This window comes from Christensenella hongkongensis (assembly GCF_000981035.1).
GTDB lineage: Bacteria > Bacillota > Clostridia > Christensenellales > Christensenellaceae > Christensenella > Christensenella hongkongensis.
This window is the reverse complement of the sequence record NZ_LAYJ01000039.1, coordinates 1-45,537: the sequence shown is the minus strand read 5'-3', so window position 1 is coordinate 45,537 and position 45,537 is coordinate 1. Positions and strand designations below refer to the sequence as shown.

Below are 45,537 nucleotides of genomic sequence, written 5' to 3'. Positions count from 1 at the left end.
ATATTGTACCGGCATGTATTTATTCGAGCCCGGAGATTGCGAGCGTAGGACTGACGGAGGCGCAGGCAAAGGCGCAGGGGCTGCCGGTGAAGACAGGAAACTTTGCGACGGCGGGAAATGGCCGCAGCATGATCATGAACTGTACAGACGGCTTTGTAAAGCTGGTGACGCACAGCGAGACGGGAGAAATCCTTGGGGCGTGCATGGTGGCGCCGCGTGCGACGGATATGATCGGCGAGATTGCGGTTGCGATGAAAGCCGAGGCAACGGTGGAAGAGATTGCAGATACGATCCACGCGCATCCGACGGTGAGCGAGATGATCATGGAAGCCGCACACGATGTGGAAGGCCTTTGCTGCCATAAGTTAAGGTAAGGCTGCATTCATATAAGGAGAAACCATATGAAAGTGGAACTGGGATTTGCCAAGGGAACGCAAACGGCAAAGGTGCCTGAGGAATGTATCATCAGTATCTTAAAACCAAATGAGGTAACGCATGAGCTGACCGGCGAGGCGGAGGTGCGGCGCTCGGTGGAACATCCGATCGCAAGCAAACGGCTGCGGGAGATCGCAAAGCCGGGCGAAAAGATCGCGATTATCACAAGCGATGTAACGCGCCCGATGCCTTCGAAAATCGTATTGCCGGTGGTGTTGGATGAACTGAAGGCGGCGGGCGTCAGTATGGACGATGTAACGGTTGTATTTGCGCTCGGTTCCCACCGCAAGCAAACTGAGGAGGAAATGCGCTATCTGGCAGGCGACGCGGTTTACGACGAAGTAAAGTGTATCGACTCCGATCCAAAGGATTTTGTGCATATGGGCGATACGTCGCGCGGGACTCCCGTCGATATTTTTACGCCGGTGGCACAGGCGGACAGAAGAATCTGCCTTGGAAATATTGAGTTCCATTATTTTGCGGGTTATTCCGGCGGCACGAAGGCGATCATGCCGGGCGTATCCACACGGGCGGCAATCCAGTCCAACCATTCGCGGATGGTGGAGGAAAGCTCCCATGCGGGCAAGCTTGCGGGAAATCCTGTAAGGGAAGACATCGATGAGGTGCAGGAGTTTGTACCGATCGATTTCATTGTAAATGTTGTTTTAGATGAGAAAAAACAGATTATCAAATGCGTGTCCGGACATTGGAAGGACGCGCACAAGGCAGGCTGCGATTTTCTTGACACGCTGTACAAGGTCGTCATTCCGGAGCGTGCGGACATCGTCATTGTTTCGCCGGGCGGGTACCCTAAGGATATCAACCTGTATCAGGCGCAAAAAGCGCTTGACAATGCAAAGCATGCGGTAAAGGATGGCGGTATCATTATTCTGGTGGCATCCTGCAAGGAAGGCCTTGGCGAGGGCGTATTTGAACGCTGGATGACGACAGCGGAAAGTCCGGATTTTATGGTGGAGGAAATTGAACGGAATTTTGAGCTTGGCGGACACAAGGCCGCCGCGATTGGCATGGTAATGCAAAAAAGCGACGTGTACCTCGTTTCAGACCTGCCGGACGATTTCGTCAAAGGAATTTTCTTTAAACCATATCAGGAACTGCAGAGTGCTGTGAATCATGCTTTTTCCCATAAGGGGCTGGATGCCAAGGTGATCATTATGCCTTACGGAGGTTCCACGCTGCCTTTCGCGGAGTAAGCGGAAAGGTAACTGACATATGAATATTTGGCATGATATTGCGGAGGAGCGGATCACAAAGGATGATTTTATCTGTGTGATCGAGATACAGAAGGGCAGTAAAATGAAGTACGAGCTCGATAAGGAAACCGGACTTCTGAAGCTGGACCGCGTACTGTATACCTCAACGGTCTATCCGGCAAATTATGGTTTTATCCCGCGTACCTACGCTGAGGATAACGATCCGCTCGACGTACTTGTGCTGTGCTCGGAGGCAATCGCGCCTTTGACGCTTGTGCGGTGTTATCCGATCGGCGTGATCAAAATGGTGGACGACGAGCAGCAGGATGAAAAGATTATTGCAATTCCGTTTGGAGATCCGATGTATAACGGATATCGGGATGTGTCGGCGCTTCCGGCGCATATTTCAGACGAAATGACGCATTTCTTTGAGGTCTATAAGACGCTCGAGCACAAAAAGACGACCGTCAGGCAAGTGGACGGGCGTGACGACGCAACGATGATCATCCAAAACTGCCTGAAGGAATACAAGGCGCAGTTTGAGCCGGAAGAAGCATAGCGCGTCAATCAAATAGTTTATAAAGCTTATTTCATACATTGTAGAAACCCTCAAAGCCTAACGCAAAAGCGGTGTCGTTGTAAATGATGCCGTTTTTGTGTTGGGTTTGTTTTTTCAAATATGCAGTTTTTTTACAGAATCACGCACGATGAGGTTGTTAGAGGAAACCTGCACGCTTTGCGCGGGCCGGTTTTCAATCAGTGCAATCAGCAGATCGATTGCGGCTGTCGCCATATGCTCCTTATCAAGCGATACGGTAGTAAGCGCGGGATCGGTATATTCCGCCATAATGATGTCGTCCACAGAGACGACTGATACATCCTCAGGAACCTGTATGTTGTTACTTTTCAGATGCTTCATCAATTCGATGGCAAGGATATCCTCCATACAAAAGAACGCCGTAGGAAGGTCGGCACATACGCAGCGGTCAATCTGGCCTGAGAGGGAGCGGCGGTCTGTTATGCCGTCGAAAAACCAACGGAGCTCAGTGTTCAGACCGTGCCCGCGGAGCGCCTTTTGATAGCCTGACAATATTTGCGTATAAAAGGCGGGCAGGCATGTGTTGCCGATAAATCCAATTTTCCTGTGTCCCTGCGCGAGGAGATATTCCACAGCGGTATAAGCTGCCAGCTCGTAATCTGCCCTGACGGAATAGATATCGCCTGATGAAGAATGGTCATCCACTACCACAAACGGTATTCCAAGCGAGCCAAGCATGCCTGTAAGGCTTTGCGGAATATCCTTCAGAAAAATAAGGCCGTCGACGTCCCTGCTTAAGATTTGCTCCGGCAGGCGCAGCTCTTCACCGTCAAAGCTGAATTCAGAATAGATGAGCGAGTAACCGTAGTGCATACAACGCTTCAGCAAGGTTTTCATGATGCTGAAATAAAACATATTATCAAATACGGAGGAGGAGTCCTCGAATACCACGGCTACCGTATAGCTCCGGTTATAAAATAAACGCCTGGAATTGAGGGATGGCCTGAAGCCGTTTTCCTCAATGATGCGCAGCACCCTTTCCTTTGTTTTTTCACTGACGCCGCTTTTTCCGTTCAGTATAAAGGATACGGTCGTTTTGGAAACACCGGCAAGTTTTGCGATATCAGAGATCGTAAGTTGCTTTGTATTTTTCATCGGTCGTCCTTTGCGGATTTATAAAACCGGTTTTATAAATCTGAATAAAGTAATTTTAAAACATCTACGAAAAAGGTAACATAATTACTGATACATGTCAAATATTGCCTGTATAATTACAATTTTGGATTGAAATAAAACCGTTGACAAAAGTTTCAATCCATGTTAATTTGTATTTAAACCGGTTTAGTAAATTTCGAAAATAAAAAAGGAGGGGACAAAATGCCAGTATATGAATCAATCAAAAATGCGGATAACAGGATCAAAATATCGGAGCAAAACAAGGACAGCGTGGTATTTGGCTGGAACGAGGGGATCAGGATGCTTGCACGGCAATGCAGCGGAGGGGCAAAAAACATTGCGCTCGACGGATGGTATGGAGTGGATTTTGAAAAAATAGCCTACGCACTGGAAACGGAACTGAAGGCAATGGGACTCGAGGTGCGGCTGCTGGATGCGCTGGAGCTTTACAAAACAAGGGAGGAAATTGCCGCCTATAACGCGCAGTACGTGACGGAGGATCCGGGCTTTGGCATTGTGAATGCGAAAGGGGTTATCGAGGATATTCTGGAACCGGAGAGCGTAGCGGCCATGCAGGGTAAGCTCGCACATAAAAGCGGGCAGGTAACCGTTATTTACGGCACAGGCGCGTGCATCAGGGAGCTTGCGCCGCTCATCGATGTAAAATGCTATGTGGACAACACGCACCAGAAGGTGCAATGGGATATGTGGACCGGAAAGCTGAAATCCTTTGGAAGTGCGCAGGCGACAACAGACTATGACTGGAAGGAATACAACTATTCCGACTATTATATGCTAAAGCGCCAAAAAGATTTTATGTACGGAGCCATGGATTTCTATATCGAGAATTATTTTGAGGACGACCTTGTAGTGATCCCGCGTGCGGCATATGATGAGATGATGTCCACACTGGTAAAATACCCGATTCACGAGGTCAAAATATTTTCACCCGGACCGTGGGGCGCGTATCGTTTCCTCGATATGGATTATGGCGTGGAGAACCTTGCGAACAATGCGTGGAACAAAATTGGCGGCCCGGAGCTTCGCATCCTGATCGACTTTGGCGGGGAACGGAGCATATCCATGCCCATGCTTAACGCCATGCAATATGGCAAAGAGCTGGTGGGAGAACTCATCGATAAAGAGTATCCGGGATTGTTCCCGCTCGATATCTGGCTGGACGACGGTTACCATAAAACGCCGCAGAGCGCGGAGCGCATCAGTATGCCCATGCACATCCACCCCAGCAGCCGTTATGTGGAAGAGCATTTTAACGAGCCGCTCGGGCGTTACGAAACGTATTATATTGCAGAGGCCTACGAAGGCGCGAATACGTGGATGGGTTTCAAGGACGACGCGGATATCGAGGAATGGGAACGCAAATGCGAGGAATCCCAAAACATTAAGCCTATCGGGGACTGGAAGGATTTCATCGAAAACTGGGAAAGCAGGGAAGGGGACCTTTACCTGATCCCGCCGGGAACGATGCACGGTCACGGTGGTAACCAGATGGTGCTTGAAATGGACACGAATCCAAGTATCAACGGTACGGAATACTCCTTCTTCGAATATGATTTTGCACGTCCGTCCTGGGACGACGAGGCGCAGAGCATGACTGGAAAGCCTCTTAAAATGCACCTGGAGCACGGCTTCGATATGGAAAAATGCCGGCGCGCCTCATGGGTGGATGAACACCTGAGGGCCACGCCGTCCGTTGTAAAATGGACGAAGGATTATTTCATCGACCGTTACAAGAGCCTGCCGGAAATGCCTTACCATGTGGAACGTATCCATTTTGAAAAACGGGCGGAATATTCCACGGAGGGTAAATTTATGCACATGCTTACGCTTACCGTCGGTTCCAGAATCAGCGTGCGTTCCCTCGGTAATCCGGAATATGGCGCGGACTGCGACAAGTTCCAGACGCTTGTCATCCCGGCCGCATTCGGGGATTATGAAATCATAAACGAAGACGGGGGCCGCGCGACCGTTGTCATCCAACGCTGGAAAAAGGGATAAAGAGATACAAAAAAGAGTGGAAAGCGTCCACTCTTTTTTGTTGCCTTATGTATGCCAAACGCCTTTGCGTGAGGGCGTTTTACTCTTCATCCTGCAAGGCTTCATAACCTTCCTCGCCCGTGCGGACCTTGATGACGTTCTCTACGTCGTATACAAAAATCTTACCGTCGCCGATATGTCCGGTGTAAAGGGCTTCCTTGATCGCCGCGATTACCGTGTCTACAGGAATCCTGCATACAACCACCTCGACCTTTACTTTGGGCAGCAGGTTGATATCCACTTCAACCCCGCGGTAATACTCGGAGTGTCCCTTCTGCATTCCCGCACCCATTACCTGTGAAACGGTAATGCCTGTAATTCCGATGCTTTCAAGCGAGGATTTCAGCGCCTCAAATTTACTCTGGTTCGCAATCACGACGAGTTTTGTCATCTTCACATCCGAAGCGGCCCCTGCGCTTGCTTCCCTTGGCATCCGTTCCACTGGAACCGCCTTTTCAAAAGAAGCGGAAGATGCGCTTTCCAGCTCCAGCTTTGCGTTTCCATTTTCGTCAATACCGCCTGTTGCAATAAAGTCTGTGCCGCACACGGGCATAAAATCCGCGTAGCCGCTGGCAAGGCCGTGCTCCTCGATGTCGAGTCCTGCGAGCTCCTCCGCTTTTGATACGCGCAGGCCTTTTGTATGCTTCAAAATCTGGAACACGACCGTCATCGTTACGGCAACCCATGCCGCAACGCATACTACGCCAAGCGCCTGTACGCCGAGAAAGGAAGCGTCTCCAGTGTAAATAAGCCCGCCATCCAGTGCGAAGATTCCCACGAGGATCGTGCCGGCAGCGCCGCAAAAGCCATGGACCGCGATTGCGCCAACAGGATCGTCGATCCTGAGCTTTTTATCCACAAATTCAACGCCGAACACCACGACAAAGGATGCGATAAGGCCAATGACTGCCGCTGCCCATGGCTCGACCGCGTCACAGCCTGCCGTGATTGCCACGAGGCCTGCGAGCGCGCCGTTGAGCGTCATGGAAACGTCGGGCTTCTTATAACGTATCCAGGTGATCAGCATAGCCCCCGTAGAAGCTGCCGCGGCTGCGATGCTCGTTGTGGTAAAGATTTTGCCCATTGCGGGAGTCGCCTCGCCGGAAGCGGAGAGGGTGGAGCAGCCGTTAAAGCCAAACCACGCAAACCAGAGGATGAATACGCCGAGCGCTGCCAGCGTGATGCTGTGACCAAGAATGGCCTTTGGCTTCCCGTTTTTATCGTATTTTCCAATACGGGCTCCCAGGATTTTAGCGCCCACGAGCGCTGCTACGCCGCCTACCATGTGAACCGCCGTAGAGCCCGCGAAATCGTGGAAGCCAAGGCCGGCGAGCCAGCCGCCTCCCCAGATCCAGTGGCCGGAAATCGGATAAATGACGGCGCTGATAATGATGCTGTAAATGCAGTAGGACGAAAATTTCGTCCGTTCCGCCATAGCGCCTGATACGATCGTTGCCGCTGTCGCGCAGAACATTGTCTGGAAGATAAAGAAGGCGTAAGAGGGAATTTCACCCGTGGCGTAGTCGCCCTGTACGAAGAAGTCGGGCGTTCCGATAAAACCGGATGCGGAAACGCCGAACATCAGGCCAAAGCCGATCACCCAGAAAACAATAGAGCCAAGCGAAAAATCCATCAGATTTTTCATGACGATGTTACCGGCGTTCTTTGCGCGGGTAAGGCCTGTCTCGACCATCGCAAAGCCGGCCTGCATAAAGAATACAAGCGCTGCGCCCAGTAACACCCATACTGTGTCAACCGCAGAATACATAATAATGATACCTCCTGAAAAATAATAAAGGCGCGTACCCCGGGGAAGGGCTGCTGCCCCGGGATACACGCCTTTGTGTCAAATATATGTGATAAGATCATGCCTGCATCAGGAATTGCCTTTTACATGCCCTCGTCAGGCAATATCTGGCACAGTCGTCTGCTGTATTTATTTCCTTTGCCTGCTTACACGCTGAACAGCAGGTCACCGTATGTAGGCCACGGCCAGCATTTCTTGCTGACAAAAGTCTCCATCGTGTCGGAAATGCCCCGTAACTCCTGCATTGCCGCAAATACGTGCTCGCGGTAATACCTGGCGCATTCGGCGACGTCCTCATATTGCTTCACCTCGATAAGTGCGGAATCCAGCGTATCGACTGCCTGCAGGAAGCAGGTAAGCTGTGCCGACAGGTCTTTCACAAGCTGTTCTTCCACACTGGTGTCCGCGCCGAGCTGCTTTTTGGCAAGCGCACTTTCCGCAAGTTCCCCTGTATACGCGCTGACTGCCGGAATGATGCTTTTCTTCGACATTTGCAGCATGGTAAGGGCTTCTATGTTAAGCGTTTTGCAATATCCCTCCAATGTAATTTCATATCTGGAAAATATCTCTGTTTTCGTGAAGATATGATGCCTGGTAAAGAGGTCTATATTCTTCTCGCTGATGAAATACGGCAAACAGTCTGCGGTTGATTTCAAATTCAGCAATCCGCGTTTTTGCGCCTCGGCCTCCCATTCGGCGGAATAATTGTTGCCGTTGAATATGATGCGCTTATGCTGCTGCACGGTATCCTTTACAAGCGTCAAAACATCCTGTTTAAAGCAATCGCCTTTTTCGAGGCGGTTTGCGAATTGCCCGAGCGCTTCGGCGACAATCGTATTGAGGATGATGTTCGGCCCGGCGATCGATTGACTGGAGCCAAGCATACGAAACTCGAATTTATTGCCGGTAAACGCGAACGGGGAAGTGCGGTTCCTGTCCGTAGTATCCTTTTGGAAGTTTGGCAGGACATGTACGCCCATTTCCATATCGCATTTTTTCTTGTCGGTGTAGTCGCTGTCCGTTTCGATCGATTCCAATACCTCTGTAAGCTCATCGCCCAGGAACATGGAAATAATCGCGGGCGGAGCCTCGTTCGCGCCAAGCCTGTGATCATTGCCTGCGCTGGCGACAGATACCCGCAACAAATCCTGGTATTCGTCCACAGCCTTGACGACTGCGCACAGGAAGAGAAGGAATTGCAGGTTGCCATGCGGCTCATCCGTCGGATTTAACAGGTTTTCGCCCGTATCGGTAGTGATTGACCAGTTGTTGTGTTTGCCGCTGCCGTTTACGCCTGCAAAAGGTTTTTCATGCAGCAGGCACGCGAGGCCGTGCTTGTAGGCAATCCGCTTCATCACTTCCATTGTAAGCTGGTTGTGATCGGTCGCGATATTGGTCGTGGTAAACACAGGCGCAAGCTCGTGCTGTGCCGGGGCGACCTCGTTATGCTTTGTCTTGGCGAGCACGCCGAGCTTCCACAGTTCCTCGTCAAGCTCCTTCATAAAAGCGGATACGCGTGGACGGATCGATCCAAAGTAATGATCGTCAAGCTCCTGGCCTTTAGGCGGCTTTGCGCCAAAAAGGGTACGGTTGCAATATTTCAGGTCTCTTCTTTTTTCATACATTTCGCGGTCAATAAGAAAGTATTCCTGCTCCGGACCGACCGTGGATAGAACCCTTTTGGCTTTTGTATTGCCAAATAGCCGAAGGATGCGAAGCGCTTGCTCGCTTAGAGTCTCCATAGAGCGCAACAGGGGAGTCTTTTTGTCCAGCGCCTCGCCGCCATAGGAACAGAAGGCGGTTGGGATACATAGAATACCGTCTTTGATGAACGCGTACGACGTTGGATCCCATGCGGTGTAACCCCTTGCCTCAAAGGTTGCCCTCAGGCCGCCTGAAGGAAAACTGGAGGCATCCGGCTCGCCCTTTATGAGCTCCTTTCCAGAGAATTCCATGATTACCTTTCCACCGGGGGCGGGGGAGATAAAGCTGTCGTGCTTTTCCGCGGTTGTTCCAGTCATCGGCTGGAACCAATGCGTGAAGTGGGTTACGCCATGCCCCATTGCCCATTCCTTCATTGCATGGGCGACAGCGTTTGCAATACCAAGGTCGAGGTCTTTGCCGTCTTCCACGGTTTTGCGCAGAGCCCTGTACGTTTCTTTGGGCAGGCGCTCGCGCATCGCCGCGTCGTTGAACACCATACTGCCAAACAGTTCCGGTACGTTTGTCATTGTTATCGATCCTTTCTGTCTTTTTATATTCTATAAAATTTGAAAGGCGCTGCGGGAAAAGTTTTTTATATTTCCGCAGCGCCTTTGCTGTCCACAATTTGGATTATAAAACTGCGCCTGTCAAAAGTCAAGAGGTTTTTAAGAAAAAATGAAATATTATAAAAATAAATTGCAATAAAATGGAAAAATACGCTTGATAAAATAATAATAACGCAAAAATATGCAAGAATAATTTAAAATATTTCATTTTGCTATTGACATCGCAAAAAAGGCGGCGTATCATAACGAATGTAAAAAACAGATACGTAAAGGCGGGAAAAACCATGCAAAGAGAAGGCCAGGTAAGGATACCATCGGGCTGCGCGATTTCAGGAATGTTCGCAAGGGACGGCAGCCGTCTCTGTGGAGAAAACATTATAAAATCCATTGCGACCATGCACGACCGTTCCAATGGACTTGGCGGCGGGTTTGCGGGCTATGGCATCTATCCGGAATATAAGGATTATTACGCATTCCATATCTTTTATGATAACAAAGCGGCAAAGCTTGCCTGCGAGGAATTTTTGGAAGAGCATTTCGATATTATCAATTTGTCAAAAATTCCAACGCGCAAGCATCCGCGCATTACCGACGAACCATATATATGGAGATATTTTGTAACGCCGCTGCATACGAGGCTTACGGACAGCCAGCTTGATGAGAAGGAATACACGGTCCGCTGCGTGATCAGGATCAATACGCGTATTAAGGGAGCTTACGTCTTTTCAAGCGGAAAAAACATGGGTGTTTTTAAAGCGGTCGGCTTTCCGGAGGACGTGGGCGAGTTTTACCGTCTGGAAGAATACAGCGGTTATTGCTGGACGGCGCACGGACGTTATCCGACCAATACCCCGGGCTGGTGGGGCGGCGCCCACCCGTTTGCGATGCTCGACTATTCCATTGTACACAACGGAGAAATTTCCTCCTACGACGCGAACCGCCGTTATATTGAAATGTTTGGATATCAATGTACGCTGCTCACGGATACGGAAGTCATTACTTATATGATAGATTATCTCGGACGCGGGCAGGGGCTTACCTTTGAAGAGATTGCAAACGTAATCGCAGCGCCGTTCTGGAGCACGATTGACCGGATGACCGCAGAGAAAAAAGCAAAATTCACTTACCTGCGCAACGCATTCGCGAGTATGCTTATCACCGGGCCGTTTTCGATTCTGCTTGGCTTTGAGGGGGGAATGATGGCGCTCAACGACAGGCTGAAGCTTCGCTCGATGGTCGCTGCCACAAAAGGAGATATGGTGTATGTGGCAAGCGAGGAATGTGCGATACGCCGGATCGAGCCGGAGCCAGACACAATCTGGGCTCCAAAAGGCGGAGAACCGGTCATTGTAACGCTCAGAAAAAGCGAAGGAAAACAGGAGCCGGAAAAGCAGGCGATATAAGCCTGCCTGCCAGTGTAACGAATCACAGGGACGAAGGAGCGAATAAAGATGCCTATTAATTATTTATATCCGGATTACGAGATAGCGCGTAATGCACAGCGGTGCATTGCCTGCCGCGTTTGCGAACGGCAATGCGCGAACGAAGCGCATCGCTACGATCCGGAGCTGAACCTGATGACAGGCGACGATACAAGATGTGTCAACTGCCATCGGTGTGTTTCACTGTGTCCGACACATGCGCTTAAAATCATAAAAACGGACCATACCTTTAAGGAAAATGCAAACTGGACGGGAGAAACAATCAAGGAGCTGTACCGGCAGGCGGGTACGGGCGGCGTGCTGCTTTCCTCCATGGGCAATCCAAAGCCATATCCGGTCTACTGGGATAAGCTGCTGATCAACGCGTCGCAGGTAACCAATCCGTCCATCGATCCGCTGCGCGAACCAATGGAGATCAAAACCTACCTTGGAAAAAAGCCGGAGCGTATAGAACGGGACCAGGACGGCGAAATTACCTGCAATCTTTCACCACAGCTGGAGCTCGATATCCCGGTGATGTTTTCTGCAATGTCCTACGGCTCTATCAGTTATAACGCACATGAAAGCCTTGCGCGGGCAGCGCGGGGGCTGAATACCTTCTATAACACAGGCGAAGGCGGCCTGCACCAGGATTTTTACGAATACAGTGCAAATACGATTGTGCAGGTTGCGTCCGGACGCTTTGGAGTCCATAAGGACTACCTCAATGCGGGAGCGGCAATCGAAATCAAAATGGGACAGGGCGCAAAACCCGGGATTGGAGGGCACCTGCCGGGTAGGAAGATTGTGGACGACGTATCGCGCACGAGAATGATCCCTGAGGGAAGCGACGCGATTTCACCTGCCCCGCACCATGACATTTATTCCATCGAGGATTTACGCCAGCTTGTTTATTCGCTTAAGGAAGCGACGGATTACAAAAAGCCTGTTATTGTCAAGATTGCGGCTGTGCACAATGTAGCTGCGATTGCAAGCGGTGTCGCGCGCAGTGGTGCGGATATCATTGCGATAGACGGTTTTCGCGGGGGGACGGGCGCTGCGCCCACACGCATACGCGATCATGTCGGTATTCCGATTGAGCTTGCACTTGCCAGCGTGGACGAACGCCTGAGGCAGGAAGGGATCCGGAACAACGTATCTGTTGTAGTGGGAGGAAGTATTCGGAACAGCGCGGACGTTGTGAAAGCGATCGCCCTTGGCGCGGATGCGGTATACATTGCAACGGGAGCGTTGCTCGCGCTTGGATGCCACTTGTGCCGAAGCTGCCAGACCGGAAAGTGTAACTGGGGAATCGCCACGCAGGAACCGGAGCTTGTGAAACGCCTGAACCCGGATATGGGCAGCGAACGCCTGATGAATCTGGTACGCTCGTGGGGCCACGAAATCAAGGAAATGATGGGCGGCATGGGCATCAATTCCATTGAGGCGCTGCGTGGAAACAGGCTGATGCTGCGCGGAATCGGACTCAATGAAAAAGAGCTCGGGATATTGGGCGTGAGATATGCGGGGGAATGAGGACTATGAAGCGAATTTATGTCAATGAAAAGTGGTGTCTGGGATGCCATCTTTGTGAATACAACTGTGCGTTTTCAAATTCTGCGGAGACGGATATGGTGAAAGCCCTTAAGGATGTAAAAATCAATCCGCGCATCAAAATCGAGGAAAACGGGAACGTATGCTTTGCGGTTTCCTGCAGGCATTGCGACGAGCCGTTATGTGTACAGGGATGTATTATGGGCGCGCTCTCCATAGAAAACGGCGTAATCCTGATCGATCAGGACAAATGCGTTGGCTGTTGCACATGTATCCTGATGTGCCCGTACGGTGCGATCATGCCTTCGGATACCGGCGTGATGCAAAAATGCGAGCTGTGCGTAAAAAACTCAGACGGGGTACCGGCATGTGTAAACGGCTGCCCGAACCAGGCGATCGTATTTGAGGAGAGATGATAGAAATGAAGTATGTAATCGTTGGAAATTCCGCTGCCGCGGTGGGGTGTGTCGAGGGAATCAGGCAGCAGGACGCTGAAAACCGGATTGTTGTAATTTCAGATGAACCATATCATACCTATTCACGCCCTGCAATCTCTTACCTGCTGTATGGAAAGACGACGGAAGAGAGGATGAAATACCGCCCTGACGGCTTTTATGAAGATATGAACTGCAAAACGCTGTTTGGAAGGAAGGTAACCAAAATTGACGCGGTCGATAAATGGCTGCTCCTGGACGACGGGCAGATGGTGGAATACGAAAAATTGCTGATTGCAACAGGATCGAGACCGTTTTTACCGAATATCGAAGGGCTTGCCGGTGTGAAGGAAAAACATACGTTTATGTCGCTTGACGATGCTAAAAAGCTGGACGGCGCACTTCGCGCGGACAGCAAAGTGCTTGTGATGGGCGCGGGGCTTATCGGACTGAAGTGTGCGGAGGGGATCGCGCACAAGGCAGGCAGCATAGACGTGGTAGACCTTGCAGACAGGATACTGCCAAGTATTCTCGACGCTGATGCGGCAAAGCGCGTGCAAAGGCATATAGAAAAAAACGGAGTCCGGTTCCATCTGTCTGACGGGATACAGAAATTTGCCGGAAATAAGGCTGTGCTGTCGAGTGGAAAGGAAATTCCGTTTGATGTGCTCGTGGTTGCGGTCGGCGTTCGTCCCAATACGGAAACAGCAAAAGAGGCGGGAATCAGGGTGAACAAAGGAATTGTGACGGATATGCTGTGCCGTACGTCCGTAAAGGATATCTTTGCAGCGGGCGATTGCGCCGAGAGCTACGACATTACATCGGGGACAGAGAGGCCCCTTGCGCTTCTGCCAAACGCATATATGCAGGGCGAATGCGCGGGGATCAATATGGCGGGCGGCATCAAATGCTATGAAAAAGCGATTCCGATGAATGCGATTGGTTTTTTTGGACTGCATATCATCACAGCGGGGAACTATGACGGCGAGACTTATGTGGAGCAAACGGAAGAAGCTTATAAAAAGCTGGTCTCAAAAGATGGGCTGCTGAAAGGGTTTATCCTCGTGGGGAATGTAGCCCGTGCAGGGATATATACATCCCTGATTCGCGAGAGCGTTCCGCTAAGCAGTATCGACTACGACCTGATCAGGCAAAAGCCGCAGCTTATGGCGTTTTCAAGAAGCGAGAGAAGCATCAAATTGGGAGGTGCACAGATATGAATATCAATGCGTGCAATATGCACTTTATGGACTTAAACCGTGAAATTAAGGCGGCCCCAAACGAAGTGGTGATCGACAACTGCATGGGGCAGCGTTACATTGGCAGCGGACTTTCCAATAAAAGCATTGTGATCAATGGAACGCCGGGGAACGCCCTGGGGGCGTATCTTGACGGATGTGTGATCACAGTCCATGGAAACGCCCAGGATGCGACGGGAGATACGATGAATGATGGAACGATTTATATTTCCGGCTCCTCGGGAGACGCAACCGGTTACGCGATGCGCGGCGGCAGGATTTTTGTAAATGGAGACGTAGGATATCGCGCGGGCATCCATATGAAAGAATATAAAGAAAAAAGCCCTGTGCTTGTGGTGGGCGGCAGTGCGGGGAGCTTCCTTGGGGAATACCAGGCAGGAGGGACGATCCTTGTGCTGGGGATTGAACGCCGCAAACCGGTTGGTAATTTCTGCGGAGTGGGAATGCACGGAGGACAAATCTTTTTACGGTGTGATGCCCCGCCCGCCGATTTGCCCGGGCAGGTGACTGCCTCCAAAGCAAGCGAAGAGGATATGCAGACCATTGAAGCGTATATCGACGAATTTTGCCGGGCGTTTGGCAGGAAAAAGGTTCAGATTATGAACAAGGATTTTTACACGTTGCGTCCGGACAGCAAAAATCCGTATACCCAGCTTTATACTCAGAATTAGAGGGGGGCGATCGTATGTGCCGGATACTGCTCGCATCCGGATCACTCAAAGGAAGGGATTTTTTTGCGAACCTGGTGAAGGAATACGGGGATCATGAGGTCGTGACCGCACCGGAAGGAAAGGAAGCGCGAACTATCCTTGGCAGGCAGGATATTGGTTTGCTCATCATCAATGCGCCGCTCAAGGATGAGTTCGGGGAAGCACTCGCGGCATATGCGGCAAGGAATTCCGCGTGCGGGATTATCATGGTGGCGAAAAACGAAACGGATGAACGGATTATCCTGCAGGCTGAATCAGCGGGGGCAATGGTTGTAAAAACGCCGCTCAGCAAGGCGCTGTTTAAACAGGCATTCCGCCTTGCGTACGCATCCAAAAACCGTATGGCGGGACTGTTGCAGGAAAACAGAAAGCTATGCAGGAAGATTGAGGACATGGGCATCGTGGACCGTGCAAAATGCGTACTCATACAGGTGCTTAAGATGACCGAACCACAGGCGCACCGGTATATAGAAAAACAGGCGATGAATATGCGGGTAACGCGGCGGCAGGTGGCGGAGGAGCTGCTCAAAACTTACGAATAGCAAAGGGGAAGTTATGGCAAAGTTTATATTTGTGACAGGCGGTGTGGTTTCCGGACTTGGAAAGGGAATTACGGCGGCGTCCCTGGGGCGGCTGCTGAAAGCGCGGGGGCTAAAAATTGCGGCGCAAAAGCTGGATCCTTATATTAATGTCGATCCGGGAACGATGAGCCCCTTCCAGCATGGAGAGGTATTTGTTACAGAGGATGGGGCGGAGACAGACCTCGACCTTGGACATTACGAACGGTTTATCGACGAAGACCTGAACCAGTATTCCAACCTAACCACGGGCAAAGTATACTGGAACGTTCTCACCAAGGAGCGCCAGGGCGAATATCTTGGGGAGACCGTACAGGTCATACCCCATGTAACAAATGAGATCAAAGGCTTTATTTATTCGGTTGGCAAAAAAACGGACGCGGACGTTGTCATTACGGAGATCGGCGGGACCACGGGCGATATCGAGAGCCAGCCGTTTTTGGAGGCGATCCGCCAGGTATCGCATGAAGCGGGGCGTGAAAACTGCCTGTTCCTTCATGTTACGCTCGTTCCTTACATCAAAAGCTCTGGCGAGCATAAGTCTAAGCCAACGCAGCACTCGGTTAAGGAGCTGCAATCGTTCGGCATTATGCCGGACATTATCGTGATGCGCAGCGACGAATCGGTTGGAGAGACGATTAAGCAAAAAATTGCACTTTTTTGCAATGTGAAGCCGGATTGCGTGATTGAAAACATTACGCTGCCTGTACTGTATGAAGCGCCAATGATGCTCGAGCAAAATGGTCTCGCGGATATTGTATGCAGGGAATTGCACATGGAATGCCCGGAGCCTGACCTTACCGGATGGGAGCAAATGATCGAGCGGATTCACCATGCGTCGGAGCCTGTAGAAATTGCATTGGTAGGTAAATACGTGCAGCTGCACGACGCATATCTTTCGGTGGCGGAAGCCCTTGCACACGCCGGATATGAAAACGGCGCGGACGTCGGCATCAGGTGGGTGGATTCGGAGGAAATCGGTAAAGGCAACATCGCAGAAGCGCTTTGCGGCTGCAATGGAATCCTGATTCCGGGCGGATTTGGAAACCGCGGGATCGAAGGGAAAATTGAAGCGGTGCGGTATGCCCGGGAAAACAATATTCCCTTCCTGGGAATCTGTCTTGGTATGCAGGCTGCGGTGATCGAGTATGCGCGCAATGTCCTGCGGCTTGCCCGCGCAAATTCGCGCGAATTTGACGAGATATGTGATTACCCGGTGATCGACCTGATGCCGGATCAGGTCGATATCGACAAAAAAGGCGGAACAATGCGGCTGGGAGCATATCCCTGCCGGATCGCCGAGGGGTCGATTATGCAGCGCGCATATGGGCAAAAGGAAATTGCGGAGCGCCACAGGCATCGCTACGAATTTAACAATATTTTCCGTGAGCAGATGAATGAGGCGGGGTTGAGGTTTACGGGGGTATCGCCGGACGGTAGTCTTGTAGAGGCCGTGGAGATACCGGATAACGACTTTTTTGTTGGGGTGCAATTCCATCCGGAGTTTAAGAGCCGTCCCAATAAGGCGCACCCGCTGTTTCGCGAGTTTGTCGCAGCGGCAATGAAATAGAAACCATGCGATATCGTGCATACAAATCCATACGTTATTGCATTATTTCACGTCACGTCAGGTCAGATCATTATCTTCACCGGGCAGGCGCAGGACAGCTTGCGACTCAGGGACGTGCGTACATTGTAACTATGGAAATAAAAACGCACTCTGCGTCCGCCTTTCCGAATATATGAAAAATCCGGTCAAAGTGCCACGGCTCCCGAAGCCCTTCGCTGCAAACTGTCCTGTGCCTGCCGGAAGCAGAGGAGTATGTCTGGGTAACGTACCACCGCAACGCAAGGCGTATAAGCGCCAGTGTCTGTTTCAGGACATTGCCAGCTTGCCGGCGAACACATAAGATGCCGCACTGAGGAGCTTGAGAAGCCGTGACCACGTTGTATTGTCTATGCTTCAACAGGCGGATGCAGAGCGCCGTATTCAGTTTGATTTTTGAACTGTACGGCGCGTCTCCGAAGGGCGGCGTTTTATGCGCTCGCCTTCGGATACATCACACGACATCATATACAAAAAAAGACGCCTACAGGCGCCGTTTTGTATTAGTCGAGCTGGTTGCTGTCCGCACTGCCAGAATAGCGCTTCATCAGAAGCTTTGCAATAGGTTTTGGCCAGTAGCGGCAAAACATTTCAAAGTCCTCAGCAAAGCGTTTGCCGTCCGAAAGCTGTTTGGTGGTTTCCGATTCCTCATGGATGCGATGCAGCATCAAAGGCTGCGGAATATAGACGAACGAGCCTTTTTGCCGGGCGAGCCTGCTCCACGCATCCCAGTCAAGGTCGCACGTCATTGTTTCGCTGAATCGAAAATCAGGAAAACGCTCTCTGTTGATACATACAGAAGGGCAGCAGATCGCACAGCCAATGGATAGGGTGCGGTTACGCATAAATTTGCTGTGCCAAAATGCTTTTGGTTTCAATAGGGCATTTATTTTCCGTTTTACGTTCAGCAGATTGCTGTCATAAACCTTTTGATCTGCGCGCAGCTCGCCGTAATCAGTAAAAAAGATAATTGGCTCTTTGGCTGCTTTGGAATATTCAATAATGGATTTTGCGTAGTCTGGCTCATACAGGTCATCCTGGTGGGCAATGGTCACAAGGTCGCTCGATGCACATGAAAGCGCAAAATTCCAGTCGCGCCCGATACCGCTTTCGCGCTTGCTGGCATAAACGGGAACGTCAAATTCTTTCGCTAAGCCCTCGATGTATTCGTTGGGCGTGGAGGTCGCGATAAAGAAAGGAGATTTCGCCGTCTGGTTTTTGAGCGATTCAAGACATGCGCGCAGATGTGGACTTTCCTTGTATGCGCACACCGCAAAGCTATGGGATAGATCAGTCATCCTGTTTCTCCTGTTTTTCAAATTCATCGAAAGCAATTTGCTGCGCAAGCGTTTTGTTTTTTTCTGTCAGCTCGGAAATTTTGATGGTCATCAAAAACTGTTTTAAGAGAATGATGGCAATAAAGAACAGCAGGATAAAATTAAGCGGCGTTTCGATCCCCAAAATATTCGAGAAAAAATTAGCAATTTGCGGAAAAACGCTGAGCAGAAGCAGTAGCACGGCAAAAACAATCCAAAAAATGGAATCCGATACATTCAGCTTGGATTTGCGGATTTTGTTCAGGATATAAAACAGTACAAGGACGGAGATTATAATTAAAACAATACGAAGCTCAAGCGCCATTTTTTTTGCCCCTTCCGCGGAATAAATTGATAAAGATGATTGAAACAAACATCCGAAACATATAAAATATGGATTTTGCAAAGGTAAAATAGCTCTTTCCAGTTTCCCGCTCGTTCATATCGACCTGCACCTCTGCAAGCTTTGCACCGCGCCGGACAAAATAAGCCCAGGTGTCCGGCTCCGGGCCGCAGTTTGGATCATAAGCGATCTGCTTCATGAGTTTGCGGCTGATCAGGCGCATCCCAGACGTTGGATCGGTAAATTTTACGCCCGTCGTCAGCCGAAAGGCACCGCTTAACAGGCGTGAGCCGAGCATACGCAACGTCATTGGCTTTTTGCGGCTTGCATAGCGCGAACCGATTACAACGTCGTAAGAGCCTTCCTGCATTTTGTCGATCAGAAGCTGCACACATTTTGCATTATGCTGTCCGTCGCCGTCAAAGGGCATGGCGTAGTCATAGCCATGCAGGAGGGCATATTTATTCCCTGTCTGGAATACGCCGTCAAGCCCCAGGTTTACAGGCAGGGAAATACACGGAATATTGTTTTCAGCGCATATTTGCGCCGTTTGGTCGGTAGAACCGTCGTTGATCACAACAAAATCAATCTGCGGACAATGCGTCCGCAAATCTTGCGCAACTTTTAAAATACTGTCCTGCTCGTTGTAGGCAGGCACAAAGATCAGCAAATTCATTCGATGATTCCTAACGTTACACAATGATATAATAAAATGGATTTATCCTTCATTATTGTAGCATAGATATGCTTTTTTGGCTATTTGGTTTTTATGCGGCACAAAGGCCGTTTCATATTGAAGAAGAAAGCGTTTTCTGATAAAATGATGGAGGTATACATTGGCAATTATAAAAACGGGCGATGGGCGCGGTTGGGAGAAATATATGGGGCGTATTGTAAAAAAATCGATTGCAGCAGTTGTTGTTGCTTTTTTATTGGCCTTGGTTATGGAATGGGCAGTAGGGGTTGCGAATCCGCCTCTGTACTATTACGAGTTCAATGGCGAAACGCAGAGTGAATTTACAGCTGCAGATATAACGGCGGCCGGATATGATCAGGAGGGCGGGTTATTTGTGCCGAACGATATCGATCCGCAGCTGTTTGTCAGCCTTCCGCAGGGACAGCAGACCGCCTCGGTCAGGATCGCGTTTGAGGCGCCGCTTGAAGGCCTCACGGACGTCCAGTTGTTTTATCCGGATGAATACGGCGGCTTCAGCGAGTTGAATTCAGCGCTCAGGATTAATTTAAAGGGAACGGACGAAGTCGTCCTCAATTTTCCAGCCGGAGAGTATCCGGAGCTGCGAATCGATATTGACGGAAGTTTTGCACTGAAAAGCATCGAGACTTCCGCATCGCCTGCGCAAAAAATAGTGACCCCCGAACCATGGAACCTGCCGAGGATGATGGGAATGTTCGCCGTCCTCGCCATTGTTATTTTCCTTTTACTGTACTTTAACGTGTTTGGTAAAATAAAGGGCGCAATCTTAAAAGCAGCCCGGGTAATCCGCGAAAATCCAAAAAGAACGCTTAAGGTGGTTCTGATCACAGCTGTAATAATGATTGGATTTTGCCTGCTGGCCTTTGGAGCGTGTAAGGCTCTGCACAAAACGCCGGTGCCCGTCTATTTTGCATTTGCCGCTTCCTTTGGATTCGTTTTATCCATGTTTATCCTGTTTTTTAAATATACAGGGAAAAAGCCGGAATACTTTTTCCTTGCAATTTTCTTATCGGCGGCTTTGCTTTTGGCATGCTTTACGCCGACTACGCTGGCGCTTTCATCATGGGATGACGAAACGCATTATGCAAAGATGCAGGGGCTTTCTTACTTTGGAGAGGATGCGAGGGTTACGACTGCCGACGCGGCGTTTATCGGAAGGGCGTATCCCCAAACTTTTTCCATAGAAGAGCAAAATGCGATCTACGAAAGGCTTGACGAGCAATACACGGAAGGCGCGCCTTCTGTAAATAGCGATAATCAGATGAGCTATGAAAAGCTCGGCTATGTGCCCAGTGCGGTATCTATGTTTCTTGCAAGGATGTTCCAGATGTCCTTCCACGATACGCTGGTATTGGGACGGATCGCAATACTAGTTGTTTTTGCGCTGCTGTGTTTCCTCGCGATCAGGAAGCTGAAATCAGGAAAAATGATCCTCATTTTACTGGCGCTGTTGCCTACGAACGTATTTCTGGCATCCCATTTCAGCTATGATCCATGGGTGACCGGATTTACGATTTTAGGATTTGCATGGTTTTTTGGGGAATTGCAGGAGCTGGATAAACCGCTTACAGTCGGCAACTGGATTATTATGCTCGCTGCGCTTGCGGTGGGCATGGGGCCAAAGGCGATTTATTTTCCGATGATTGCGTTATTATTCTTTATGCCTAAAACCAAGTTCAGTTCTCAAAAGACGTGCCTTATTTACCGCCTTTCAGTTTTGCTGACGATGTTTGTGGTTTTGCTGACATTTTTGCTTCCGGTACTTACAAGCGGGATGGGTGCGGGAGACGCGCGCGGTGGCAGCGGGGTGAATTCGGCCGAGCAGCTTGCGTATATCCTGAATAATCCGTTCAGCTTTATCAAAATGATGGCAGTTTACCTGCCGCAGTATCTGTCTATAGGGAACGCGCAGATGTATATGACCTCGTTTGCGTATCTTGGCGATGGCGCTTTTTACGGAATATTACTGGTGCTCCTTGCGGTGGTTGTGTTTACGGACAGAAATGAATATGACCGTTTTACGACGACTGTGCCCCATAAGCTGAGAACGCTTTTTGCCGCACTGGTTACAGTTGTATGCGTTGCAACCGTACTTTATATTTCGTTTACGCCGGTTGGTTTTGATACGGTGAACGGGTGCCAGGCAAGGTATTTGATGCCGGTTATTTTCCCTGTGCTTTATGTGATCGGGACGAACAAGATTTCAAATCGTATGAACAGGAACACTTACAATACGATTGTGTTTTCAATCAGCGGGCTTGTCCTGTTCTTCAATATTGGTTATATGTTGCTTGGACGGTATTTCCTGGCTAATTAGCGGGAGACCATTTTAAAAAGCCTTTTGATCGAAAGATCAGAAGGCTTTTTGTGATAAGTGCGTTTATTACCGTTCATTTTGGCCGTTTCCATTGGGAGGCTGTTGTTGCCGGCCATATTGCTGTTGTGGTTGCTGTGGCTGTTGATAGGGCTGCTGTGGTGTTTGCTGGTAAGGCTGCTGTGGCGGCTGTCCGTAGGGAGGCTGCGGTTGCCCGTTCCCACCATAAGGAGGCTGCCTGTAAAGCAGTGGATTATCACCCTGGCGGATCGCAAAGACAGTAAAGGGAACGATGACACTGAAAAAAATAGAGAGCACAAGCAGCACCGAGGAGCTTGATGTATGCCAGTTGTAAATGCGGTAAAGTGCGATCAGGTAAAAGACGGCGGTTGTAATCGCAATGGCAATCGTGACAGTCATCAGGATGACATATACCGGCCAAAACAGATAGGCTGCCCCTGCGGTAAATGGAAATACGACCATCATAATAAGATAGAGTATGAACACTCCCACATAAAGGGAAAGAAGCAGTACCGCATAATTTGTCTTTTTCCCTAAAAATTTTTCCGCATAAGTATCTGCCAGTTTTCCCATGGTGTAAAACATAACAATCGGAATCCATGCAAGCCATGGGTATTCAATCTGCCTGCGTTTTGCCATTGTATAAAGACCGAATGCAAAGAAGAAATAGAAAACCGCGCATATAATAATAATCACTGTAAGCACTGTACCGGCGACCATAAACGCAGGCCAAAAGGAATGATAAGAAGCTGCCATCAGAAATCCTCCATTTTTAAAATTAATTATTTTAACTATAACAGACTTTATGAAGCGATGCAATCAGATGGCAGAGGGAGGGTTTCCGGGAACAAAAAAAGACCGGCTGGACAGCCGGTCAATCAGGGTTCACTACTTAATCGTCTTCAAAATACCGATTGCATCCTTGATGGTTTTTTCCTTTGCCTCATTTCCGTACTGGTCCACAAGACGTTTTTCTTTGGGGCCGTGTGTGAGGCAGGCAGCCCCCCCGATGCAGCCGTCCTGACAAGCCATGCCTTCTATGAAGTTGTTTTGCAGCACGCCCTTGGAAGCTTTCATGAGGGCGACCTTGCACTCCTCGATGCCGCTGCAGGGCAGGGGATTACATTCGAAATCGTCATAGCCATGCTCGTCGAGCGCCTGCTGAACAGCTGCGGACACGCCGCCGCTGCGCGCAAAGATGCGGCCAAAATAGGAAGCGTTGTCAAGAGGCGCGTGCTCCATCTGCGAAAGGTCTATCCCGCGGCTGTCAAGAAGCGCCAAAAGCTCTTCGAACGTAATCACGCAATCCACGATTCCATCCACTGTGGGCAGCTGGCGTTCTTTTTTCTTTGCAATACAAGGCCCGATAAAGACGATCTTTGCAGTGGGATCCATTTTTTTAAGAAAAACTGAAATTTCTGCCATGGGCGATAAATTATGTGAGATATGCACCGCAAGGTCCGGGTAGGCATTTTTGATATACTGCACAAATGCAGGGCAGCAGGAGCTGGTAAGAAATTTTTTTTCATACAGCTCGTCCGCTTCCTTATATGCCGTCATATCTGCGCCGAGCGCAGCCTCAACGACATTAAAAAAACCGAGTTTTTTGATTCCCGCGACTGTCTGTTCGACATGGATACCGCCAAACTGGCTGGAAATGGAAGGCGCAACCACGGCATATACCTTATATTTGGAGTTGTTTTCCGAGCCGCGCAAAAGGTTTATTGCTTCCAGCATATAGGACTTATCAGAAATCGCGCCGAACGGGCATTGATAGACGCAGGCGCCGCACGAAATACATTTGCTGTTATCAATTTCAGCCTTTTTGTCTTCGCTCATAGAGATAGCGTCCACCTTGCAGGCGTTTTCACATGGACGGACCATTTTTACAATGGCGTTGTACGGACAAGCGGAAACGCACTTACCGCATTCAATGCACTTATCCGGATTGATTTGCGCCTTCAGCCCAATGATCTCGATCGCGTCCTTAGGGCACACGTTTTTACAGCGGTGCGCGATGCAGCCACGGCAGGCCTGTGATACGCGGATGCCGTCGACAGGGCATTCGTCGCATGCGATGTTGAGAACCTCAACGACATTTTCATTGTCCGGATTGCCGCCCAGGGCAAGCTTGACGCGTTCATTGACAATGGCGCGCTCTTTGTAAATGCAGCAGCGCATGGTGGGCTTGGGGCCGGGCATGATTTTTTCAGCCACATGCAAAAGTCCGCTGTCCAGCTTATCGTCAAAGGCAAGCGCGGCGACCTCCCTGAGTACCTTATATTTGATTTCCTGAACGCTTGTGTCGAATACTCTGTAATCCATCTAAAAATAATATCTCCCTTTGTTTTTTCTATTATTAACTATACTGTTTCAGGGACGTGCTGTCAATAAATCCGGGACAACTTAATCAAGAATTTGTGAAAAAATACGCAAGAAAACCGCTCCCAAAAATTCTTTTGGAAAGCGGCTTTCAAAGCGTTCTATAAATATTAGTACAGTGAGGATTGCGGGTATTGCGCACGGCGCAAAGAAAGCAGCCCTTCAAGGTCCTCCTGAAAAGAGGAAAGCGTCTGTGCATCCTTTTTTTCGATTTCGTCGAGCACCTCAAAGGTAAAGGCCTGTGCGCCATAGCGTTTCCACTCCTCCTGGAGTTTTGGATAGCTGCACAGATTTGTTTTGATACAAAAATCAAACTTATTTTTACTGCCTTCGAGGTTGGTTTCAGCGGCAAGCAGGCGCATACCGGTTTTGGTATTTGTGATCATATAGACTCCGCCGCTTATCTTGCGTTCCTTATACCCGGCAATCAATTCTTTTTTCTTTTGGGAGTCCATACGTCAGTACCCCATTTCCCGCAATGTACGGGCAAGGGTGCAGAGCCGTTCGCCCAAAAGCTCGCCATCCTCAGAAAGCGCCTGCTGAAACAGCTTAATATCTTCGTCGATCTTCTCGTTTTCCGTACAAACGGCCATGGTCATTGCGTCGCCTTGGAGCCCTACGCGTTCAAACTCCGGATGTTCCGGATCGTAAAACTTCGGATAACGGTATGCCTCGCGAAAGTACTTCATTGTATTACATACAAAAATGGCGAGGTCCAGCACACGGTGCAGGGGAAGCTCTTCGGACTGACGGGACCATTTTTGTCCGGTATATCTCCATATTTTTGCGGAGATGTCTACTTTGCCGCGGTCATTCCACTGGGCAAGCCCCGCAGACATTCCCTGAACATCCGTCTCGTATGCGTATTTTCCGTCTACTTTTGCATAGTCCTCGGCGACGATGACAGGTTTGTGTTTTAAATTTGTTGGTATCTTCATGATACATCTCCTTGCATATATTTAGTAAATTAGTAAATTACTAAATTCAAGTATGATGGGAAGGTTTGGATTTGTCAAGCATATTGATTTGCGTCGGCAGGAATCGGGCGGGAAGTTTATGTTGTAAAATGCAGCGGTATGTCGTGCGGTTAAATTGTATATCATTTATGATACGCGAAAAATAGCGGCAAAAAATTTTAAAAATAAAGACAGATATAACTTGTATGATCAAAGGTTTCCGGTGAGGTTTGTTTACCAAATGCCTTTGATTTCATTAAAAAAGTTGATATTATTTTGCGAATCGGGTTTAATAATAATAAAAGGCTAAATTTGATTGGAAGGGAAGGCCAATGATCGCAGAGGTATTTAATTTATACGCAACACGTTGGGACTTTTTCGGGGAATTGATTTTACAGCATCTGCAGTTATCTTTTATTGCGATAGGGCTTTCCGCTCTGATCGGCATTTTTTTTGGCATTGTAATTTCTGAGCATGCCAGGCTTTCGTTCCCTATTCTTGGAATAACAAATTTTATTTATACGATTCCGTCGATTGCCATGCTTGGGTTTTTGGTGCCGGCGACGGGCATCGGGGATATGACGGCGGTGATTGCGCTTACGGTTTACGGGCTGCTGCCCATGGTACGGAATACGCATACAGGAATTAAAAACATCTCTCCGGTGATTATAGAGGCGGGCAAGGGAATGGGCTCCACCAAAAGCCAGCTTTTATACAGGATCAAGATCCCGCTTGCAATGCCGGTTATCATAGCGGGCGCGCGGAATATGATCGTTATGACGATAGCACTGTGTGGTATCGCTTCTTTTGTTGGGGCGGGCGGTCTTGGCGTGGCAATTTATCGTGGAATTACAACGAACAATATGGCAATGACAGTGGCAGGCAGCCTCCTTATTGCGGCGCTTGCCCTTATTGCCGACTTTATAGCCGGAATTTTTGAAAAACGGATCTACAGGAAAATCAACGGGAAAGGCGAAACAAGANGAAAAAATGGAAATGGACGGCGCTGTTTCTGGCAGTGGNAATGTGCGGAGCGGTACTTTTAAGCGGATGCTCCACCAAAAAAAGCGATACGATCAGGATCGCGACCAAGCCCATGACCGAGCAGTTTATATTAAGTGAAATGCTCGCCGCGCTGATTGAAAAGGATACCGATCTCAAGGTAGAGATCACGAAAGGTATCGCGGGCGGCACGGGAAATATCCACCCGGCAATGGTGAAGGGAGACTTTGACCTTTACCCGGAATATACCGGGACTGCGTGGACGGATGTGCTTAAAAATACCACGGTGGAATCGCCGGACGATATGTATCAAAAATTGCAGGAGCAGTATAAGGAACAGTTCGATATGGACTGGGTTGGGCTTTATGGCTTTAACAATACCTATACGCTTGCAGTAAGCAAGGATTTTGCCGGGAAAAACAGCCTGGAAAGCTTTTCAGACCTTGCGGCCCTGTCGCCTGACCTGAAATTTGGTGCGGAATATGATTTTTATGAACGCGAGGACGGTTACGATCCGCTGTGTGCGGCATACGGATTTAATTTTGCCTCCACAAAAGACCTTGACATCGGCATGAAATACAAGGCGATCGGCGAAGAACAGGTGGATGTAATCAACGCCTTTACGACGGACGGCCTCTTGGAGGTTTACGACCTGAAGACGCTCAAGGACGACAAAAATTTCTTCCAGTCGTATTATTGCGGCACAGTTGTGAGGCAGGAGGTGCTCGACGAGCATCCTGAGCTCAGGGACGTGCTGATGAAGATGGAAGGGATCCTCACGGATGAGGAAATGGCAAAGCTCAACTCCAGGGTGGATAACGACAAGGAAAACGAAAAAGACGTTGCAGTTGAATTCCTGCAGCAAAAAGGATTGTTATGAGTGAACAGATCATTGTATTTGAGCACGTAAAAAAACAATATGAGGAAAAATACGCATTAAGCGATTTTTCCTATGAAATCAAAAAAGGCGAATTTGTAGCGGTCGTCGGCGGCTCGGGCGGCGGAAAGACAACAATGCTTAAAATGATCAACGGCCTTTTGATGCCGGATGGCGGTAATGTGCACGTAAAAGGGCAGGATACCAAAGAAACAGACCTGATCGAGCTGCGGCGCGGGATTGGCTATGTCATCCAGGGCGGAGCGCTTTTTCCGCACCTCGATGTGCGCGAGAATATCGAATATGTGCCGCGCCTGCGCAAAAACAGCCTCTCGGAGGAACGGGTAGAGCAACTGCTGCAAATGGTGGCGCTGCCCAAAGACCTGATGCACCGTAACGTAAATGAGCTTTCCGGCGGCCAGCAGCAGCGTGTGGGGATTGCCCGCGCACTTGCGGCACAGCCGGATATCATCCTGATGGACGAGCCGTTTGGCGCGGTGGACGGTATTACGCGCAAGCAGTTACAGGACGAGATTTTGCATATCCACGAGCGGACGGGCGTGACGATCGTTTTTGTGACGCACGACCTGCGCGAGGCGGTACGGCTGGGGACAAGGCTGCTGATCCTGAACGAAGGAAAAATCGTCCAGCAGGGGACTCCGCAGCAGATCATAGACTATCCGGACGGGGAGTATGTGAAAAGGCTTTTGGAGCAGCTTGAATGTATTTGATTTTTTGCTTGCATGACCATAAAAAAAGTAATATTGTATAGTAAGGATCTGATAAAAGAAAAGGGGGATTTTTACTATGGCAAAAATGCAGGGGCTTGCCCATGTGGGCGTATTTATTACGGAGATTGGCAAATCCAGAAAATTCTATGAGGATGTGCTCGACTTTGAGACGATCTTTGAGGGCGGTATTACGGAAGCGGATGGTTCCTATACCAAAATTGCGTTTATCAAAAACGGTAATCTGGTTATAGAACTCGTGGAAACTGCAAATCCGCAAAAGCGTCAGGATGGCTGGGTAGACCATATCGCGATTGCGGTGGAGGATATTGAATCGGTGAAGAAGATGCTTGAAGATCGCGGTGTGGAGTTTGAAACAAAGGAAGTACTGTTTGGTGAATCGGTATTCCCAAACGGGACAAAATGGCTTACCTTCCGCGGGCCGGACGGAGAGCATTTGGAGATTAATGAAATCATGCCTTTTTAGGAAGGCGGCAAAGGACTGGCAGTGTTCCGTTTTTGCGATAAGAAAGGTATTTTCGAGACTTTCTTGTTAATGAAATATTTACAATTTTCTTCATGAAATGTGATTAGCTTATGCCCAAACAGATTATCAATATAACGGGTGGTATGCACAAAAGAAGAAAGGAAGGAACACTATGCGTATCATTGTAGATAATCTGGCGGTAGATATTGATAATCGGACGGTCGAGCGTGGCGATGAAAAGATCAAATTAACCGCGAAGGAGTATGAGGTTTTGAAATACCTTGCACTTCACAAAGATAAAATTGTTTCGCGCTCCGAGCTTTTGGAGCACGTTTGGGATTGCGATTACGATTGTTTCTCCAACGTAGTAGATGTATATATCAGATTTTTGAGGGCAAAAATCGATGACGGACATAATAAAAAACTGATCAAGACATTTCGGAAACAAGGATATTCTTTGACAGCTTAAACGCAATATAAAAAGAGGTATGCAGCGCATACCTCTTTTTTTGCCTTATGGCCGGTTATTTCTTATCGCCGTTGTTATCCGTTTTGGGCTCCTCGGGCCCTGGCACGGGAGCCTGCTGTTGCGGCGGTATTGGCGCTTGCTGCGGCGGCGCCATGGGGCGCATCGGCTGCTGCATATAAGGCTGCTGCTGGTAAACCGGCGGCCTGACGGGCTTTGGATGCTTCGCACGGTATTTTTTCATCAGGAAGCGTACAAGCTTTATGATCAGGAAAATAATCACAGCGAAAATCGCGATTACAATCAGCACCGGCGCTGCCGCCGCCCAGAAGATCGCGAAGTTTTCCATGAATTCGCCAACGCCGGACATTGACATTGCAAAGGCGTCGGAGGCGCGGTCGCCAAGCGGCTGTCCGTCGCTGCCGATGGTTTCCGGAGTGATCAGCTCCGTCAGGGATACGCTTACCGTTGCGTAATCCACGACATTATCCATATGGCGTTTGCTGCCCTGCAACTGCTCCAGCTCATAGATCGTATCCGCAAGCTGGTTTTCAATGGCAATCACGTCCTCTGTTTCGGTTGCGTTTTGCAAATGCGTCATCAGACGGTTTTTCCGTTCTTCCAACACGGCGATACGCGAATCGGTATCCGTATATTGGTCCGTAATGTCCGTTGCCGACTGTTGCTTGTTGGTCACCTCGCCAATTTCGGACAGGCGCTCCAGGAAACCGTCAAGCTGATCAACCGGCACGCGTAGTGTGAAGTAAGAGCTGCGTCCATAAATCCGGCTGCCATCGGACGGGATAGCGGTACTGTCCTCGTTTTCGATATAACCACCCACTGCCGTAAGCTCTGCTTTGATCTGGTCATAATCCGAATCGTATGCCTTTGTGTTGATGCTGAACGATGCGGAATAGGTCATCTTACGATTGGCATTTACGGGTGTATCCGCAAAGGCGTCCGTACTGCCTTCCCCTGTTTCCGCCTTTTCTGCGGAAGCCTCGGGAGCGCTCATAGCCTGCTCGGAATATCCTCCCGCGTCCATTGCGCTCGAGGAGACGTTTTCCGATGCCGGCGATTGTGCGGCGCACGCAGTCAAAAGCAGCGTTACACAAACGAGCAAAACAATCAGTTTTTTCATGTAATTCCCTCCAGTCTGTCAGTTAATTTTCATGATTATGGTAAGTAGAGTTAAAGAAATGTACCATTTATGAAGTTAACTTCATTATACAGGAATGACGCTTTTTGGCAAGCGCAGGGTATGAAGTTCATAATATGTTAAGAAATTCATTTGTTGTATCTTAAGATTTATTCGTTATAGTAAAGACAGTAAAAAACGAGAAGGCCGTATCTGTGGTATAATGAGATATCACGATACGGAGGTTTATGCAATGAAGATTCTGGTATGCGACGACGATAAAGAAATCGTGGATGCGATAGAGATTTATCTGGTCAATGAAGGATATGAGGTATTGAAGGCTTATGATGGCGCACAGGCTGTGAAATATGCGGAGGATGAAGAGATTCACCTCATCATTATGGATATCATGATGCCGGGAATGGATGGTATCCGGGCAACGATGAAGCTTCGCGAATATGCAAATATACCGGTGATCATGCTGAGCGCGAAGTCTGAAGACAACGATAAGATATTGGGGTTGAATTCCGGCGCGGACGACTACCTGACAAAGCCGTTTAATCCGCTCGAGCTTATGGCAAGAGTCAAATCGCAGCTGCGCAGGTATACGTCTCTTGGAAGCATGGCAACCGAAAAGGGCGTCATCCAGACCGGTGGGCTTGTGCTGGACGACATGAAAAAAACGGTGACGGTTGACGGGGAAATCGTAAAGCTGACACCCATGGAATATAAAATATTGCGGTATCTGATGCAGAATATGGAACGGGTTCTTTCCACAACGCAAATCTATGAGAGCGTATGGGACGAAAAGGCCGTAGGCGCTGAAAATACAATAGCGGTGCATATTCGAAGGATTCGGGAAAAGATAGAAATCAATCCGAAGGAACCGAAATATTTGAAGGTGGTATGGGGCATTGGATACAAAATCGATAAAATCAAAGTATGATATCAGGTTTAAGATCATAGCATGGGTACTTTGCCTCTTCTCGATGTGTTTCATTGCTTTTTCAGGCGTGAGGCTTGCCAAATATGATTCTTCAAACACGATTACCAGTGATAAATATGTTGAGAGTATGGAATATCTCACCACAATGACAGATTATGTGGAATCTGTAAACAAAGCATATTTCGGTTATGGCGAGGACGCCATGGCAACCGAGTTAAATAGTTATATTTCAACGCTCAGGAGCTCTTATGAATCAGAGCTCGGAAACATTCTTGGAAGTTCGGAATTGGAAGGTGAATATTATGAAGAGTATATGGCAAAGTTTAAGGAAGAGTTTGCAGCGCAGATTGACGGCAGCGAAGAAAGTGCGGCAGCTACATCAAAAGAGACGGTGGCGGGCGCGGATCAAAGCAAGTCTGATAGTCTGAGCGTTACCGCAGGAGAAAGCGGGGTGGCGTTTGCTGAAAGCGGAGCATCAGCGGATGGATTGCCTGCGCTGGACGAATATACGCAGCGTCAGGTGAACTCGGTCAACCAGAAGTATGCAAAGCTGCTTTCGGATGCGCCTGATTATATTAAAAACGAATATAAGGAAAAGCAGCAGCAGGCGCAGGACAACCTGACAGAAAATAAAAATTACTATTTTGCAGTGGTGGAAAACGGCAAAGTTACGCATACGAATGTTGAAAAAAATGATGCGGTTGCATGGATTGGAGACCTCGATTCCAACAAACAATTTTCTTGGAACGGCGTCCAGCCGGGGCTTTTTCAGGATTTGCCGCAGGATGACGGCTACCAGCGGACAACTACAGGTTCGGAAGCATATTTGTTGTCGGGCGGCGCAACGCCTATCTATGTGGGGATGTCCAACGATTTTTTCAAGCAAAGCATGGCTGACTATGCACAGACCTATCGGGCTTATCTCATTACGGTCATCTTTATGGTCGTATGTATCGTGATTTTTGCAGGAGCGTTTATCTGGCTTTTATATACAGCGGGCAGGTCTCCGCGCAACGACGATGTAAAAGTTGGGTTTATGGATTCCATATACCTTGACATTGGCGGGATAGGGCTACTGCTGATTGAATTTTTACTGGCAGCGCTCTTTACATCGGAGCGCGTATGGACGCCGGGCACGTGGAGCGCCGTCCAGGCGGTGCGGATTGCCATATATATCTCGATTGGGACGGCACTGCTCATTTTATGGAGCATGTCGGTTTCGCGCAGAGTAAAAAGGAAAGAAAATTATACTTTGGTAGGAAGAATTTTTACAGGCTTCAGGGATGCTTATGATAGAAGCGACGTAAAGTCAAAGGGAGTCGGATTTACAGTCTGGTATCTCGTTGGCGGGCTTGGCGTTGTGGGCCTCACCGTTTTATTTGGATTGCTGATGGGTGGAACCGGTATTTTTATCGGTCTGGTATTCCTTGCAATCTATCTTGCGGCGGCTTTGAAATATATCCTGCAAAAGGCGGCGGCCATCCGGGAGATTGCAAAAGGGATTTCCTGCATCAAGGAGGGTACGCTCAGCTATACGATTCCCAAAGGCGGAGGAAAGGAACTTGACGAGATAGCCTCCGGCATCGAGCACATTGCCGAGGGCTTTGAAGCGGCTGTGACGCATGAGGTGAAGTCTGAAAAGATGAAGACAGAGCTTATTACAAATGTATCGCACGACATCAAAACGCCGCTTACGTCTATTCTGACTTATGTGGACTTGCTTAAAAAAGAGGGCCTTACGAGCGAAAATGCTCCCAGATACCTTGAGGTTTTGGATATGAAATCAAAGCGTCTCAAATTCCTGACGGACGATTTGTTTGAAGCGGCGAAGGCGAGCAGCGGGGATATGACGGTCGATATGGCGCGCATGGAACTTGTACAGTTTATGGAGCAGGCGCTTGGCGAAATGTCTGACAAAATTGAAGGCTCAGGTCTTGAATTCGTTGTAGAGGCGCCGCAAAAGGAAATGTTTGTGGAGGCCGACGGAAAGCTTTTGTGGCGCGTGATCGGAAACGTGCTTGACAACGCGATTAAATATGCGGCGGCAGGAACGCGCGTATATATCGATTTTGTGCAGACGGACGAAACAAACTGTGTTGTGGTGAAGAACGTGTCGCGCGATCCGCTCAATATGACGGAGGACGAACTGATGGAACGCTTTAAGCGCGGCGATGAATCAAGACACACGGAGGGTTCCGGACTTGGGCTGTCGATTGCAAAAAACTTTATGCAGATGATGAATGGCGAATTCCGGATCGAAATCGACGGAGACCTGTTCAAGGTGCGGATTTGTTTTCCCAAAGAGCAAATGCCGGAAATGCCGGGTGAAACAGGATAATAATATCGCAAATAAAAAAGAGCGGATTGCAGTCCGCTCTTTTTTGTATCTGTGGTGATAAGTTTTTTTTATTTTCCGATAAACTTCCGCAGTTTTTTGAATTTATCGGGCGTTCCCGGCAAATAGCGGATCGGAATGTCGATTTTATTGGATTTGTGCAAAATACTTTTGTAATGGCTAAAAGTGCGAAAGCTGTCTTTCCCGTGATATTCGCCCATACCGGAGGAACCCACGCCGCCAAATGGCATTTGCGAGGTTGCAACCTGAACGACGACGTCGTTGATGCAGCCGCCTCCATAGGCAACGTCTCTTAAAACACGCTTGACCGTTCCATGATCTTGCGAGAACAGGTAAAGCGCAAGCGGCTTCGGATGCTTTTGGATTTCTACGACCACGTCGTCAAGATTACGGAATTCCAGAACAGGAAGTAACGGACCGAAAATTTCTTCCTGCATGATCGGATGGTTATATTCTGCGTGGTCGATCACGGTGGGTTCGATTGTAAGGGAAGAATCGTCGCTTTTTCCGCCGATAAGGATTTCCTCACCCTCCATAAGCCCGCGAAGCCTGTCATAATGCTTCTGGTTTATGATTCTTGGCAAATAAGCGCAGGACAGCGGATCGTCAGTATAAAATTCAGTGATAGCCGCCTGGAATTCCTGTAGGAATTCCGTCCTTACATCCGTATGCAGAAACAGATGGTCGGGAGCGACGCAGGTTTGGCCCGCGTTTAAAAATTTCCCCCACGCAATCCGTTTGGCTGCACGTTTTATGTCCGCAGTCTGATCCACGATACAGGGGCTCTTTCCACCGAGCTCGAGCGTGACGGGCGTGACGAATTTGGATGCTGATTCCATTACGAGCTTTCCAACCGTAACCCCGCCTGTGAAAAAAATGTAGTCAAAGTGCTGCTGGAGCAAATCCTGATTAGACTGCCTGCCACCCAAAACGACCTCGACATACTCCACCGGATAGATGGAATGAATGATATTTGCAATCACCTGCGAGGTATTGTGCGAATAATCGGATGGTTTGAGGATCGCTGTATTGCCGGCGGCAATGGCGCCCACAAGGGGCTCCAGCGTGAGCTGGAAGGGATAATTCCAGGGAGACATAATGAGACAAACCCCGTAAGGCTCCGGCAGAATAAAGCTTCTGGAGGGAAACTGGTCGATAGGCGTATGCGCTTTTTGGGGCTTCATCCATTTTTTCAGGTGCTTCAGTGCATAAGAAATCTCGTCTAAAACAATGCCTACTTCTGTTTCATAGGCTTCAAAAGCACTTTTGTTCAGGTCGGCTTTCAAAGCGTCGAAAATTGCGGCCTCGTTTTTGACGACAGCCTGTTTCAGTTTTATAAGCGCATCCCTGCGAAATTCATAGTCCTTTGTTTGCCCCGTATAGAAATAGTTGTTTTGCATCGATACGATTGTTGCGGCGTGGCTCATTTTTTCTCGCCTCGTTTCTTTTTCTGATAGTTATTGATAACACGATTTTGCGGTTGGCAATCGTGTATTGGGAATTTGATAAAAAACAGGTAGAAAAAAGATTAAAATTTTTGTTTAAATACTTCCGAGACCGTGTATATTAAAATCGATGAGCTTTTTGCTCAATCGTATATTGGGAGGTATAAAGAAATGGTAAAGTATGTATGTCAGGTTTGCGGTTACACCGCGGAAGGCGAAAGGCCCGCTAAATGCCCACAGTGTGGTGCGGACGGTTCCAAATTCGATGAATTTGCAGGTGAACGCGTTTGGGCGGACGAGCACAAAATCGGTGTTGCGCAGGGACTTGACGAAGAAGTAGTTCAGGGGCTCAGAGAAAACTTCATGGGAGAATGCACTGAAGTTGGAATGTATCTTGCAATGGCAAGGCAGGCCGATAGAGAAGGCTATCCTGAGGTTGCGGAGACCTATAAAAGAGCGGCTTATGAAGAAGCGGATCACGCTTCCAGGTTTGCAGAATTGCTCGGCGAAGTTGTTTATGCCGATACGAAGAAAAACCTGCAGCTTCGCGCAGACGCTGAGTGCGGCGCAACAGCTGGCAAGCTCGCGCTTGCAAAACGCGCCAAAGAGCTTGGATACGATGCGATCCATGACACGGTTCATGAGATGGCTAAGGACGAAGCAAGACATGGTTGCGCATTCCAGGGACTGCTTGACAGAGTCGTAAAATAAGAATAATGTGGATCAATACGGGCGGCTGCGGCTGCCCGTATTTTTTATGCCTTTTTATGCCGGTACAGGATGTGTTATAATGAAAAAAACAAATGGAATGGCAGGGCATGGTATGATCAGTCAGGAGCTAATTGAGGAACAGAAAAAAGAATTCAGGGAGCTTTTGCTCGAAACGGGGCGCGAGAATATGGATTCCTTACTGGCGTGGCTTGAGGAGGAGACCGATTTTTATTCGGCTCCGGCGAGCACAAACAATCACGGTGCCTTTGACGGGGGATTGCTCATTCACAGCCTGAACGTATATAAAATCCTGAAAAATTTCAATAAAATGATCAAATGCGAGCGTGAAGATTCCATCGTGATCGCAGGGCTATTGCACGACGTATGCAAAACCAACTTTTATACCAGGGAAATCCGCAATGTAAAAACGCCGGGGAAAAGGGAATGGAATGAAAAAGAGGTCTATGCCATAAACGACGAACTTCCGTTCGGGCATGGTGAAAAATCCGTTTTTCTTTTGATGCGCCATATCCGCCTCACGGAAGAGGAAGCGATTGCGATCCGCTGGCATATGGGCGGATATGACGATGCGGCGCGAAGCTATATCGGCGGAAGGACGCAATCAAACGCCTTTCAAACTTATCGGCTCGCCCCGGCGCTTGCAATCGCGGATATGTACGCGACGTATTTTGCGGATTGAATCGGGCAACAATTAAATATTTTTGGAAATAAAAGGGCTGTCCTGTAATAATAAACGAAGGCAGCCCTTTGTTATACAGTTGATTCTGGCCAAATCAAACACGGTACAGCCGCTCTTCGCCGGCATTTTTATCCTGGTAGCCATATGCACTCAGTGCAAGCAACACAAGCGCAGGTAAATAGAATACCCATACAAAATAAGAGGTAATTTCGTTTAAAACGCTTCCGGGCGCGCCAAGATACATCAGGGCATTGTTTGCGTCGTTCAATATAAAAAATGTCATGCCGACCTTAACCAGTGTTTTATTTGGCGTTGGAAGAGCGGAGCGGAAGCCGGAATGCGCGTCCATAAACAACAGAGCTGCATAAACGACAGACAGAATGTAGATATAGGGAAGTTGAAGGCCTATCAGCATTCCAATGGCATAAAAGGCCGATACAGCCAGCAGCAGGATCGGCCAAAGGGGAGAAGGTTTCTTTTGATAGCGGCGCATGAAGACAAGATGAGCAAAACCAAAGCATATAATGCCTAAATCCAGCTGTCTTGCAAACAGGAACAGGGCGTCTGCGCCAAGCACAAAAAAGAAGCCCGTAAGCAGAAGCGTGATATCCGCCTTACTGTAAGCGTGGCGCCAGCTTGCCAAAACGATCAGCAGGCAAAAAATATCGCCAAGATATTTAAAAGTAAGCGCAGCGGGTTCGCGCTCAGATACGCTGTCTGTAACAAGCATACCGGTATAAACGGCGATCAGGCAGAAGAGCAGCGCTACTATTTTTTTGTTTTTATACAGACGTGACATCGTAAGCATATTCCCCATAAACTGTTATATCGATACGATACACACAGGATATACGCCGTAAACGGTTTCTATTAATAGAAGATAAAAAGTATAAAAAAACGCCCGCAATGCAGGCGTTGAAAATGAGCAGGCTCAGTTTGAAAGGTTGCGTCCCACCATATTGACGCTATAGCTGAATTGTCGTGAGTCCACGATCGTAATGGCGTATTCCACGGGAACGCTTTCCTTAAAAGAGGTACGGACGTTGATCAGCAAAGCCGCGCCCTCCTCGAGCTTCAGCTTTTCAGCCAGTTCCTTTGTGGCGTTGATTGCGGAAATCGTATCGGTAGCGGTATCGATCGTATAATTGAATTTGTATTCCAAAAAGGAATAAAGAGACACAAAATGCCCCACGTCGTGCTCGAGGCCGGGAACCATCGAGTAGGGAATGTAGTTTGTAATGAGTGCAAACGGATCAGAGTTTGCGTAAACCGCCCGCTTGATACAAACCACCTTTTCCTTTTCAGAAATTTTCAGCTTTTCCGCAACTTCCTGCGTTGGATCTATTACCTCAATCGAACAATCGTTGAGCTGAATATCAAATCCTTTGTTTTTCAGCGCTTCCGTAAAAGAGGAAACATAATTCAGGCGTTGCGTGGCAGTACGGTTTACAACCATCGTACCTTTTCCAGGCTTGATAATCACATAACCGTCGTCAATCAAAAGCTTGACCGCCCGCCGTACGGTTATACGGCTTACCTGAAACATCTTTTCAAGCGCGTGCTCGGGCGGAAGCATATCGCCTACTTTATATACATGATTTTCAATCATTTCTTTTAGTCTGTTATAAACTGCTAGATAAGCGATTGTTTTCACTTTCAAAGCCCCCTGATCTATATAAATTCCAACCCATTTACATTATATCAAATTTATTACAAAATGTATTCTCAAAATATTAATTTCAAAAAATACAATTATGACGTATTGACATTATAATGTCATGATGTTATAATTCAATCATACTCAATTTTGAACAAAATATCAACAATAATTTAACCGGATATAGATAAATAAGATAGAGATAAAACAGATAAAAGAAACTCATGGAAAGGAACAGGAAAAGTGGGATTCGATATCATTACAATGGGGCCGCTCATTGTTGAAATCATCAGGATAGAACGAAACAGGACGTTTTGTGAGGCGGGCACGTTTGCAGGGCCGTTCCCAAGCGGGGATACTCCGATCTTTATCCATGCGGCGGCAAAGATGGGAATGAACTGCGGGTTTCTTGGTTCGGTTGGAGACGACGGCTTTGGTAAGTGCGTGTTCGACAGGATGAAGCATTCAGGAGTAGACATGACACATACGCTCGTTGTTCCGAATACTTATACGGGCTCCACATTTGTTTATTACAATGAAGACGATTCCAGAGACTTTATGTATCACCTCAAGGGCTCCGGCTCGGAAGTGATTTATGAAGGGGAAGTCGACAGGGAATATTTTAAAGATTGTAAATGGGTGCACTATACCGGATTTACGATGGAATCCTCGCCGCGTGCCAAGGAACTGGTATATAAAACGATGGAGGTTCTGGACAAAAACACCAAGGTGAGCTTTGATCCGAATCTGCGGCCGGGACACACGCAGGAAGAGATCATGGAAATGGTAGGGCCTGTGATCGAGCGGGCGGATCTGATCCTCCCCAGCAAAGGCGAGGCGAGCAAATTTTTTGGCGGGGACGATTATGACGGCTGTATGAAGTGGATGAAGCAGGGCAAAATGGTCGTCCAGAAACGCGGCGCAAAGGGCAGCAGGATTTTCTATCAGGGCGAAGTAACGGACGTGCCTTCCTTTGAAGCGACGGAGATCGATCCGACAGGCGCGGGCGATACGTTCTGCGCGGCGTTCCTTACTGGACTTGTGGATGGTAAAACACCGCAGGAAGCGGCGCGGTTTGCAAATGTGGCCGGCGGCTTTGCGATCAGTGCGATGGGGCCGATGGAAGGCGCTGTTGACAAAAATACGATTGAAGAATTTTTAAATTCAAATAAAACAAGAATTGAATTAACTCGTTAGGGAGGAAAACACGAATGATTATTGACGTTCACACACATCCTGCGTTTATCAAAGACATTTTTGATTTTTCGCACGAAACGGAAAAACGGAATATTTTTGGGCTGTATAAGGTCCATGTAGAGCCGCTCGACTTGCACATCAAGCAGATGGATAACGCGGGAGTGGATAAAGAGGTGCTTTTGCCCCTTGATTCTTCCTGTAAATATAACGGTGAAGTGTTGATGCCGAACGAACTGATTAAAACGCTTGTAGATATGGCGCCGGACCGTTTTATCGGGTTTGCTTCTGTTGACCCGCACGATCCGAAGGCAGTGGAAAAATTGGAATATGCGGTAAAGGAGCTTGGTCTTCGTGGCTTAAAACTCAATCCTTCCTCTCAGGACTTTTATCCGAATGATAAAGCCGTATATCCGATTTATGAAAAAGCGCTGGAGCTTAATATTCCAATCATTTTCCACGCAGGAATGTCCTGGGAACCGAATGCGAATTCCAAATATTCGCAGCCGATCCACTTTGAGGATGTGGCAATCGATTTTCCGGAGTTGAAATTCTCGCTTGCGCACTTTGCATGGCCTTGGATGACGGAAGCGGCGATGCTGGCAGTTAAATATCCAAACGTATACGTCGATACAGCGCTTTTGTACTTCGACGCGCCGGTTTCGTTCTTTGAGCATTGTTTCTCTAAAGAGGTAAAGGCGACGTGGATCGACCGCAGCCTCAATACGAAGGTGATGTTTGGTTCAAACTATCCGCGGATCGAACAGCACAGGATGCGCAGCGCGCTCGAAGCAATCGGGCTGCGGGAAGAGATGCTTGCGCGTGTCCTCGGCGGGAATGCACAGGTATTCCTTGGGCTTGATAAATAAGGAGGAAGCGGGATATGGTTTTTTATAAAGATTTTGTGGTTTCAAGCGACGCGTTTGAAAAGATGATAAAGATTACGGACGAACTGAAAAAAGCGGTTGAGGAATCCGGCATCAAAAACGGGCAGCTGCTTGCAGAAACAGCGCATACGACAACAGGCATCACGGTGAACGAGGGCCTTGAATGCCTTGAGCACGATATGATGCAGGTGATGCGAAAGGTAGTGCCGGTGAATGACGATTATGCGCACGCACATTTCCTGCCCACCTACGGAAGAACGTCTGCAAATGCGACGGGACACCTGCGCGGGATGCTGTTTGGAAACCATTGCCATTTTATTGTAAAAGACGGAAAGCTGGCCCTTGGGGCGGCGCAGGACGCTTACCTTGTGGAAATGGACGGGCCTCAGAACCGTAAAGTCATGATCAGCATCATTGGAGAATAATCAGGACAGACAAGAACGAGTTCCGGTCGGAAAGTAAGGTTAAAATGGATTGCACCTATACGAAAAACAGAATTCTGGATATTGAAATATCTGAGCGTATACGCAAACTGAAAGAAAAGGTTTTGGCGGAGCCGCGGTATATCTCAACCGAACAGGCATGTATCATCACAGATGTGTATCAGGAAAACGAAGATGTATCCGTACCGTTAAAACGTGCGCTTTCCTTTGCGGCTTCAGTAGACAATATCGAAATTAAAATTTATCCGGAAGAGGATATCGTGGGAAACCGTACCGCAGGCTCAAAAGCGGGCGTTATTTTCCCGGAGTCCGGCACGGCATGGCTCAGGGAAGAGCTTGATACGCTTGAAACCCGCGACCAGGATCGGTTTTCGGTCTATGGGAGAGATTATGATATTTGCCGCAAGGTGATTGAGCCATACTGGGATGACAAGGATACCCTTGAAAACGTTATTGAGAGAAAATACGGCGACCTGATGAAGAAGGTCGGCAAGGTTGTAAAAATCAACCAGACGGATCACGCACAGGGGCATATTTGCCCGGATGTGGAAAAATGGCTCAGGCTTGGCCCCAGCGGGCTTTACCAGGAGGTTCGCCAGAAAATGGCGGAAAATCCTGACCACAATGAATTTTACGGAAGCCTTGTGATCGTATTGCAGGCGGCGTGCCGCTTCATGATGCGCTACGCAGAGCTTGCGAAAAAAATGGCGGAAGACCTTGAAGGAGAAGATAAACAGCGGATGCTCGATGTCGCAGAGGTATGCGACAGGCTTTCCAGGGGCGGCGCGTATTCTTATCACAGCGCGCTGCAAAGCACATGGTTCCTGTTTGTGCTGCTGCAGATTGAGTCGAACGCATCGTCCTTTTCGCCGGGCAGACTGGATCAGATACTTTATCCCTACTATAAAAAGGACGTGGAAGCAGGCGTCAGCGAGGAACGAATCCTCGAGCTGACGGAAGGGCTTTGGCTTAAATTCAACCAGCTTGTATACCTGCGTTGCTACATGAGCGCACGTTATTTTGCGGGATTTCCAATCGGGTTTAATGTAGCGATTGGCGGAAAGCATCTGGACGGGACAGACGATTCCAACGAGCTTTCCTACATTTTCCTGGCAGCGCAAAACCACATCAGGCTGCCGCAGCCCAATCTTTCACTGCGCGCATACAACGAATCTCCGGCGGAGCTTTTGAGCGTATGTGTGGATACGATTGCAAAGGGCGGCGGAATGCCACAGATATTCAACGACGAGGTTGTCGTGGATGCGATGATTGATAAGGGCATCGACAAAAAGGACGCCGAAAATTATGCGATTGTCGGGTGTGTGGAGCTTACCACGCCGGGGAACAACCTTGGCTGGAGCGATGCTGCAATGTTCAACGTCGTCAAGGTGATTGAGCTTACGGTCAATAACGGCGTGTGCATGCTCACAGGCGAGCAGATTGGTCCCCAGACGGGTTATTTGACAGATTTTAAGAGCTTTGAAGAGTTCGAAAATGCTTTCCAGAAGCAAATCGACTATTTCATGGATATTATGATGGAAATCCACGCTTTTGTGGATGTGTGCCATGCCAGGGTGCTTCCGAGCGCGTTCCTTTCGAGCGTAATCTCGGATTGTATTGAAAAGGGTGTGGACGTTACGGCAGGGGGAGCGCATTATAATTTCTCCGGCATACAGTTCATACAGGCGGCAAATCTTGCGGACAGCCTTGCGGTATTAAAGCAACTTGTGTTCGATGAGAAACGGTTCAGCGCACAGCAAATGCTGGATATGCTGAGAAACAACTTTGAGGGCTACGAGCAGGAACGCCAGATACTGATCAACCAGGTTCCGAAATACGGCAACGACATTGAATGGGTAGACGCGATTGCGACCAAATGGACGGATTATTTCGCGGAAAAGCTCGACACCTATACCAACGTACGCGGCGGACGCGTGCAAATGGGGCTTTACACCGTATCGGCCCATGTGCCGATGGGGCTCAACGTGGCGGCGACGCCGGAAGGAAGGCTTGCAAAATCGCCCCTTGCGGACGGGGGGGTGTCGGCAATGTACGGCAGGGATAAAAACGGCCCTACGGCGCTCATCAATTCGGTTGCGCGCCTGAAGCATAACAATGCAAGCAACGGTTCGCTGCTGAACATGAAATTTTTACCATCGATGTTTGATACGGCAGAGGGTAAGAGCAAGTTTATCGCCCTCATACGCGGGCTTGTAAAGAAGAAGATCGCACATGTACAGATCAACGTGATGGATGCGGAAGAGCTCAGGGCAGCACAGAAAGAGCCGGACCAGCATACCAACCTGATCGTACGCGTGGCGGGATATACGGCATATTTTGTAGAGCTTGCCGATGACCTGCAGGACGAAATCATTGAGAGGACAGCGCATGGAGGGGACTAAGGGACTGGTTTTTGAAATAAAAAGATTTGCGGTTCACGACGGCGAGGGCATACGCACAACAGTGTTCCTCAAAGGCTGCCCGCTCTCCTGTATCTGGTGTCACAATCCGGAAGGAATCAGCCAAAACAAATATATCTGGCAGAATAAAGGCGAATGTATCAAATGTGGAGCATGTATCGATGCCTGTCCGCAGGGAGCGCTCGTAATGACAGCCAATGGCATCATTTGCGACCATGGCAGGTGCAGGCTTTGTGGAAAGTGTGCAAAGGCTTGCCCGACGACGGCAATCAAATTTGACTCGCAGGAAATGACTGTGGAGCAAGTGCTCGAAATCGTACGCAAGGACAGGGAGTTTTATGGAATCTCGGGCGGCGGGCTCACGCTTTCCGGCGGGGAACCGACGCAGCAGTATGAATTCGCATTAGCGCTGCTTGAAGCGGCAAAGAAGGAAGGCCTGCATACGGCGATTGAGACGTCGCTCTTCTGCAAGAGGGAAGTACTGGAAAAATTTGTGCCGCTGGTTGACCATTTTTATACAGACATCAAGCTTTTTGACGGTCAGGAGCACCTTAAATATACGGGAGTACAAAATGAAGTAATCAAAGATAATTTCCGGTATCTTGCCGGGAAGGGTTGCACGATCACCTGCAGGATACCGGTGATTCCCGGATGTACGGATTCAGACGACAACATCAGTAAGATTGCAGAATTTGTGAGGGATACAAAGGGGAATATCAGCCTTGAGCTGATGGAATATAATCCGCTTGGAGCGGGAAAATACATCCGTCTCGGAAAAGAAAACGAACTGGCGGATGCCAAAAAGGATCACGATAACTATAAGAGGTTACAGAAACTGGCGAAGGAAACCGGCGTGCGATTGGTGGGTTAACCATCCGCGCCGGGAACCTGAGCAACCATAGGGTACAACTTTCGATTTCTATCAATACAATACGGTATTATCCATTATTTTTTCAGTCAGTCAGAAATAATCAAATTTTAATGATTTTCAGTTTTTTGCGTAAAAAACGCAGAAAATACACTATAACCTAACCATATTATTAGGAGGAAAAGAAATGAAAAAAAGCAAAATCTTAGCAACTGTAGTAGCTCTTATGCTGGTTGCGGCTCTCTTTGTAGGATGCAGCGGCACACCGGCGGCAAGTGAATCGCCTTCAACAGAAGCGTCAACGGAAGCAAGTGAATCTGCTTCGGCAGCAGCTTCTGAATCCGCTTCGGATGGCGGCGCAGCTTCAACAGGCGCAAAGAAAATCGGCGCATCCCTGCAGAACATGTCGAATCCGTACTTCATCGAAGTTGCGAACGGCATTGAAGCAAAGTGCAAAGAACTCGGCTGGGAAGTAACTGTTGTTGACGCAAACTATGATGTTGCAAAGCAGGTTTCCGACGTTGAGAACTTCCTCGCGCAGGGTATGGACGGATTGTTCATCTGCCCGATCGATGCAAACGCGCTCACAAGCGTTGTTGACAAAGCAAAAGCAGAAGGCATCCCGGTTGTAGCGCAGGCTCAGCTTGTTCCGAACGCTGACGCTCAGCTTACGATCGACGAGTACACCTACGGCGCTGCTATCGGCGAACAGGCTGCTGCATGGATCAATGAGAAGCTTGACGGCAAAGCAAACGTACTGATCATCTCCCAGGATAACGTGGAAGACGTTGTAAGAAGAGGCGACGGTATCGAAGAAACGATCCAGAAGCTGTGCCCGGAGGCAACGATCGTTGCACGTCAGGCCGGCGACTCCCCGGACGCTGCTATGACAGTTACAGAGAACACGCTGCAGGCACATCCGGAAGTAAATGTAATTGCCTGCGTAAATGACTCGAGCGCACTTGGCGCAAACGAAGCGATCAAAGGCATGAACTTCTCGCAGGACGTTCTTGACAACTTCTACGTAGGCGGCGCAGACGCTACGGAAGAAGCGGTTGCGAAGATCAAGGATACAAGCAACGTAATCCGTTCCACGATTGACATCACGCCTGCAAAATATGGTTCCATGGGCGTTGAGAAGCTCAAAGAATACATGGAGAACGGCGTGCCGTCCGAGCAGGAAGTAATCTACTACGAAACGACGCCGGTATGGCAGGGAGATCTCGTAGACGGAGCATTCAAGCCTGCTGCATAAGCAAAAGATTCATACCAATTCTATCTGAACAAACAATAGTCTGCGGCGGCGAAACTATCGCCGCCGCAGACTATCCATTTGTTCACATGTTTTACAAGTGCGGAAAATCCTTGCAAAATGGCGGAGGAGAAAAAATGCAAGATTATATATTGGAAGTAAAAGATCTCTGCAAATATTATCCCGGAGTAAAAGCGCTGGATGGCGTATCGGTAGGCTTTAAAGAGGGAGAGATACACGCGCTGGCAGGAGAAAACGGCGCGGGGAAATCAACGCTGATAAAGATGCTGACAGGAGCAATCGAGCCAACCCGGGGAGAGATCGTACTGAGAGGGGAGTCGTACCCAAAGCTGGGGCCGATCGAAGCGATCGACAAGGGAATCTCAGCGGTGTACCAGGAGTTCAACCTGATTCCATACCTTACAGTGGCAGAGAACGTATTTTATGGCAAAGAGATCATGAAGGGAGCGTTCGTCGACAAAAAGGCAATGGCAGCAGAGGTGCAGAAGGCGCTGGATGAATTTGAGATCGAGCTGAACCCGATGTCGGTGATAAGCGACCTGGGAGTGGCGTACCAGCAGATCACGGAAATCGTGAAAGCGGTAATGTCAAATTCGCGGGTGCTGATCATGGACGAGCCGACGGCGCCGCTGACAAACAAGGAAACAGAGTTATTATTCAATATCGTAGATAAGCTGAAGAAAAACAAGGTAACGATCATATTCATCTCGCACAGGATGGAAGAAATGTTTGAAATCTGTGACAGAGTAACGGTGCTGCGGGATGGGAAATATATATCGACGAAGGACATCAAGGATATCACAAGAAAAGAACTGATCGCAGATATGGTAGG

At 48.7% G+C, this 45,537-nt stretch carries 41 protein-coding genes and 1 pseudogene; 28 read left to right on the top strand and 14 right to left on the bottom strand.

Going from position 1 to position 45,537, the window contains the following annotated elements; translation table 11 throughout:
- The 3 genes and pseudogenes from CHK_RS01960 to CHK_RS01950 all read left to right on the top strand — a co-directional run.
- Window positions 1-374, top strand: a pseudogene (locus tag CHK_RS01960) (dihydrolipoyl dehydrogenase); the annotation flags it as partial.
- Between the two features lie 27 nt (window positions 375-401).
- Window positions 402-1,649: a nickel-dependent malate racemase, LarAH6 family gene (gene larAH6 / locus CHK_RS01955; RefSeq protein WP_046442346.1), complete on the top strand. Its 1,248-nt coding sequence runs from the start codon at window positions 402-404 to the stop codon at window positions 1,647-1,649.
- 19 nt (window positions 1,650-1,668) lie between these two features.
- Window positions 1,669-2,208, top strand: coding sequence for an inorganic diphosphatase (locus tag CHK_RS01950; RefSeq protein ID WP_046442345.1), 540 nt, complete (start codon window positions 1,669-1,671; stop codon window positions 2,206-2,208).
- A gap of 114 nt (window positions 2,209-2,322) precedes the next feature.
- On the opposite strand, the gene CHK_RS01945 is transcribed toward CHK_RS01950, so the two are convergent.
- The gene (locus CHK_RS01945; RefSeq protein WP_046442344.1) at window positions 2,323-3,342 is read right to left on the bottom strand and encodes a LacI family DNA-binding transcriptional regulator; all 1,020 of its coding nucleotides are present in this window, start codon (window positions 3,340-3,342) and stop codon (window positions 2,323-2,325) included.
- 222 nt (window positions 3,343-3,564) lie between these two features.
- On the opposite strand from CHK_RS01945, the gene CHK_RS01940 reads away from it, so the two are divergent.
- Window positions 3,565-5,382, top strand: a complete 1,818-nt coding sequence (locus CHK_RS01940; RefSeq protein ID WP_046442343.1) for a cupin domain-containing protein — start codon at window positions 3,565-3,567, stop codon at window positions 5,380-5,382.
- A 79-nt stretch (window positions 5,383-5,461) separates the two neighbouring features.
- Here CHK_RS01940 and CHK_RS01935 read toward each other — a convergent pair whose 3' ends face one another.
- Together CHK_RS01935 and CHK_RS01930 are read right to left on the bottom strand one after the other, a co-directional pair.
- On the bottom strand, window positions 5,462-7,189 hold the full coding sequence (locus CHK_RS01935) for an ammonium transporter (protein ID WP_046442342.1): 1,728 nt from the start codon (window positions 7,187-7,189) through the stop codon (window positions 5,462-5,464).
- Between the two features lie 185 nt (window positions 7,190-7,374).
- Window positions 7,375-9,459: a glutamine synthetase III family protein gene (locus CHK_RS01930; protein WP_046442341.1), complete on the bottom strand. Its 2,085-nt coding sequence runs from the start codon at window positions 9,457-9,459 to the stop codon at window positions 7,375-7,377.
- A gap of 323 nt (window positions 9,460-9,782) precedes the next feature.
- On the opposite strand from CHK_RS01930, the gene CHK_RS01925 reads away from it, so the two are divergent.
- From CHK_RS01925 to CHK_RS01895, 7 genes are read left to right on the top strand one after another with little or no spacing between them, the layout of a single operon-like run.
- Window positions 9,783-10,901: a class II glutamine amidotransferase gene (locus CHK_RS01925; protein ID WP_046442340.1), complete on the top strand. Its 1,119-nt coding sequence runs from the start codon at window positions 9,783-9,785 to the stop codon at window positions 10,899-10,901.
- Between the two features lie 48 nt (window positions 10,902-10,949).
- Window positions 10,950-12,455 (top strand): glutamate synthase-related protein, encoded by a 1,506-nt coding sequence (locus tag CHK_RS01920; RefSeq protein WP_046442339.1) that lies wholly within the window; start codon window positions 10,950-10,952, stop codon window positions 12,453-12,455.
- Window positions 12,456-12,460: 5 nt separating this feature from the next.
- Window positions 12,461-12,889 (top strand): 4Fe-4S dicluster domain-containing protein, encoded by a 429-nt coding sequence (locus tag CHK_RS01915; protein ID WP_046442338.1) that lies wholly within the window; start codon window positions 12,461-12,463, stop codon window positions 12,887-12,889.
- Window positions 12,890-12,894: 5 nt separating this feature from the next.
- On the top strand, window positions 12,895-14,127 hold the full coding sequence (locus tag CHK_RS01910; RefSeq protein ID WP_046442355.1) for an NAD(P)/FAD-dependent oxidoreductase: 1,233 nt from the start codon (window positions 12,895-12,897) through the stop codon (window positions 14,125-14,127).
- Window positions 14,124-14,837 carry a GltB/FmdC/FwdC-like GXGXG domain-containing protein gene (locus CHK_RS01905; RefSeq protein WP_046442337.1) on the top strand — a complete coding sequence of 238 codons (714 nt, stop codon included), beginning with the start codon at window positions 14,124-14,126 and terminating at the stop codon, window positions 14,835-14,837. Before CHK_RS01910 ends, CHK_RS01905 begins: the two co-directional genes overlap by 4 nt.
- Window positions 14,838-14,851: 14 nt before the next feature.
- The gene (locus CHK_RS01900; protein ID WP_046442336.1) at window positions 14,852-15,418 is read left to right on the top strand and encodes an ANTAR domain-containing response regulator; all 567 of its coding nucleotides are present in this window, start codon (window positions 14,852-14,854) and stop codon (window positions 15,416-15,418) included.
- Window positions 15,419-15,431: 13 nt separating this feature from the next.
- Window positions 15,432-17,024: a CTP synthase gene (locus tag CHK_RS01895; RefSeq protein WP_046442335.1), complete on the top strand. Its 1,593-nt coding sequence runs from the start codon at window positions 15,432-15,434 to the stop codon at window positions 17,022-17,024.
- A gap of 539 nt (window positions 17,025-17,563) precedes the next feature.
- Here the strand turns inward: CHK_RS01895 and CHK_RS01890 are convergent.
- From CHK_RS01890 to CHK_RS01880, 3 genes are read right to left on the bottom strand one after another with little or no spacing between them, the layout of a single operon-like run.
- Window positions 17,564-18,358 (bottom strand): glycosyltransferase family 2 protein, encoded by a 795-nt coding sequence (locus tag CHK_RS01890; RefSeq protein WP_046442334.1) that lies wholly within the window; start codon window positions 18,356-18,358, stop codon window positions 17,564-17,566.
- Window positions 18,351-18,701: a DUF2304 domain-containing protein gene (locus CHK_RS01885; protein ID WP_046442333.1), complete on the bottom strand. Its 351-nt coding sequence runs from the start codon at window positions 18,699-18,701 to the stop codon at window positions 18,351-18,353. Before CHK_RS01885 ends, CHK_RS01890 begins: the two co-directional genes overlap by 8 nt.
- On the bottom strand, window positions 18,691-19,395 hold the full coding sequence (locus tag CHK_RS01880; protein ID WP_046442332.1) for a glycosyltransferase family 2 protein: 705 nt from the start codon (window positions 19,393-19,395) through the stop codon (window positions 18,691-18,693). The genes CHK_RS01885 and CHK_RS01880 overlap by 11 nt, the downstream gene beginning before the upstream one ends.
- Window positions 19,396-19,555: 160 nt before the next feature.
- On the opposite strand from CHK_RS01880, the gene CHK_RS01875 reads away from it, so the two are divergent.
- A complete protein-coding gene (locus CHK_RS01875; protein WP_046442331.1) occupies window positions 19,556-21,751 on the top strand; it encodes a DUF2142 domain-containing protein in 2,196 nt (731 codons plus the stop codon).
- A gap of 66 nt (window positions 21,752-21,817) precedes the next feature.
- On the opposite strand, the gene CHK_RS01870 is transcribed toward CHK_RS01875, so the two are convergent.
- The 4 genes from CHK_RS01870 to CHK_RS01855 form a co-directional block, all read right to left on the bottom strand.
- The gene (locus tag CHK_RS01870; protein WP_046442329.1) at window positions 21,818-22,525 is read right to left on the bottom strand and encodes a hypothetical protein; all 708 of its coding nucleotides are present in this window, start codon (window positions 22,523-22,525) and stop codon (window positions 21,818-21,820) included.
- 132 nt (window positions 22,526-22,657) lie between these two features.
- Window positions 22,658-24,094, bottom strand: coding sequence for a 4Fe-4S dicluster domain-containing protein (locus CHK_RS01865; protein WP_046442328.1), 1,437 nt, complete (start codon window positions 24,092-24,094; stop codon window positions 22,658-22,660).
- Window positions 24,095-24,261: 167 nt separating this feature from the next.
- Window positions 24,262-24,606, bottom strand: coding sequence for a GIY-YIG nuclease family protein (locus CHK_RS01860; protein WP_046442327.1), 345 nt, complete (start codon window positions 24,604-24,606; stop codon window positions 24,262-24,264).
- Window positions 24,607-24,609: 3 nt separating this feature from the next.
- The gene (locus tag CHK_RS01855; protein WP_046442325.1) at window positions 24,610-25,089 is read right to left on the bottom strand and encodes a DUF6530 family protein; all 480 of its coding nucleotides are present in this window, start codon (window positions 25,087-25,089) and stop codon (window positions 24,610-24,612) included.
- Window positions 25,090-25,439: 350 nt separating this feature from the next.
- On the opposite strand from CHK_RS01855, the gene CHK_RS16850 reads away from it, so the two are divergent.
- The 5 genes from CHK_RS16850 (at window position 25,440) to CHK_RS01830 (ending at window position 28,670) form a co-directional block, all read left to right on the top strand.
- A complete protein-coding gene (locus tag CHK_RS16850; RefSeq protein ID WP_242844861.1) occupies window positions 25,440-26,153 on the top strand; it encodes an ABC transporter permease in 714 nt (237 codons plus the stop codon).
- Window positions 26,132-26,989 carry a glycine betaine ABC transporter substrate-binding protein gene (locus CHK_RS16845; protein WP_046442353.1) on the top strand — a complete coding sequence of 286 codons (858 nt, stop codon included), beginning with the start codon at window positions 26,132-26,134 and terminating at the stop codon, window positions 26,987-26,989. The genes CHK_RS16850 and CHK_RS16845 overlap by 22 nt, the downstream gene beginning before the upstream one ends.
- Complete coding sequence (locus CHK_RS01840; RefSeq protein WP_046442324.1) at window positions 26,986-27,717, top strand: ATP-binding cassette domain-containing protein; 732 nt, start codon at window positions 26,986-26,988, stop codon at window positions 27,715-27,717. The genes CHK_RS16845 and CHK_RS01840 overlap by 4 nt, the downstream gene beginning before the upstream one ends.
- Window positions 27,718-27,793: 76 nt before the next feature.
- Window positions 27,794-28,201, top strand: coding sequence for a VOC family protein (locus tag CHK_RS01835; protein WP_046442323.1), 408 nt, complete (start codon window positions 27,794-27,796; stop codon window positions 28,199-28,201).
- A gap of 172 nt (window positions 28,202-28,373) precedes the next feature.
- A complete protein-coding gene (locus tag CHK_RS01830; protein ID WP_052740157.1) occupies window positions 28,374-28,670 on the top strand; it encodes a winged helix-turn-helix domain-containing protein in 297 nt (98 codons plus the stop codon).
- A gap of 55 nt (window positions 28,671-28,725) precedes the next feature.
- Here CHK_RS01830 and CHK_RS01825 read toward each other — a convergent pair whose 3' ends face one another.
- Window positions 28,726-29,808 carry a DUF4349 domain-containing protein gene (locus tag CHK_RS01825; protein ID WP_046442322.1) on the bottom strand — a complete coding sequence of 361 codons (1,083 nt, stop codon included), beginning with the start codon at window positions 29,806-29,808 and terminating at the stop codon, window positions 28,726-28,728.
- Window positions 29,809-30,058: 250 nt separating this feature from the next.
- Here CHK_RS01825 and CHK_RS01820 point away from each other — a divergent pair, with 250 nt between their 5' ends.
- On the top strand, window positions 30,059-30,751 hold the full coding sequence (locus tag CHK_RS01820) for a response regulator transcription factor (protein WP_046442321.1): 693 nt from the start codon (window positions 30,059-30,061) through the stop codon (window positions 30,749-30,751).
- Window positions 30,720-33,089, top strand: coding sequence for a sensor histidine kinase (locus tag CHK_RS15445; protein WP_052740156.1), 2,370 nt, complete (start codon window positions 30,720-30,722; stop codon window positions 33,087-33,089). The genes CHK_RS01820 and CHK_RS15445 overlap by 32 nt, the downstream gene beginning before the upstream one ends.
- Before the next feature lie 68 nt (window positions 33,090-33,157).
- Here CHK_RS15445 and CHK_RS01810 read toward each other — a convergent pair whose 3' ends face one another.
- A complete protein-coding gene (locus tag CHK_RS01810) occupies window positions 33,158-34,534 on the bottom strand; it encodes an aldehyde dehydrogenase (RefSeq protein WP_046442319.1) in 1,377 nt (458 codons plus the stop codon).
- Window positions 34,535-34,723: 189 nt separating this feature from the next.
- Between CHK_RS01810 and CHK_RS01805 the strand changes: the two genes are divergently transcribed.
- Together CHK_RS01805 and CHK_RS01800 are read left to right on the top strand one after the other, a co-directional pair.
- Window positions 34,724-35,263 (top strand): ferritin family protein, encoded by a 540-nt coding sequence (locus tag CHK_RS01805; RefSeq protein WP_046442318.1) that lies wholly within the window; start codon window positions 34,724-34,726, stop codon window positions 35,261-35,263.
- Between the two features lie 79 nt (window positions 35,264-35,342).
- Entirely contained in the window at window positions 35,343-35,963 is a 621-nt protein-coding gene (locus CHK_RS01800) for an HD domain-containing protein (RefSeq protein ID WP_235811568.1), read from the top strand.
- A 94-nt stretch (window positions 35,964-36,057) separates the two neighbouring features.
- Here the strand turns inward: CHK_RS01800 and CHK_RS01795 are convergent, their stop codons facing one another.
- Window positions 36,058-36,780 (bottom strand): lysoplasmalogenase family protein, encoded by a 723-nt coding sequence (locus CHK_RS01795; RefSeq protein ID WP_160295571.1) that lies wholly within the window; start codon window positions 36,778-36,780, stop codon window positions 36,058-36,060.
- 114 nt (window positions 36,781-36,894) lie between these two features.
- Window positions 36,895-37,617 (bottom strand): GntR family transcriptional regulator, encoded by a 723-nt coding sequence (locus tag CHK_RS01790; RefSeq protein ID WP_052740153.1) that lies wholly within the window; start codon window positions 37,615-37,617, stop codon window positions 36,895-36,897.
- Between the two features lie 246 nt (window positions 37,618-37,863).
- Here CHK_RS01790 and CHK_RS01785 point away from each other — a divergent pair, with 246 nt between their 5' ends.
- From CHK_RS01785 to CHK_RS01755, 7 genes are all read left to right on the top strand, one after another.
- Window positions 37,864-38,817 (top strand): carbohydrate kinase family protein, encoded by a 954-nt coding sequence (locus CHK_RS01785; RefSeq protein ID WP_046442316.1) that lies wholly within the window; start codon window positions 37,864-37,866, stop codon window positions 38,815-38,817.
- A 14-nt stretch (window positions 38,818-38,831) separates the two neighbouring features.
- The gene (locus CHK_RS01780) at window positions 38,832-39,683 is read left to right on the top strand and encodes an amidohydrolase family protein (protein WP_046442315.1); all 852 of its coding nucleotides are present in this window, start codon (window positions 38,832-38,834) and stop codon (window positions 39,681-39,683) included.
- A gap of 14 nt (window positions 39,684-39,697) precedes the next feature.
- Window positions 39,698-40,126, top strand: a complete 429-nt coding sequence (locus tag CHK_RS01775; protein WP_046442314.1) for a secondary thiamine-phosphate synthase enzyme YjbQ — start codon at window positions 39,698-39,700, stop codon at window positions 40,124-40,126.
- A 44-nt stretch (window positions 40,127-40,170) separates the two neighbouring features.
- Window positions 40,171-42,546, top strand: coding sequence for a glycyl radical protein (locus CHK_RS01770; protein ID WP_197408948.1), 2,376 nt, complete (start codon window positions 40,171-40,173; stop codon window positions 42,544-42,546).
- Window positions 42,533-43,435, top strand: coding sequence for a glycyl-radical enzyme activating protein (locus CHK_RS01765; protein ID WP_046442312.1), 903 nt, complete (start codon window positions 42,533-42,535; stop codon window positions 43,433-43,435). Before CHK_RS01770 ends, CHK_RS01765 begins: the two co-directional genes overlap by 14 nt.
- 184 nt (window positions 43,436-43,619) lie before the next feature.
- Entirely contained in the window at window positions 43,620-44,687 is a 1,068-nt protein-coding gene (locus CHK_RS01760) for a sugar ABC transporter substrate-binding protein (protein ID WP_046442311.1), read from the top strand.
- A 134-nt stretch (window positions 44,688-44,821) separates the two neighbouring features.
- Window positions 44,822-45,537: ATP-binding cassette domain-containing protein (locus tag CHK_RS01755; RefSeq protein WP_046442348.1), on the top strand; the 716-nt coding region annotated here is incomplete at its 3' end.

Coding starts and splice junctions, on each gene's coding strand:
- larAH6 (WP_046442346.1), top strand. CDS start 402: ATGAAAGTGGAACTGGGATTTGCCAAGGGAACGCAAACGGCAAAGGTG.
- CHK_RS01950 (WP_046442345.1), top strand. CDS start 1,669: ATGAATATTTGGCATGATATTGCGGAGGAGCGGATCACAAAGGATGAT.
- CHK_RS01945 (WP_046442344.1), bottom strand. CDS start 3,342: ATGAAAAATACAAAGCAACTTACGATCTCTGATATCGCAAAACTTGCC.
- CHK_RS01940 (WP_046442343.1), top strand. CDS start 3,565: ATGCCAGTATATGAATCAATCAAAAATGCGGATAACAGGATCAAAATA.
- CHK_RS01935 (WP_046442342.1), bottom strand. CDS start 7,189: ATGTATTCTGCGGTTGACACAGTATGGGTGTTACTGGGCGCAGCGCTT.
- CHK_RS01930 (WP_046442341.1), bottom strand. CDS start 9,459: ATGACAAACGTACCGGAACTGTTTGGCAGTATGGTGTTCAACGACGCG.
- CHK_RS01925 (WP_046442340.1), top strand. CDS start 9,783: ATGCAAAGAGAAGGCCAGGTAAGGATACCATCGGGCTGCGCGATTTCA.
- CHK_RS01920 (WP_046442339.1), top strand. CDS start 10,950: ATGCCTATTAATTATTTATATCCGGATTACGAGATAGCGCGTAATGCA.
- CHK_RS01915 (WP_046442338.1), top strand. CDS start 12,461: ATGAAGCGAATTTATGTCAATGAAAAGTGGTGTCTGGGATGCCATCTT.
- CHK_RS01910 (WP_046442355.1), top strand. CDS start 12,895: ATGAAGTATGTAATCGTTGGAAATTCCGCTGCCGCGGTGGGGTGTGTC.
- CHK_RS01905 (WP_046442337.1), top strand. CDS start 14,124: ATGAATATCAATGCGTGCAATATGCACTTTATGGACTTAAACCGTGAA.
- CHK_RS01900 (WP_046442336.1), top strand. CDS start 14,852: ATGTGCCGGATACTGCTCGCATCCGGATCACTCAAAGGAAGGGATTTT.
- CHK_RS01895 (WP_046442335.1), top strand. CDS start 15,432: ATGGCAAAGTTTATATTTGTGACAGGCGGTGTGGTTTCCGGACTTGGA.
- CHK_RS01890 (WP_046442334.1), bottom strand. CDS start 18,358: ATGACTGATCTATCCCATAGCTTTGCGGTGTGCGCATACAAGGAAAGT.
- CHK_RS01885 (WP_046442333.1), bottom strand. CDS start 18,701: ATGGCGCTTGAGCTTCGTATTGTTTTAATTATAATCTCCGTCCTTGTA.
- CHK_RS01880 (WP_046442332.1), bottom strand. CDS start 19,395: ATGAATTTGCTGATCTTTGTGCCTGCCTACAACGAGCAGGACAGTATT.
- CHK_RS01870 (WP_046442329.1), bottom strand. CDS start 22,525: ATGGCAGCTTCTTATCATTCCTTTTGGCCTGCGTTTATGGTCGCCGGT.
- CHK_RS01865 (WP_046442328.1), bottom strand. CDS start 24,094: ATGGATTACAGAGTATTCGACACAAGCGTTCAGGAAATCAAATATAAG.
- CHK_RS01860 (WP_046442327.1), bottom strand. CDS start 24,606: ATGGACTCCCAAAAGAAAAAAGAATTGATTGCCGGGTATAAGGAACGC.
- CHK_RS01855 (WP_046442325.1), bottom strand. CDS start 25,089: ATGAAGATACCAACAAATTTAAAACACAAACCTGTCATCGTCGCCGAG.
- CHK_RS16845 (WP_046442353.1), top strand. CDS start 26,132: ATGTGCGGAGCGGTACTTTTAAGCGGATGCTCCACCAAAAAAAGCGAT.
- CHK_RS01840 (WP_046442324.1), top strand. CDS start 26,986: ATGAGTGAACAGATCATTGTATTTGAGCACGTAAAAAAACAATATGAG.
- CHK_RS01835 (WP_046442323.1), top strand. CDS start 27,794: ATGGCAAAAATGCAGGGGCTTGCCCATGTGGGCGTATTTATTACGGAG.
- CHK_RS01830 (WP_052740157.1), top strand. CDS start 28,374: ATGCGTATCATTGTAGATAATCTGGCGGTAGATATTGATAATCGGACG.
- CHK_RS01825 (WP_046442322.1), bottom strand. CDS start 29,808: ATGAAAAAACTGATTGTTTTGCTCGTTTGTGTAACGCTGCTTTTGACT.
- CHK_RS01820 (WP_046442321.1), top strand. CDS start 30,059: ATGAAGATTCTGGTATGCGACGACGATAAAGAAATCGTGGATGCGATA.
- CHK_RS01810 (WP_046442319.1), bottom strand. CDS start 34,534: ATGAGCCACGCCGCAACAATCGTATCGATGCAAAACAACTATTTCTAT.
- CHK_RS01805 (WP_046442318.1), top strand. CDS start 34,724: ATGGTAAAGTATGTATGTCAGGTTTGCGGTTACACCGCGGAAGGCGAA.
- CHK_RS01800 (WP_235811568.1), top strand. CDS start 35,343: ATGAAAAAAACAAATGGAATGGCAGGGCATGGTATGATCAGTCAGGAG.
- CHK_RS01795 (WP_160295571.1), bottom strand. CDS start 36,780: ATGGGGAATATGCTTACGATGTCACGTCTGTATAAAAACAAAAAAATA.
- CHK_RS01780 (WP_046442315.1), top strand. CDS start 38,832: ATGATTATTGACGTTCACACACATCCTGCGTTTATCAAAGACATTTTT.
- CHK_RS01775 (WP_046442314.1), top strand. CDS start 39,698: ATGGTTTTTTATAAAGATTTTGTGGTTTCAAGCGACGCGTTTGAAAAG.
- CHK_RS01770 (WP_197408948.1), top strand. CDS start 40,171: ATGGATTGCACCTATACGAAAAACAGAATTCTGGATATTGAAATATCT.
- CHK_RS01765 (WP_046442312.1), top strand. CDS start 42,533: ATGGAGGGGACTAAGGGACTGGTTTTTGAAATAAAAAGATTTGCGGTT.
- CHK_RS01760 (WP_046442311.1), top strand. CDS start 43,620: ATGAAAAAAAGCAAAATCTTAGCAACTGTAGTAGCTCTTATGCTGGTT.